Consider the following 44,402-nt stretch of genomic DNA (forward strand, 5'->3'; position numbering starts at 1 on the left):
CCGACATCGAACAGCACCCAGATGATCTGGCTGGCCGACACAAAGGGATCACCGAACTGGTGCAATTGCCAGGGCCGCACGACGAACATCTGGCCCTCGGTCAGCTCGTGCCGCTGCCCATCGACCTTGAGCACCATGGAGCCGCGCGCCAGATAGGCGATTTTCACGCCCTCGTTGCAGTGCTCCTTGAGCCCCCAATCCTGGGTGCGTACTGCGTCCCAACCTCCCACGGAAAGCACCTGTGGCAGCGCTTCGCCGAGCGGCTTTCCCGGATATTTCCGCCGCGTCCAGGCGTTCAGCGTCACCTTGCCGGCGAGCGAAGCCTCATAAAGGTCGGCGCAATTGCCGGCATACATCAGCGCGCCGGGCTCGGTGAAGACGGCAGGCCGGGCCAAGGCGTGCAAACGGGCTTCTGCGTTCATGGTCCCCTCCATGTACAAATTCTACCAGTGTTATCATTCGAACGCGCTAGTGCACGCAGTGCGCAATGATCGCAACGTTCGCCTCCTGGCGCTGATGCTAGAGAGTCGAACGTCCGGAAGTCAACCAGAGCAGTCATAAAGACAGCCAGACTGACATTTCGGACTGTGGAGGAGTTTAGGCCGGAGCAGGTTTCTGCGGCGTTCGAAATTCGCTGGCGAGGTGACGTACAACAATTGTTGTACGTGCCTCAAGGTGATCGGGAGCGGCTGCGCACCGTCCGGCGCGAGGGGAAGAATATGAAGCTCGGCATCAATCTGCTGTGCTTGACCGACTTCGTGACCGAAGCGCATCTGCCGGCAATCCGGCAGATCAAGGCGCTGGGTTATGATGGCGTCGAGGTGCCGGTTCTTTCCGGCGAGCCGTCGCATTATGCGTGGCTGGCCAAGGAGCTGGATGCCATAGGGCTCGAGCGCTGCACGACCTCCATAGTGCCGAGCCCCGATGCCAGCCCGATTTCCGACGACCGGGACAATCGTGCACGCGGCCGGAAACATCTCGATTGGGCCCTCGATTGCGCCATTGCGCTTGGCGCGCAAAGCGTCGGCGGGCCGATCCACGCCCCCATCGGGCATTTTACCGGCATCGGCCCCACCGAGAGCGAGCTTTCCTATGGCGCCGAGGCGCATCGTGCGCTGGCCACCCGTGCCGAAGCCAATGGCATCTATCTCAGCCTCGAACACCTCAACCGCTTCGAGACCTATTTCCTCAACACGACCACCCAGTGCCGCGACTACGCGCGCCGCGTCGACCATCCGGCCTGCCGGATCATGTACGACACGTTCCACGCCAATATCGAAGACCGCAACCAGGTTGCAGCCTACGACACCGTGGCGCCGCATGTCGGCATCGTCCACATTTCCGAGAACGATCGCGGTATTCCCGGTCGCGGGCATATCGATTTTCTCTCGATCATGCAGGCCGTCCGCCGCTCGGGCTATGATGGCTGGGTGACGCTCGAAGCCTTCGGCGCCGGCCTCCCCGCCATCGCGGCAGCGACCCGTGTCTGGCGCCCGCTCTTTCCCGATTACGACACGCTCTTTTCCGAAAGCGCCGACTTCATCCGCAGCACCTGGGACGCGGCCGGGAGGGAAATCGCCGCATGAGTGATGCCCCGACCATCGAGATGCGCGGCATTTCCAAGTCGTTCCCGGCCGTGAAGGCGCTGCGCGGCGTGTCCTTCACCTGCTCCCGCGGCGAAGTCCATGCGCTTTGCGGCGAGAACGGCGCAGGAAAATCGACGCTCATCAAGATCCTCTCCGGCGTCTATCGACCCGATAGCGGCGACGTGCTGGTCGACGGGCGGGAGCAGCATTTCAAGCACCCACAGGAAGCCCTCCTCGCCGGCATTTCGGTGATCTATCAGGAATTTTCGCTGCTGCCCGAGCGCACGGTCGCCCAAAACCTCTTCCTCGGCCGTGAGCCGATGAAGAACGGGTTGATCGACAACAAGGCCATGGTCGCCGAAACGCAGCGCGTGCTCGGCCTTTTCGGCGTGCGCCACCGCATCGAGCCGGAAACCTTGGTTGCCGATCTCGACGTGGCGAGCCAGCAGATGGTCGAGATAGCCAAGGCGATTTCGCTCAATGCCAAAGTCATCGTCATGGACGAGCCAACCGCCGCGCTCAACGAAGCCGAGTGCGAGGTGCTGTTCTCGCTGGTCGACCAGCTCCGCGCCTCGGGCACGGCCATCGTCTACATCACCCACCGCATGCGCGAAGTCACCCGCCTCGCCAATCGCGTCACCGTCATCAAGGACGGCGAAGTCACCGCGAGTTTCGACCATGTCCCCGCGCCCGACGTCATCGTCCGCGCCATGGTTGGCCGCGACATCTCCGAATATTATCCGGAACCGGCGACCGCGTCTGAAATCGGCCCCGTCGTCCTCTCGGTCTCCGGCGGCACCAATGCTGCGCTGCGCGATATCAATCTCGAACTGCGCTCCGGCGAAATCGTAGGTTTTGCGGGCCTGCAAGGCGCCGGCCGCACGCCGCTCGCCATGGCCCTCTTCGGCGCCGCACCATTCACGTCGGGGTCCATGACCCTCGATGGCAAAGCGGTTCACCTCACCTCGCCGCGCGACGCCATCCGCGCCGGCATCGGCATGCTGCCGGGCGATCGCAAGGCGCAGGCGCTGTTCCTCATGCAGTCGGTGCGCGACAACGGCATGCTCACCGCCCGCAGCTTTGCCAATCCATTCGGCGGCCACAAAGCCAATCGCTTCACCGACCTAACCGGAATGAATGCCCTTCTCGACCAGATGAAGGTTCGCGCCCCCTCCTACGAGCAGGAAATGCGCTTCCTTTCCGGCGGCAACCAGCAAAAGGCCATCGTCGCCCGCTGGCTCGCTTTGCGCCCAAAAATCCTGATCTTCATCGAACCCACCCGTGGCATCGACGTCGACGCCAAGGCCAGCATCTACCACTTGATGCGCGACCTCGCCCGCGCCGGCGCGGCGGTGATGATGGTCTCGTCCGACCTGCCCGAAATCCTCGGCGCCTCGGATCGCATCATCGTCATGCGCGAGGGCCGCATTGCCGGAGAATTTGGCCGCTCAACCACCGAGGCAGAGCTCATGCTGGCAGCAACTGGCGAAACGGGAGTGGCCGCATGACCGACATGCCCGTCCCCGCCAAAAATCCCCGCCGCTTCCGCTTCGAGCGCCACGCCTCGACCATCCTGCTGCTCTCGGCGGTCGCACTCTACATCGCCCTGATCATCATCATGGGCCAGACGCGTTTTCTCACCCTCGAAAATCTCGTGGCAATCCTGGGCCGCTCAATCACCCTCGGCATCACCGCCATCGGCCAAACCTTTGCCATTCTCGTCGCCTCAATCGACCTCAGCGTCGCCAGCGTCATCTCAGCCGCGGCTGTCGTCACTTCAGTGGTGATGAATGGTGACCCGGCCATGATGCTGCCGGCTGTCCTCGCCGTCCTCGCCCTCGGCGCCGTCGTCGGCCTCGCCAATGGCCTCGTCATCACCAAACTTGAGGTCAATCCGCTGATCGCGACGCTCGGCATGTCACTGATCATCCAGGGCGTTTTATCATATTATTACAACAACTTCGCCGGCAACGTGCCCGCCGAGTTCCAGATATTCGCCTATGGCACCGTGGGCATTGTGCCCTTCTCGCTGATCTTCATGTTCGTCCTCGCCGGCTGCGCCTGGTTCGTCCTGCGCTTCTCTCGCTTCGGCTCCGATGTCTATTCCGTCGGCGGCAACAAGGACGCCGCCCGCCTTGCCGGCATCAAGACCGACCGCGTCGTCATCGGCGCCCATGTCATCTGCTCGCTCTGCGCCGCCATTGCCGGCATCTACCTCGCCTCGCGCCTCCGTTCGGGCGCGCCGTGGATTGGCGCCGAGGGCGTCTATGACCTCGAATCCATCGCCGTCGTTGTCATTGGCGGCACCGTGCTCGCGGGCGGTCGCGGCGGCATCTGGGGTACGATGGCCGGCGTCATCATCTTCTCGCTCATCGACTCCATCTTCAACGTCGCCGGCGTCGATGCCTTCGTAAAGCAGGTGCTTCGCGGCATCATCATTGTCGCCGCCGTCGCCTTCTATGCCGCCCGTTCGAAGAGGCCCGTCGCATGAGCGCGCAATCCCTTCCCCAGCCCGCAGCGACAAAGCGCAGCCTGCCCAAGATCAATCCGGTCTATGTGCTGGTCGTGGCGCTGATCCTTGCGATCATCGTGATGAACCCGGCCTTCGGCGAACCCACCGGCTACATGAATTTCCTCAAGCGCGTCACCGCCCTTGCCATTCTCTCGGCCGGCGCGCTCTACGTCATCGTCTCGGGCGGCTTCGATCTCAGCGTCGGCTCGATAATGACGCTGACCGTCATTGGCTCGTCCATGCTGGCGAGCAACGATCCCAATTCGACCTACTGGATCATCCCCCTGATGCTCGGCATCGGCGCCGTCATCGGGCTCATCAACGGTCTCGTCGTCAGCTACCTCAAGGTCCCATCGCTGATCGCCACTCTTGGCATGATGATTACGCTCAATGGCGTCGCCTTCATGTGGTCCGGCGGCGCGCCGCGCGGCTACCTGCCCGACACTTTCCGCTTCTTCGGCCGCTACAACATCACCGATGTGCCTGTCATAACCCTGCTGCCGATCGCCGTGATCTGCCTCGTCGTCTTCGGCGTGATCCTCTGGTGGGGCATGCACCGCACCAATTTCGGCCGCATGCTGCATGCTGTGGGCGACAACCAGCAGGCCGCCCGCCTTGCCGGCGTGCCGGTCGAGCGCGTGCGCATCTCGGCCTTCGTCGTCTCGGCGCTGACCGCGGTTCTCGCCGGCGTCATTCTCGGCGGTCGGGCCGGCGTCTCCGTCGATATCGGCTCCGGTTTCGAGCTGCAGGCCATCACGGCCGCCGTCATCGGCGGCGCGCAATTGCTCGGCGGTCGCGGCTCCGTCCCCGCGACCATTTCCGGTGCGCTGGCGCTCGAAGCCATATTCACCCTGCTTAATCTCCTCGGGCTGGCCCAGCCGGTTCGCTTGGTGGTGCAGGGACTTATTCTCATCGGCGCGGTAGCGCTCGCGACTTACCAGCGCAAGCGTTCGGGTCGATGAGCAAGGACAGCCGGCCAAAAGGCCGTCTGAGGGAAGAGTGGGAAACCTCACGAGGGAGGAAGACGTGAAGAAGTTTATTTTGGCAGCAGCCGCGTTCGGCATGCTGACGGGAGCCGCCTTTTCGCAGGCTCCGAATTTTGACGATCCGGCCGAATTTGCCAAGCAGCGCGAACAGCTGACGGCGACCTTCAATGGCCCGGCCGACCAGATGTATGTGCAATATGCCGGCGACTCGATGGTCGATACATCGGCCTTCAAGAAAGACGCTCCCTGGACCGTCTGCTTCTCGAATGCGGGCGTGAACAATCCCTGGCGCGTGGTTGGTTTTACCAACATGACCGAGGAAGTGAAACTCCATCCCGAAATCGGCACCTTCACCCATGTCGATGCCGAAGGTTCGGACGACAAGCAGATCGCTGACATCGACGACCTGCTGGCCGGCGGCAATTGCAGCGTGCTCATCGTTTCGCCAAACTCCACCGCCGCACTGACACCGGCCGTGGAAAAGGCCTGCGCGGCCGGCCTCCCGGTCATCGTCTTTGACCGCGGTGTAACAACCGATTGCCCGGTTACCTTCGTTCACCCCGTGGGCGGCTATGGCTTTGGTATCCAGGCAGCCGAACACATCATCGCCAATGTTCCGGCTGGCGGCAAAGTGCTGATGCTGCGCATCCTGCCCGGCGTCGACGTGCTCGAAACCCGCGCTTCGGGTGCCCGCAACATGTTCAAGGAAGCGGGCCTGACCGTCCTTGGTGAAGAATTCACCGATGGCGACAATGCCAAGACCAAGTCCATCGTTGAAGACTACCTGCAGCGCGGCACCATTGACGCCGTGTGGATGGATGCCGGCGCCACCGCCGTCGCCGCTGTCGAAGCCTTCGAAGACCAGGGCGTCGATGTCCCGGTCGTCACCGGCGAAGACCAGCAGGACTATCTGCAGAAGTGGCGCGACCTTGGCTTCAAGGGCATTGCCCCGACCTATCCGAGCTACCAGTGGCGCACGGCCATCATCGCCGCCGTCCAGACGCTCAAGGGCGAACCGGTCCCCGGCCCGGAATGGGTCCTGCCGCAGCCTGCCATCACGCAGGACGTGCTTGACCAGTATATCAACGAAAAGATGCCGCCGCTCCACTACGCCATGTGCGGCTGCGAAGACATGCCGACCTATCCCAATGCCTGGGGTGGCACGGAATAAACCTTCCCAACGAAGACTGCGGGGCGCCCATGGGCGCCCCTTCTTCGTTCAAAAAGAGGGACGTTCATGAGCATCAAGACGGAACTGCACTGGTCCAAGCCTAAGGGCAATCTACCCAATTCCCGCTTTCCGCTGCTGGTGCATCGCGATGCCGTGCCAGGCGGCGGCGAAGACGCGGTGATGGCACGGCTGCGCTCAAACAACTGGCTCAACAACTGGCGCTATCCCGGCATCTATACCTATCCCCATTTCCACTCGACGACGCATGAATGCCTCGGCTGTGCGCGGGGCTGGATGGAGGTGGAATTCTTCGGCGTGGGCGGAGTGACGCTGCGCGTCGAAGCGGGCGATATCGTCGTCCTGCCGGCCGGCGTCTCCCATTGCATGACCGGCAATTCCGACGACGTCCAGATGGTCGGCGGCTATCCCGAAGGCCGCGACTGGGACAATGTGCAGGAGGCCAAACTCACCGAAGAGAGCCGCCGCGTGGTTGCCAAGCGCATCATGATGCTGCCCATCCCCGCGCTAGACCCGGCAACGGGCCTGCCGATGATCGAATGGATCGATGCACCGTCGTCGGTCGATGCGGATCTCAACGATTATCGCGATGGGCTGGGGGAAGGCTGAGAGGCAACGCCGCCGAAGCCATCGGCACCACACCCTCCCTCTTTCGTCATTGCCGGGCTCGTCCCGGCAATCCATCTTGGGGCATCCATCCTACGGATGGCGCGGACCGCCAGGACAAGCCCGGTGGTGACGATGGCGGGAGGCCGAGGCCGAACTGCTGCGCCCGCCTACCGCCCCGGCCTGAAAACCCGCCTGCCCTCAACCTCGACCACCCCCGAAGCCGGCAGCCTCGCCGATGTTCGCACCACCAGCTCGCCATTAAAAACGCGATGCTCCGCCTCGATCTCCCCGCTATCGATCTGGCTCATCAGGATTTCAACCGTCGCCTCAACCATGCGTCGGTGCGGCTGGCTCATGGAGGTGACGCCATAGGCGTCCCAATGGGCCGGGCCGACATCGTCATAACCGATGATGGAGATGTCATGGGGAATGGAGAGCCCAAGCTCAAACCGGGCCACGTCCATCACCGCTACTGCCATGTGGTCATTGGCGACAAACAGCGCATCGGGGCGATCCTGTCGTGACAGCAGCTTGCGCGCTGCGGCCTGTGCTTCGGCGCGGTCGTAATTGCCAACCTCGACCAAGAGGTCATTATACCCCGCCTCCGCCAGCGCTTCGCGATAGCCGGCGAGGCGATCGCGATTGGTCGAAGAGCTTTCGAGCCCGGCGATATAGCCAAAGCGCTTGTGACCGCCGGCCAGCAGGAACTCGGCCACGCGCCGTCCACCCTCGCGATTGCGCGTCGTTACGCTCGATACCGCGTCGCGCTCGGTGGTGCGATTGAAGAGAACCACCGGAATGCCGGCAGCAGCGCATTCTTCCGACAGTTCGGATGAGAGCGAGGTCGAGGCGAGCACAATGCCGTCGACCCGATATTGCATGAGCTGGTCAAAAACCGGGTCGCTGTCGCCGTCCGCCAGGCCGGTAAAAAGCAGCAGGCGGTAATCTTCTTTGGCGAGCAGCCGACCCAGTTGCTCGAGCACGTCGGGATAAAAGAGATTGTCGAGATAGGCCATCACCACCGCGACGATGCGCGAGCGGTTCGTCGTCAGCGAGCGAGCAATTGCATTGGGCCGGTAGCCCAGCTCCTTGGCCGCCGCCAGAACCTTGGCGCGGGTTTCCGGAGCAATGGAGGCGCCGGGGGTAAAGCTGCGCGACACGGCCGACTGGGAAACCCCGGCGCGCTGCGCCACCTGCGAAGACGTGACCCCGGTTTTCCTTACTCCGCCGTCCATCCACCATCCACCAAGAGCGCGGTGCCGGTGATCAGCGCCGCCGCATCCGAGGCGAGAAAAACCACTGGCCCCATAATGTCTTCCACCCGGCCCAGACGCCCCAACTTGATCTTGGAAAGAACCCAGGAGCGGAAATCGGGATCGCTCAGGTTCTTTGCCGTCAGTTCGGTTTCAATAAAGGTCGGGCAGACCGTGTTGACGCGAATATTGCTGGCGCCCAGCTCGATGGCCATGGCCTTGGTGAGGCCTTCAACAGCATGTTTGCTGGCAGCATAAATCGCGCGATTGGGTCCGCCGACATGGCCCATCTGCGACGAGACATTGATGATCGACCCACCCTGCCCGGCTGCCTGGAGCTTACCCACCACCGCCTGCGACACGAAGACCGTCGCAGCGAGGTTGAGCTGCATCACCGCCTGATAGTCGGGCTCGGTGATGCCGGCGACCGAACTGTGCCGCGCCGTGCCGGCCGAATTGACCAATACGTGAAAGGGATCGCTCTCCGCGACAAATTCGCGGACAGCCGAGAAATCGGTGATGTCGATGGCGACGCCTTCGGCCGCAAGGCCGATATCGGCCATGGCATTGACCACACCCTCCACATCGGCGGCGGTGCGAGCCGCCACCGTCACATGCGCCCCGGCCTCAGCCAGAGCAACCGACGCGCCCAGCCCGATCCCGCGCGTGCCGCCGGTCACCAGGGCGCGCTTGCCATCGAGACGGAAACTGGGCGTGCGGGGAAGCATCATTACTTGGCGGCCTCTGCTGTCGGTGCGGCAGCGGTACCATAGGGCACGTTGCGACCGCCATAGCGGCGCACGCGGATATTGGCTTGCTCCGCATGGCCGACAAAACCTTCGAGCATGGAGAGGCGCGAGCCATAGGCGCCGATCTTGGCCGAGGCCTCGTCGGTCGTCACGGTCTGCCAGGTGCAGGTCTTGAGGAATTTCCCGACCCAGAGGCCGCCCGTGTAGCGCGCCGCCTTCATGGTGGGAAGCGTGTGATTGGTGCCGATCACCTTGTCGCCATAGGCCACATTGGTGCGCGGCCCAAGGAACAGGGCGCCGAAATTGGTCATATTGTCCCGGAACCACACGTCGCGATCGGTCATGACCTGTACGTGTTCCGAGGCGATGCGATCGGCCTCCGCCAGCATTTCCTCGTAGGACTCGCAGACAATGACCTCGCCGAAATCGGCCCAGGATTTGCGGGCAATATCGGCAGTCGGCAGGATGGCGAGGATACGTTCGATCTCTGCCATCGTGTCGCGCGCCAGCTTTTCCGAATTGGTCAGCAGAATGGCCGGGCTCGTCGGCCCGTGTTCGGCCTGCCCCAGAAGGTCGGTCGCGCAGAGTTCGCCATCGACGGTCTCGTCTGCAATGACCAGGGTCTCGGTTGGGCCGGCAAACAGGTCGATGCCGACGCGACCATAAAGCTGGCGCTTGGCTTCGGCGACGAAGGCATTGCCGGGGCCGACCAGCATGTCGACGGCCTCGATGCTCTCGGTGCCGATCGCCATTGCGCCAATGGCCTGGATGCCGCCGAGCACATAGATCTCATCCGCACCCGCCATGGCCTGCGCCGCGACGATGGCTGGCGCGGCTTTGCCATTGAAGGGCGGCGCGCAGGTGATGACACGCGGACATCCTGCCACCTTTGCCGTCAGCACCGACATGTGGGCCGAAGCCAGCAGCGGATATTTGCCGCCTGGCACATAGCAGCCCACGGCGTTGATGGGCACATGCTTGTGGCCCAGTGTCACGCCCGGCATGGTCTCGACCTCAAGCGGAAGCATCGTGTCCTTCTGCTTCTGGGCGAAATTGCGCACCTGGGTCTGGGCGAATTCGATGTCGTGCAGATCCTGATCGGTCAATTGCGCCACGCAATCGTCGATCTCTTTCTGGCTCAGCCGGAAATCCTGGCGATCCCACTTGTCGAACTTGATCGACAGATCCCGCACGGCAGCGTCGCCGCGCTTTTCGATATCGGCCAGAATCCCCTCGACCGTGGCCCGCACCTGGCGATCCGCCTCGGCCCGCTCTTCGACATCCTTACCGCGCTTCAGCCAGACTGGCATGGATCAACCCTCCGTTGGTGGATGCATGTTATGCATACGCATGCATTAGCGCAACAACCTACAAAGCGCCAGTAGGACTTTCGATTGCCCTCAAGTTTGGGCCAAGCACTGCGCATGATGATGAATACGCATTCATCATCATGCGACACGCATTGGGAATGACCGAGGTAGCGCCTCGCCTCCTAGTCGAAGAAACCAGCATCCTCCTCAGAGAGATATTTCTTCGCCCCTTCGGCATCGATATCGAGGCCAAGCCCCGGTGCTTCCAGGAGATCGACGTGACTATCCCTGACGATCTGTTTTGGGAGGCCAATGACGATGTCTTCCCACCAAGGGTCGGACGCGCTCGGATATTCAAAGGCGATGTAATTGGCCGGCAGCGTGGCGCAGACATTGATCAGCGCGCCCAGCCCCAGGAGCCCATTGGCCGTGCCATGCGGCGCCATCATGATCGAATGCATATAGGCGTGCTCGGCCACCCATTTCAGTTCGGCAATCCCGCCGATATCAGCCGGGTCCGGCCCCACCACACGCACAGCCTGCGTCTCGATCAGTTCCTTGAAATTGTGCCTGAGATAGATCTGCTCGCCGGTATGGATCGGCGTCGAGGTCGACACTGTCAGCTCGCGATAGGCCTGCGGATTGACCCAGGGCACATAGTCCCCGGTCAGCATATCCTCGAGCCACATGAGATTGTATTTTTCCGTCGCCTGCGCAAAGCGGATGGCGTCGTTGAGGAACCAGCCCGGCCCGCAATCGAGCGCCAGGCTCACCTTGTCGCCCAGCACTTCCTTCATGGCGATGACGCAGTCGATCATATGCGCCATGCCGCGCTCGCTGATCTGGCCCTGATCCATGGCGCCGTGATAGCCGGCCTTTTCCTGCCTGATGCCGTAGTGAAAATCGTCCACGGAATCCTTCATGTTGGAGTGGAAGCTGATCCCCTGCTTCACCATGAAGAAGTTTTCCGGCCGGTCCATCATCCACTTCACGTCGGCCGCATAGTCCTCCGGCCGGTCGCCCGTGCGCTTCTTGCGGATTGAGCCATTGTAGACCCGCACCTTGTCGCGCACCTTGCCGCCGAGCAGCTTGTAGACCGGCACATTGGCTGCCTTGCCCGCAATATCCCAAAGCGCATGCTCGATGGCGCTGACCGCCGCCCCATAGGGCTTGAACGACCCGCGCTGCCGGATTTTCAGCATGCAGCGCTCGACATCGGTCGGGTCCTCCCCGATCAGCGCCTCGCGGAAATGCAGCACCCAGGGTTTGAGGTAGGGTTTGGTGAACTCCACCTCGCCCAGACCGTAGATACCCTCGTCCGTAACGACGCGAACGATCGGGTGGCGCCCTATGACGGCGCAGCGCAAGTCCGTGATTTTCATTGGTTTCCTCCCTCGAATGCCTTTTAGGCGGAACCCCTCCTCGGCCCGTTCCGCTTGGCAACGCCCATTTGTTCGATGATGTGCCGACCCGACCCTTCGACATGTCGCGCCACCACGGCCGCGGCGGTGTCGGCATCCTGCGCGCGTATGGCCTCGATCAGCTCCCGATGCTCGCGCAACACCGCCTGGCGACGGCTCAGCGACGTCGGAAAGCGCCGGCTGATGGCCCGCAAAATCTCGCGATGCTTCCACCAGAGATCGGCCGCATGCCGGTTATAGTGGCGATCATAAATGAGCTGGTGAAAGCGCGTATCGAGCTCGCCGTGATGTCTGGGGTCGGCAAAGTTATGCGCCTCGATCTCGGCCTGCGCGGCTTCGAGATCGGCAATATCGGTGTCGGTCGCGATCGAGCAGAACCATTTGGTCAGAGCCGGCTCTATGAGAACCTCGATCTCGATGATGTCGCGCACGAAAGCCTCGTCGATGGGCCGCACTCTTGCCCCGCGATTGGGCTCCATCACCACGAAGTCCTCGCCGCGCAATTGCTGCAGCGCTTCGCGTACCGGATTGGTCGAGGTGCCATAGCGTGCCGCGAGCTCGGAAACCTTGAGCCGGGCATTGGGCTCCAGGCGCCCGGAAATGATGTCTTCCCGGATCAGCTCGTAGATCGATAGCGGCTGCTCGGAAGCAGCGAATTCGTTGGTGTCGTCGGCAGCAGTCGTCATCATAAGGCATGGTTTATGCGCCTTCTTGCGGGATTCCAAGCCGAATAATGCACATCAAAAATGTGAAATAATGTACGATCCAACGCATATTGACAGATAAGTTCGGGTCTGGAACTGTCGCTGCCGGGAGACACGGGCACAAGCCCGGCCCCGGAGGAGCTAGCGGCGGGACGCCGCGGATGCCGTGTTGAAATCACCGGCTTCCAACCGAGGAGGACTATCGATGACGAACATGCAGGACCGCGTTCGGCGGTCTGGCTCGCCGTATCGTCGGCAAGTCGTTGCCTATGCCTTGGCCGGTTTGACCACCGCCTCACTGATGTCGACGACCGTTTATGCGCAGTCGGTCGATCTCAGCCAGTGGTCCCCGGAATATATCAAATCCATTGCCGGCACGGCGACCTATGACACCGCCGCAGATTGCGGCGCCGTGGTGCCGAACGACTACGCCGGCAAGGTGAGCTACTGGTATACCGGGCCCTTCGAGGCCGATCCGCAGATCGCGCACGATCAGGACAAGGCCTTCTGGGAAGCCTTCAAGGCCGCCTATCCCAATATACAGGCCGACGTACAATCGATCACCTATAACGAACTGCTCGACAAGTTCCGCACTGCGCTCCTCGGCAATGCCGCGCCGATGGTCGTGCGCCTCCAAATTCTCGGTGGCGTCGAATTTGCCGCCAAGGGCTATCTCAATCCGCTGAAACCCGAAGATGTCGGCTACACGACCGACGACTTCTGGCCTGGCGCGCTGAAGTCAGTCACCTGGGAAGGCGAAACCTACGGCATCCCGACCAATAACGAGACCATGGGCTTCATCTGGAACGCCAAGATCTTTGCCGATGCCGGGCTCGATCCGGAAAGCCCGCCGAAGACCTGGGATGACGTCGTCGCTTACTCCAAGACCATCCACGACAAGCTCGGGATTGCCGGCTATGGCCTCGTGGCCAAGCAGAATGCCGGCAATACGCCGTTCCGCTTCATGCCAACGCTTTGGGCCTATGGTGGCGGCGCGCTCGACGAAACCTCGGCCGAGCCGACCTATGAAACCGTCGAGCTCAACAATGACGGGTCAAAGGCCGCCTTACAGGCTGCCTATGACATGTATGTCAGGGATCAGTCCGTACCGACGTCGGCGCTGACCAATACCCAGGCCGAAAACCAGGCGCCGTTCATCGCCGGCCAGCTCGCCATGATGATCGCCCACCCGGCCGAATATGCCAAAATGCTCGACCTCGCCTCCAAGGCAACCGGCGCCGACAAGGCAACGGCTGACGCCGTGGTCGAAAACATGCGCTATGGCCTGCTACCCGAAGGCCCGGCCCGTCGTGCCGTGGTGTTCGGCGGCTCTAATATCCACGTCGTGAAGCCTGAATATGTCGATGGTGGCGCCATCGACGACCAAGCCGTCAAGGCGCTGATCTGCATGTGGACGAGCCCGGAATGGTCGACCAAGTTGTCCTGGGTCGGTTCCAACCCCGGCCACCTCGGCGGCTTCAAGACCGAATGGATGAAGGAGCGTCTGGACACCATCAAGTTCCTGGACGTCACCACCTCCATGCTGCCCAACGGCATCCCCTTCCCGGTCCAGCCCTATGCGCCTGAAATCATGAACATCATCGTGCCCGACATGCTGCAAAACGCATTGACCGGCACCATGACGGTCGACGAGGCAGCCGACGATGCGGCGGCCAAGGTCGATGAGTTGATGAGCGGCCTCTAGCGATCCCTCCCGCCCAGATGGCCGGCAGTCCCTGATTGCCGGCCATTCCTTCCACCAACGGGGACAGCACAATGAGCGGCATTTCGGGGTCTGCCATCTTCACCGATCGTCCGGTGGAGCCGGCACGGCGGAGCAGTCTTGTCTCGCGCATGTGGAAGCAGCGCGCCGACTATCTCTATGTGCTCCCGGCCATTGTGGTGATGCTCATCGTCATCGCCTATCCGATCTACTACACGATCGAACTGAGCTTTTTCAAAACGCCGCCCAGCCTGCAATTGCGGGACAAGGTCTTCGTCGGGCTCGACAATTACACCACCATCCTGACTAGCGGCTCGTTCTGGAAGGTCACCTGGCAAACGGTGATCTGGACGTTCTTTTCCACGCTCTTCGCCTTCCTTCTCGGGCTGGGCGCCGCGCTGTCGCTGCATCGGGAATTCGTCGGCCGCGGCGTCTTGCGCGCCATTCTGCTGATCCCGTGGGTCGTCAGCGCCGTTGCCGCTTCATACGTCTGGAAGTGGCTGTATCACTCCGATTTCGGAGCCATTGGCGCCATGCTCGTGCAGCTCGGCCTCACTGACGAGCCGATCAATTTCATCGACAATACCAGCACCGCCCTCGCCTCGCTGATCGTGGTCAATGTCTGGAAGGAATTCTCCTTCGCCATGATCATGCTGATGGCCGGATTGCAGACCGTGCCCGAGCAATTGCTGCGCGCCGCCAAGGTCGATGGCGCCAATGCCTGGCAGCGTTTCTGGCACATCACCTTCCCGCATCTGGCTGGTGTTTCCACCGTCACCATCCTCTTGCTGATGGTGCAGAATTTCAATTCCTTCATCATCCCCTTTATCATGACTGGCGGCGGCCCGGCCGGCGCGTCCGACATCTGGATCACCCAGATCTACCAGCTCGCCTTTGGCCGCCAGCGCTGGGGTGCGGCCGCGGCGTATTCGGTGCTGCTCTTCATCATCATGATGGCGCTGGGCTATTTCTACGTCCGCGCCCTGACCCGCGGCGACGACAGGAGGGCCGGCGCATGACCGACGCCACCACCACCCGCATTCGCCCCGTCACCAAAAAACCCATCGACGGCTGGCGCTGGTCGGGCCGTATTTTCCTCGTGCTGCTGCTGATCTTCACCGCCATGCCGATGGCGTGGATGTTGATCACCTCGCTCAAGACCGGCTTTGCCGCGATGCAATATCCGCCGCAATGGTGGCCGGCCTCGCCGACGCTCGAAAACTATTCGCGCCTGCTCGATCCACGAAACAGCATCGGCCAGGATTTCCTGCGCTACTTCTGGAACAGCCTCTGGGTTTCCACGGCCACCACCATTCTCGCCATCATTGTCGCGGTGCCCGCGGCCTATGCCTTCTCGCGCTTCCGCTTCCCCGGCCGCACGTTCCTGTTCTTCGCCGTCCTGCTGCGCAACATGTTCCCGGCCATCGTGTTCCTCGTGCCTCTGTTCATTCTGATGCGCCTTCTGGGACTCGTGAACACCCACGGTTCGCTGATCCTGACCTATCTGACCTTCGGCCTGCCGCTCGCCATCTGGTTGCTCAAGGGCTTTTACGACAACATCCCGATCCAGCTCGAACAGGCTGCGCGCATCGATGGCGCGACGCGCTTCCAGGCGTTTTTCTACATCGTCATGCCGCTCTCGACGCCGGGTATCATCGCCACCGCGATCTACTCCTTTATCGGCGCCTGGAACGAATACATCTACGCCTACACCTTCCTCACCAAGCACGATCAGATGACCCTGCCGGTCGGCATCCAGCGCTTCTTTTCGGAGAACGCCACGGACTGGCCGGGCCTGATGGCTGCGACCTTCATGATGAGCGTGCCGGTCGTCGTGCTCTTCCTCGTTCTCCAGAAATACTTCGTGCAGGCCCTCACCGAAGGCGCCGTCAAACATTAGGAGTTTTGTCGATGGCCGAGGTGGTCCTTGAGCACGTCATGAAGAATTACGGCAATCTCTACGCCGTCAACGACGTGAGCTTTACCGTCAACGATGGCGAGTTCGTCGCGCTGGTCGGCCCCTCCGGCTGCGGCAAGACCACGACGCTCAACCTGATCGCTGGCCTCCTGCCCATTTCGGGCGGCGACATCTCGATCGGCAATCGCGTGGTCAACGATCTCGACCCCAAGGACCGGGACATCGCCATGGTGTTCCAGAATTACGCGCTCTATCCCAACAAGACCGTCTTCAACAATCTCGCCTTCCCGCTGCAGATGCGGAAATTGCCCAAGGCGGAGATCGCAACCAAAGTCGGCGAAGCCGCCCGCATTCTCGACATCACGCACCTGCTCGAGCGCAAGCCCCGTGAACTCTCCGGCGGCCAGCAACAGCGCGTCGCCCTCGGCCGCGCCCTCGTGCGCGATCCGCTGGTTTTCCTGATGGATGAGCCGCTCTCCAATCTCGACGCCAAACTCCGCGTGCAGATGCGCAGCGAGATCAAACGCTTCCACCACAACCTCGGCGCCACCATCGTCTATGTCACCCACGATCAGCTCGAAGCCGTCACCATGGCCGACAAGATGGCGGTGATGAATGGCGGCTTCCTGCAGCAATACGACACCCCGGCCCAGGTCTTCGCCAATCCAGTCAACATGTTCGTGGCGAGCTTCGTCGGCAGCCCCGCCATGAGCCTGATCTCGCTGCAGGCCGTCTCGCGCGGCACCAACATGGTGCTCCAGAGCGCCGAAGGCTGGGAGCTGCCCCTCTCCCCCACGAACGCGCAAAAAGCGCGCCTCTCGACCACCAAAAATGTCGTCCTCGGCGCCCGTCACTCGACCCTCAAATTGCACAAGAGCCAGGTGCCCGGTTCGGTCCCCGGAAAGATCTACACAGTCGAGCCTACAGGCGATGTCACCTTCGCCCAGGTCTTCATCGCCGAGGCCGTCGTCAACATCAGTGTCGATCCGAGCGTGCACCTTTCCCCCGACGAACCGGTCTGGATCGAGTTCGATCAGGAGCGCGTCCACCTATTCGACGCTGAGACAACCTCAGCGCTAACAGTCCGCTAACCAACTCACCTCCCAAGAGCGACACAAATGCACCGTCCCGAGGAAGCACTCAACCACGTCAACACGCACTCGAAACCCTCAGAATTGCGCATTACCGACATACGCGTCGCCGAAATCATCGGCGCACCATTCACCAGTGCGATCCTGAAAATCTATACCAATCAAGGCCTTGTCGGCCTCGGCGAGGTCCGAGACGGCGCCAGCGCCACCTACGCGCTGATGCTGAAGAGCCGCCTCCTCGGCGAAAATCCCTGCGACATCGACAGATTGTTCAGGAGAATCAAGCAGTTCGGCGGACACGGCCGCCAAGGCGGCGGAGTCTCCGCCGTCGAGATCGCCCTCTGGGACCTCGCCGGCAAAGCCTATGGCGTCCCGATCTACCAGATGCTCGGCGGCAAATTCCGCGACAAGGTCCGCATGTATTGCGACACCGACGCCACCGTCCCGAGTGGCACGGAAACTGGTAAGCGCCTGAAAGAACGCATGGATTTGGGGTTCACTTTCCTCAAGATGGACCTCGGCCTCATGCAGGTCGTCGACACGCCCGGCTCAGTCGTCGCCCCCGCCGGTTCCTTGGAAGGGTACCGCATTCATCCCAGTCGCGGCAGCGGCAAGACCATGGACGACCGCCGCGCCCGCAATGCCGTCTATGACGTCCACAACGTCCGCCACCCCTTCACCGGGCTCAATTTCACCGAGCAAGGCCTTGAATTGCTTGAGGAATATATCCATCAAGTCCGAGAGGTGATCGGCTACGAAATCCCGCTCGCCATCGACCATGTCGGCCACATTTCGCTCCAAAGCGGCATCCGCCTAGCCCGCCGCATCGAGAAATACGCCCCCGCCTGGCTCGAAGACGTCATTCCATGGCAATATACCGAGCAATACCAACAACTTCAGCAGGCAACCACGGTTCCGATCTGCACCGGCGAAGACATCTACCTCAAGGAAGGTTTCGAGCCGCTGCTGAAGTCAGGCATTTCCATCATCCACCCGGACCTCCTCACCTCCGGCGGCATTCTCGAAACCAAGAAAATCGGCGACATGGCGCAGGACCACGGCGTCGCCATGGCCATCCACATGGCCGAAAGTCCCGTCGCCTGCATGGCCGCTGCGCATGTAGCTGTGGCGACTGAGAATTTCATGGCGCTTGAATACCACTCGGTCGATGTCGACTGGTGGGACGACATCGCAATCGGCCTGCCAAAACCTGTCGTGAAAGACGGTTTCATCACCGTCCCCGACAAACCCGGCCTCGGCATCGACGACATCAACGACGAGTTGATCAGCCAGCACCTGCAGGAAAGCGTCACCGGCATCTGGCAGCCGACCGACCAGTGGGACCACGAATATAGCTGGGACCGGACCTGGAGCTGACCGGATGAAAATCACCAATATCATCCCCTACCCCACCTGGGTCGGCACGCGAAACCAGCTCATCGTCAAGGTCGAGACCGACGAGGGCATTTACGGTTGGGGCGAAAGTGGCCTCTCCGGCCGCGAGAAGGCCGTGGCCGGCGCATTGGAGCATTTCCGCGAGTTTCTGATCGGCCGCGATCCCATGGCCATCGGTGCGCTGTGGCAGGAAATGTATCGCAGCCAATATTTTGAGGGCGGCCGCGTCCTCACCGCCGCGATGTCGGCCCTCGACCTCGCCTTCCACGACATCAAGGGCAAGGCGCTGGGCGTTCCCGTGTATGAGCTGCTCGGGGGCAAACAGCGCGACCACATCCCGACTTTCGCGACCGTCCGCGGCCCCTGTGGTCCAAAGATGATCGAGCAGGCCAAGGAGTTGATGGAGCTAGGCTGGAACGCGATCCGCCTGTTTCCGCACGGCCATGAAAACCCGCAAATCTTCGAGCCCCGCCAGAGCGTGGCCGAAACGGCAAAATGGTGCGTCAAAACCCGAGAGGCCCTTGGCGATGAGGTGGTTCTCGGCATCGACTACCACCACCGTCTCAGCGTCGCCGAGGCCGCGAGCTATTGCCAGAAGATGCCGAGCGGGACGCTGGATTTTCTCGAAGAACCGATCCGCGATGAGACGCCTCAGGCCTATGAAGCCCTGCGTAAAATGACCGACATCCCCTTCGCCATCGGCGAGGAGTTCGCCAGCAAGTGGCAGTTCCTGCCCTACATCGAGAGGGATATTCACCAGTTCAATCGCATCGACGTTTGCAATGTGGGCGGCCTCACCGAGTCCATGAAAGTCGCAGGCTGGAGCGAGGCGCACTATGTCGACGTGATGCCGCACAATCCGCTGGGCCCGATCTGCACGGCGGCGACGCTGCATTTCAGCGCCGCAGTGCCCAACTTCTCGTGGCTCGAAACCCGCGCCTCGCCTGGCGAGCTCTATCACGGCTTTGGCGACGGCTCGATCTTCCCGGTCCAGCCTCAATTACGCGGGGCCGTCTATGACGTGCCGACCGCGCCCGGCCTCGGCGTCGAAGTCGATGAAGAGGCCGTCAAACGCCAAACCTTCAAATTCTGGGAAGCCCCGCATCTCCGCCGCAATGACGGCTCGGTCACCAACTGGTAGGCAACAAAACCATGACGCATACGCCTGATATCGCCCGCCCGTCCAAGGATCTCGTCGCCGGCATTTTGGCTGTTGGCGCGGCCTCTGCTTCTTCGACCCTGGCTCATATGGGCATTCGCAATTGCCACATTCTTGGGCCCGTCGCGCAGCAAACCGGCAAGGCCATTGCCGGCCCTGCCCTGACGCTGCAGTTCATGCCCAAGCGCGAAGACCTTTACGGCGAAGGCGAATATGCCGACCCCGAAAAGCAGCTTCACCGCCACGTGCTCTATCATGTGCAGGAAGGCGATATCGTCGTCGTCGATGCGCGCGGCGACATGACGGCCGGAGTCTTCGGCGACATGATGTCGACCTATTTCCGCGGCCGGGGCGGCGCAGGCATGGTGATCGACGGGGCGCTGCGCGATCGGCCTAACCTCAGCAAGCTCGACATCCCGACCTGGGTCCGCGGCTGGACGCCGAATTTTCATACGCAGACCAATCTCATGCCGTTTGCCGTCAACACCCCCATCGCCTGTGGCGGTGTGACAGTGATGCCCGGCGATATCATCGTGGCCGATGACGATGGGGCGGTCTGCGTCCCGGCGGCCCTCGCTGCCGAAGCCATCGAGCGCTCAAACCAGCATCATGAGTGGGAAGATTTTTCGCGCATGAAGCTCAAGCAAGGCGCACCGCTGCAGCGCTACTACCCCCTGCATCAGGATGCGCGCGGCGAGTACGAGGAATGGCGCAAGACCAATCCGATTGGATAGAGGGTCATCGCCAGCCTCTGCGCCATGAGGCACCCAGATAGTCCGTGAGGCACGGACGGCCGGCAACAGAACGCTGACCGTCGCCGGCCATCTCCGATTCCGAGACCCATACCGCTGCGTTGCGTGACGGGCGTCGCTGCGCCGGCCTAGCAGGCTGGGCGTAGTGGCGAACATGACGCCATGTGCGCTTTTCATCCGGCCGCACCGCTGATTCGTCCGATCGGCGTCAGTTCCGAGCGACGACATGGATTCCCAATAAAGTACTCGTGCGCGGCTCGCTCGATATCGATCAATTCTTCTGCGTTTAACCCGCGCATCAATTGCCTGCGTGACGACGGACACACTGCCAACGATTTCAATCCGTTAACCGGGCCAAATGAGATCGTAGTCGCGACAATATCTGTACAATCTACGTAAATATCACAGTAGATCAGGAAACCATTTCGCAACCACTAAGCGAACAAACACCCCTCTCCGACAATCAATTGGAGATCACAATTCGCTCTCGCGGGTTGATGTTCTAGCCACAATCGCAACTGTTGCAATTGCGATATCGAAACTGGACTGGGAGGGTCCTTTTGCCCTATCGGCGGATATGGTCCCATTTAGGATCAAATGCTGCGAAGTCTAAAGCTGGTAAGCGCCCCACTCTGGCGCGCACAGCGTCGTGTGTGGGAGCCTTCTTCCGAAAATTGGCTGCAGCCTGCCTGCTACCCTCGCTTGCGGCAGCCGTACTCACACTCTCTCCCACCCCTGCAATGGCGATCTCGCCCGGCTGCTCCGCCGTCAATGCTGGTAACCTGGACCAGAGCGGCAGCCCGCTCCTCGCCAACCGCGTCATCCTCGGCGCTTTCTATCCCGGCGAGGTGATGACGATTACCTTCTCGGCGTCCGCGGCCTTGCCGCTGTCTGTTGTGACGCTGTCAACGACCGGCCCACTTAGCCTCTCCACCAACATTGAGTTGCCGCTGCTGGGGACGGGGCCCTATTCCAGAACCCTGACGATTACCGGCAATGGCGCACTCGGCGCCGAAGCAGGCATTCTTGCCCTTGGCACCATCCTGGGCGTTACAGTCAACCTGACGGTGCGCTGTTCGGGCGTGATCGCGCCGACGACGACCACGGTGACATCGACAGCCAACCCAACGGTCGTCGGCCAGGCCGCGAGTTTCTCGGCCACTGTTGCGACCCCGGCCGGCTCCTCGCACGTGCCAAACGGCAATGTGACCTTCAATGTCGGCGGCACCAACTATGGTCCGGTCGCCGTCAACGGTAGCGGCGTCGCCACTTATTCGACATCCACCCTGGCGCCAGGGACCTATCCGGTTACAGCTGCCTATGCCGGCAATGCCAATTTCGCAGCCAGCTCGGGGACATTGGCGGCAAGCCAGACCGTAGCCAAGGCCAACACAACAACCACGGTAACCGCATCGGCCACCCCGACCTATGGCAGCCCCGTGACATTCACGGCCACGACGGCCGCTGTCGCGCCTGGGGGCGGAACGCCGACCGGCAACGTCATCTTCACCATAGGGGGCGTCGATCAATCGCCAGTCGCCCTCTCGAGTGGCACTGCCACCATCAGCCGCTCAAACTTGCCGCCCGGAACGACCGCCGTATCGGCGAGATACGTCACCTCGACCAACTACAATGCCAGCTCCGGTAGCCTCAGCGGCGGCGTAATCGTCGCGGCGGCACCGACAACAACCACCATCACCCAATCCAACGCCAGCTCGGCTTTCGGCGAAGCCGTGTCATTTCAGGCGCAAGTCGCTTCCGGCGGAGGCCAACCTACGGGTTCCGTGATTTTCACGATCGATGGCACGGCCCAAAGCCCGGTGACCCTGTCGAACGGCAGTGCTTCGTTCAGCACGTCTGGTCTTGGCGTCGGCGCACACACTGTCTCCGCGGCCTATCAGGCAACAACAAACTTTGCGGCAAGCACCGGTGCGCTCGCAGGCGGCCATGCTGTGACGACCCGGCCGACCACGACGACGCTGAGCGGGCCCGGTTCGATCGCGTTCGGCAGCAGCGCGATCATTACCGCAACGGTCGCGGGAACAGGCGGCCCACCAACCGGATCGGTGATTTTTACGGTTGATGGGCAGGCCCAACCCTCGGTGGCGCTGAGTAGCGGCACGGCGTCTCTGACCTTGCCAGCACTGGGCGTTGGCAATCACATCGTGAGCGCGGCTTATTCGGGCGCTCCAACCTTTGCGGCCAGCACCGGCACCCTGGCCGGCGGACAAGCGGTGACGGCAGCATCGACAACGCTAGCCATCGCTGCTTCGCCCAGTTCAGGCGTTTTTGGCGCGGCATCCACTTTCACCGCCTCGGTGACCTCGGCGGCCGGTGTGCCTGCGGGCAATGTCATCTTCACCATTGATGGCGTGGCCCAATCGCCGGTTGCGCTGGCCGGCGGCACCGCCTCCATAACCAGCAGCAGCCTTTCAGCCGGCAACCACACAGTTTCGGCGCGGTATGAAGGCAATACCAATTTCCTCACCAGCACGGGCGCCCTTGCAAGTGCTTATGTCGTTGCACGCGTGGCGCCGTCGCTGACCGTTTCGAGTTCGGCCAATCCGGCTGTGCTGGGGCAAGGCGTCCAGCTCACTGCCAACGTCACCGCCACTACGGGCACCCCGACTGGGACCGTGACCTTCACCGCCTCGGTCACCTCGGCTGCCGGCGTGCCTGCGGGCAATGTCATCTTCACCATCGATGGCGTGGCCCAATCGCCGATTGCGCTGGCCGGCGGTACGGCCTCCATAACCAGCAGCAGCCTTGCGGCCGGCAACCACACGGTTTCGGCGCGGTATGAAGGCAATACGAATTTCCTCACCAGCACGGGCGCCCTCGCAAGTGCCTATGTCGTTGCACGCGTGGCGCCGTCGCTGACCGTTTCGAGTTCGGCCAATCCGGCCGTGCTGGGGCAAGGCGTCCAGCTGACCGCCAACGTCACCGCGACTTCCGGCACCCCGACTGGGACCGTGACCTTCACCGTGGATGGCAATGCCCTGCCTGCCGCAACGCTCTCTGGTGGTACTGCGACAGTAACGCTCCCGGCCCTGTCTGTCGGCGACCACGCGGTGTCGGTCCGCTATTCCGGCGACACCAGCTTCCTCGAACGTACCGGCACGCTTGGCGGGGGACAGAAGGTCAATCCGGGCGATACGTCCCTTGTGGTCTCAACGAGTGCCGCCAGCCTTGCTTATGGCGCACCGGTCACTATCCGCGCCGATCTCGCCGCAACCGCACCATCATCGGGCAACCCGTCGGGTCAGGTCGTTTTCCTGGTCGATGGGGTGGCACAGCCGGGCACATCTGTCTCCGGTGGCCGAGCCGAACTGACGCTGCAAAACCTGGCGCCCGGCCCGCACGCGATCTCGGCCGCCTATCAGGGCAGCGCGGATTTCAATCCCAGCACTGCGAGCCTTGCCGGTGGCGTCTCCGTGGCCAAGGCCGCGACCACGACCAGCCTTGCCCTCGACACGCCCACCATCGCCTTTGGGCAGACGGCCCGCGCCACCACCACAATAGCGGCTGCGTCTGGCGCACCTGCCACGGGCGAGGTGATATTCACCGTCAACGGCACGGCACGACCGGCCGTTAGCCTCCAAAATGGCACCGCCGCCATCGACCTCAGCAATCTTGCGGCGGGCACCTACAGCATTTCCGCGGCCTATGCCGGCTCGGCCAATCATGTCGCCAGCACCTCCGCGACGAGCCAGCTGACAGTGGCGCCGGCGACGACAACGCTCGGCCTGACCACCAGTGCCCAGACCGTGCGGTTTGGCGATCCCGTTACGCTCTCGGCCAATCTCAGCGCTCAGGCGGGGACGCCTGCGGGGTCGATCGAATTCCTCGCCAACGGCACGTCGATCGGCACGGCAACGCTGTCGGGTGGAACGGCGAGTCTGACTGTCTCCAACCTCGCTTTCGGCAATGCCACCATCACAGCTCGTTACGCTGGCAGCGCCAATTTTGCCGCCGCCACTGGGGCTTTGGCCTCTCCGATCGCCGTGACCGGCCGCGCGCCGCAAGTCTCCGTTTCTCTGGCGCCGTCATCGGCTCCCTTTGGCCATGACATTGTCGCGACCATATCTGTCAGCAGCCCGGCTGGAACGCCGCAGGGCAATGTCGTCCTCACAGTAGAGGGCACCGAATATCCCGCCCAGCTTGCCAATGGTGCGGCCTCGGTCACCCTGCAGGGACTTGCCCCCGGCAACCACGCGGTCAGCGCCGCCTATCAGGGCCAGTCACCGTTCCTCGGCGCCAGCAGCAGCGCCGGATCCATCACAATCACTCGGGCGGACAGTGCGATAGCGCTCGCGGCGACCTCCACTGCGCTCATCTATGGCCAGAGCCTGGCGCTCGAGGCCACGCTGTCTTCGAGCTATGGCGTGCCAACCGGGGGCGTCACCTTCACCGTCGACGGAACGGACTATCCGGCGCAGATCTCGGGCGGCAAGGCGACAGTGTCTGTTCCCGGCCTCTTGCCGGGTGAACACACTGTAAGCGCGAGCTATGCGGGATCTACGATGCACCTGCCTTCGCAAACGACGCTCGCGAGCGGTGTGGCCGTCAGCACGGCGACGACGAGTCTCGCGGTCACCAGTTCTGCAGCGTCGATCGTCTTCGGCCAGACCGCGGAAATCACCGTGGCCGTGACCAGCGCAGCGACTGGCCCAGCCGGCCGGATCATCGTCAGCGTCGATGGCAATGACTATGGGGAGGCAACGCTCACTGGAAGTACGGCTCGACTGACGCTCTCGAACCTGACGGTCGGCGCGCATAGCGTGGCAACGCGACTCGTGCCCAATCCTGGTTTTGCGGCATCCACTGCGCAACTTGCAGGCGGTGTTTCCGTCACCGCGGCGCCTACATCGGTTGCGGTGACCGCATCGGGTCCAGCTACGGCCGGACAGGCGACACGGTTCAACGTAGCCGTCTCCTCGGCGGCAGGAACGCCGGGCGGACAGGTCATCCCCATTGTCGACGGCGTCGAGCAACCGGCAGTGTCGCTGGCCAGTGGGCGCACCAGCTTCGATTTCACCTTCGCAACCTCTGGCAATCACGCCATCAGCGCGCGTTATGTGGGTAGTGAGAGCTTTGCGGCCGGGTCAGGCCAGCTCACAGGTGGCATCGCCGTAAGCGGTGCCGCCTCCCAGATAGCGCTTACAGCAAACCCCGCCGCGCCCGTCTATGGGCAGTCCGTATCGGTGAATGCCGCGGTCACCTCCAGCTTCGGCACACCAACGGGCGTCGTTGTCTTTGCGAGCGGCGGGGTCGAACTCGCTCGGGTACCGCTGACCAATGGCGTAGCGTCCCTGACCAGAACCGACCTTGCTCCGGGCTCGACGACCATTACCGCGACCTATCAGGGAGACGCGGCGCGAGCGGGTGCAGAGGCCTCGCTTGCACTCGACCTTGCGAATGCGCCCACCGCGATTCAACTCACGGCCAATCCTGCAACGCTCTACGCCGGTGCGCCGGTGACACTCACGGCCAATATCAGTTCTGACGCTGGTTCGGTGCCCGGCTCCGTGATCTTCGTCGTCGGCGGCAGCGAATATGCCGCGCAAATAAACGGCGGCGTCGCGTCGGTCACGCTCACCGACCAGGGTGAAGGCAGCTATCCGATCTCGGCACGCTTTGCTGGCCGGCCTGGCTTTGCCCCGACCGAGGCCTCACTGGCGACCAACCTTGTCGTCGAGCCGGCGCCCGCCGACATCGAAGTCTATGCCCAGGTTCCGCGCAGCGTTGCCGGCCAACCGCTCACGATCGCGCTGACTGCGACCGGCGGTGTCGCGCCCTATAGTTTTGCTGTCACCGGCGGCGCTCTTCCCGAGGGGCTGACCCTGAATGCCACAACGGGCGCTATTTCCGGCACGCCCACTACGCCCGGAAATTACAATTTCACGATAGGCGCGAGCGGCGCCGCTGGCGCGCCGGGTTCGGTTGCGGTCAACCTGACCGTCCTTGCCCCCGCGACGATCGCGATCCCGTCCGGCGTCGCGAGCGGTGTCTATGGGACAACCTACAGCGCCGCGCTCGCAGCGACGGGCGGCACGAGCCCCTATCTCTACCAACTGACCGGCAATCTGCCTGCCGGTGTCACCTTCGACGCCGCAACAGGCACGCTCGCCGGTACGCCGACGGCGCTGGGTAGTTTCCCACTGTCGCTCACCGTCACCGACGCCAACGGTTTCACCGCGACACGCAGCTACAGCCTTGTCATCGCAGCGCCATCAATCATCGTCAGCGCCACCCTGCCTGAAGCCGGTGCCTTTGTGCCATTTGAAGGACAGCTCAGCGTCACGGGTGGCCAAGAACCTTACAGTTTTGCCGTGACGGCGGGCGCGCTGCCCGATGGACTGAGTCTTGATCCGGAAACGGGCGACATCACCGGCACGCCGCGAGTCGTCGGCGAAGCAAGTTTCACAGTGACGGCAACCGACGGAAACGGCTTCAGCGCCAGTCTCCCGCTAACTTTGAACGTCGAACAGGTCTTCGCCGTCGTCCTGCCTGATGCCTTGGCTGGAGCACGCCAATTCCGGCCCTACGGCCAAATCCTGTCGGCCAGCGGCGGAACCGCGCCTTACGAGTATGCACTCACCTCGGGCGCCCTACCCGCCGGCCTCACCCTCGACGGCGCAACCGGCACCATTTCGGGAACGCCCACAGCCGCAGGCAACTTCGGCTTCACGCTCACGGCCACCGACGCGAACGGCATTGCCGGTAGCGTCGCGTATGTCCTCGTAGTCGATGAGGCTGCAACGCTCGTTCCCGATACCAATCTCGCGGCTGCCACCGCCGGCAGCAACTACACGCAGACCCTCTCCGTCACGGGCGGCACTTCACCCTACATTTTCTCGCTTGTCTCAAGCGGCCTGCCGGCAGGCGTTACGTTTGATGCCGGCACCGGAACCCTGTCCGGCACACCGACCGAAGCCGGTAGCTTCCCCCTTGTTGTCGCAATCTCCGATGCCAATGGCGATACCATCACCCAGTCCTTCGTGCTGTCCGTCCTCGCCCCGGAGATCGTGCTCACGCCGGACCTGCCCCCTGCCGCAGCCGGAGAGCCCTTTGTCGGAACGATCAGCGTCACGGGCGGCGCACAACCACTCAGCTACGCCCTTTCAGGGACGCTTCCGCGTGGCCTCGTCTTCGATCCGGTTTCCGGCGCAATCACAGGCACGCCAACCCAGGTCGGCAGCTTCCCCATCACCGTTGTCGCCCGAGACGCCAATGGCTTCGAAGGCAGCGTCGAGACGAGTATTGCGGTCTCTGCCGCAACCACGCTCTCGCTGGCCACTGACCTTGCGGCGCTGACCTTCGGCCAAAGTGCCGAAATAACCGCAACGGTCTCGTCGCCAGCCGAGGGCCTCGCGGGCCGGGTCGTCTTTAGCCTCGATGGAGAGGACTACGGCGAAGCGCCGCTCACCAACGGGGTAGCACGCATAACCTTGTCTGGCCTGACGGTGGGTAGCCATAGCGTCGCCGCGCGCATCGTGCCGGACGCCGGCTTCACGCCCTCAGATGCGAGCCTTGCTGGCGGCATCACCGTCACCGCAGCCTCTGCCAGCGTTGCCATCAGCGCCAGCGGCAGTGGCGTCGCAGGCGTGCCGGTTCCGTTCTCCGTCATCGTGTCGTCTGCGTCTGGAACCCCGGATGGCCAGGTCGTTCCAGTCGTAGACGGCGTCGATCAGCCAGCGGTGACGCTTGTCGATGGCCGGGCGACATTCGATTTCACCTTCGCCAGTTCGGGCAACCACGCCGTCTCGATACGCTATTCCGGCAGCGAGAATTTCGCCGCGGAAACCGCCGCACTTGCAGGCGGCGTGGACATTGCGGGGGCACCCGTCGATGTCGCCCTGTCTGCTAGTCCGGAGAACCCGACTTTTGGGCAACCGGTCACCGTCACTGCAAATGTCACATCCGCGTTGGGCACGGCGAGCGGGCTTGTGGTCTTCTCAGCTAATGGCGTCGAGATTGGTACGGTATCGCTGGCAGCCGGTGCAGCCAGCATCACCATCAACGACCTCCCATCAGGCCCCAGCACGATCGCTGCGGTCTATCAGGGCGATGCTGCCCATGCCGGGGCGACGCAGGCTCTCGACATCCAGTTGGGCGATGCCGCTGTTTCGATCGATCTCTCCGCCTCGGCCAACTCGGTCTATGCCGGTGCGCCCCTGACATTCACCGCGGCGGTCAGTTCGCCTGCTGGATCGGTTCCGGGTTCGCTCACCTTCCTCGTCGGGGAGACCGAATATACCGCGACGATTGCGAACGGCGTCGCGAGCCTGACACTGACCGATCTGCCGGAAGGCACTTACACGATCGCTGCGCGCTACAATGGCCAGCCGGGCTATGCGGCCGTTACGCGGACCTTGACTGCATCGATCACCGTTGATCCAGCGCCCACGGACATCGAGGTCTATGCCAGCGTGCCCCGCAGCGTGGCGGGCGAGGCCGCTACCATCGGCGTCAGCGCTACCGGCGGCATCGGCCCCTACGTCTTTACTATCGGCGAGGGCAGCCTGCCCGCAGGACTGACGCTGAACGCCATTACCGGCGAAATCACCGGCACTCCCACGGCTGCCGGCAACTATGTGTTCACGCTCAACGCCACCGGCACGGCCGGGGCACCCGGTTCGGTGCAGATTGAGCTCCTCGTCCTGCCCGCGACGACGCTGGTCGTGCCGGACACCGTTTCCACTGGCATCTATGGCGAACCGCTCACCATAGATCTCGGCGCCAGCGGCGGTACGGAACCCTACCAATACGTGCTGGCTGGCACGGTCCCCCAAGGCCTCACCTTCGATGCAAGCAACGGCGTGTTGTCGGGCACGCCGATCGCCCTCGGCTCCTTCGATCTCTCCCTGACCGTGACCGACGCGAACGGCTTCACCGTTACGCACGACTATACGATCACTGTTGAGGCGCCGACGATCTCCGTCACTGCCGACCTTCCTGAAGCTGGTGCGTTTGTGGCGTACCAGGGCAAGATTTCAGCGACTGGTGGCAGCGAGCCCTACACTTTCGCGGTCACCAGTGGGTCGCTTCCGCCGGGCCTCAGCCTTGATGCAGAAACCGGAATTCTGACGGGCACACCTCGCGCGGTTGGCGACTACAGCTTCTCGATCAGTGTCACCGATGCGAACGGATTTGTGACGACGCTGCCTGTTACTTTGGCCGTCGAGCAGGTCTTCGCCGTCGTCCTGCCTGCGACGGTCGCCGACGCTCGCCAGTTCCGGCCCTATGGTCAGGTGCTTGCAGCATCCGGTGGCACTGCACCCTATGCCTACGCGATCAGCGACGGCGCACTACCGGAGGGTCTCGTCCTCGACGCAACCAGCGGCACGCTTTCAGGCACGCCAACTCAGTCGGGCGATTTCACCTTCAGGCTCACCGCCTCCGATGCCAATGGCGTCAGCGGTTCAGCGCAATATACGGTCGTCGTCGCCGAGGCCGCGACGCTGATTCCGGGCGATCCGCCCGAACCCGCCATTGCCGGTATTCCCTACAGCCAGGCGCTGTCGATCAGCGGCGGCACCGGGCCCTACGTTTTTGCGTTGATCTCGGGCGCCCTGCCGGACGGGCTCACGTTTGATGAGAACAGCGGCACGATCTCCGGCGTCGCCAGCGCGGACGGGACCTTCCCGCTCGTGGTGCAGATTGCCGATGCCAATGGCGACACCGTCACCGCGACCTACCGCATCACAGTCGTGCCGCCCGAAATCACGGTTGCCATCGACCTGCCGCAGGCGCGTGCCGGGGAGCAATTCGAAAGCGTTGTGACCGTCGCGGGCGGTGCACAGCCCTTCTCCTTCGCGCTCTCCGGAACATTGCCGACAGGGCTTTCATTCGACCAGACCACCGGTCGCATTGCGGGGACACCAACTGCCGTCGGCAGCTTCCCGATCACGATCACCGCCAGTGATGGTAACGGCTATGCACGGTCTGCGACAGCGACGATCGACGTGACGGCGGAAACCAGCCTCTCGCTCTCTGCGGCGCCCTCATCCATCGCCTTCGGCGAGACCGTCGAGATCGAGGCCCGGATCGAGGCGTCAGTTGGAAATGTCACCGGGCAAATTATCGTAACAGTAGACGGCACCGACTATGCCCGCGCGGCTGTCGTGAATGGTATCGCGCGCCTGCAGCTCGCTGGCCTGACGGTCGGCAGCCACGCCATTGCCGCGCGCTTCGAACCTGCCGCGGGCTATCTTTCTGCCAGTGCCCAACTCGCCGATACGATCGAGGTGGTAGCCGCGCCCAGCACGATCTCCATCGCGCCGCCGCAGGGCAACATCGTGGTCGGAACGCCCACGCAGTTCGCCGTCGTAGTCAGCGCCACCGCCGGGACTCCGGACGGCCAGGTTGTTGTCACCATCGACGGTGCCGACCAGCCAGCCGTCAGTCTGATCGGCGGCGAGGCGAGCCTCGCCTACACCTTCACGACTTCGGGAAGCCACAGCGTCTCGGTTCGCTATCTCGGAAGCGACAACTTCGCTGCAGCAACAGCCGCGCTTGCGGGTGGCGTCACAGCCGCGGGCGCTCCTTCGGAAACATCGCTATCGTCCAGTGCAGATACGCCGATCTACGGCCAACCTGTGACGGTCACCGCCGTAGTGTCGTCCACAGTCGCGCCACCCACTGGCCAGGTCACTTTCAGCCGCAATGGCGTAGACTTGGGCACCGTGCCTCTTACCAATGGCAGCGCCAGCCTGGCCATCTCGTCCCTTGGGCCTGGTGCAAACGAAATTGTCGCCACCTATTCAGGCGATGCGGCCCATGTCGGAAATCAGGCATCCATCGCCGTCGATCTCGGTGACGCGGCGACCACATTGACCCTCACGGCGTCTCCGACCACGCTTTATGCCGGAGCGTCGGTGACGTTCACAGCACAGATCACCTCAGATGCGGGGGCAGTTCCGGGCTCGATCGCCTTCCAGATCGGCGGCACCGAATATGCAGCCGAGATCAACGGCGGCGTGGCCACGCTCACGCTGACCGATCTGGCACCGGGGAATTACCCGATTTCGGCTGGCTTCGCTGGCCAGCCCGGCTTTGCCGCTAGCCAGGCATCGCTTTCGACCGAAGTGGTTGTCGAACCGCCCCCGACCGATATCGAGGTCTATGCCCAGCCGCCGCGCAGCGTTGCCGGCGAGCCGCTGTCCATCGTGGTCACTGCCACGGGTGGTGTGGGGCCCTATGTTTTCGCGATCAGCGCCGGTGCCTTGCCGGACGGCGTGACGCTCGACGCCGAAACCGGCGCAATTTCCGGCACGCCGACTACTGCCGGCAGCTATGCCTTCACCGTCACGGCAACAGGCGCTGCCGGGCAGCCCGGTAGCGTGAGCGTCGGGCTCACCGTATTGGAGCCAGCGACCCTCTCGGTCCCAGACATCGCCCCGACGGTTTATGGTGCTGATTATTCGGCTGATCTGTCCACCACTGGTGGCACTGCGCCGTATCAGTACCAGTTCACAGGCGCCCTACCCGATGGCGTCACCTTCGATGCCGCGACGGCGACCTTGTCCGGCACGCCCACCGCCCTCGGCGATTTCGCCTTCACCCTCTCGGTCACCGATGCGAACGGTTTCACCCTCAGCCGCGACTACACCCTCACGGTCTCCGCGCCGCTGTTGGAGCTGGCGGCTGACTTGCCGGCAGCGGGTGCCTTCGTACCCTATCAGGGCCAGATGTCGCTCAGCGGCGGCAACCAACCCTACCGCTTCACCGTAAGTGCAGGCGCACTTCCCGACGGCTTGGCGCTCGAAGCCGAGACCGGCTCCATTTCCGGCACGCCGAGTGCTGTCGGCGAGGTCAGTTTCACGGTGACCGCAACCGACACCAACGGGTTCAGCATCAGCCTTCCTGTCACGATCACCGTCGAACAGGTGTTCACCATCACCTTGCCCGCTACGCTGGCCGACGCCCGCCAGTTCCGCCCCTATGGCCAGGTCGCCGCCGCATCGGGCGGGACGGCGCCCTACGCTTACGCGATAACGGCAGGGAACTTGTCAGCCGGCATCGCGCTCGACGCCGCCAGCGGAACCATCTCTGGCACGCCCACGAGCGACGGCAGCTATGCTTTCACGCTCACCGCGACCGACGCCAATGGGGTTGCAGGTTCCCGCGACTACACGCTGGTGGTTGCCGCTGCCGCAACGCTGGTACCCAATACTAATCTGCCGGATGCCACCGCTGGCGTCTCCTATGACGCATCGATAGTCGTGAGCGGCGGGGCTGAGCCCTACTCGTTCGCCCTGATCTCCGGCGCGCTGCCGGCCGGCCTGGAGTTCGATGCCGAAACCGGCACCGTGTCGGGTAGCGCTACCGAGGACGGCACGTTCCCACTCCTCATCGAAATCATCGACGCCAATGGCGACCGGCTGACCCAGTCGTTCATCATCACCGTTCTGGCGCCCAACATCGGTATCGTGATGGACATCCCGCCCGCCAGTGCCGGCGTACCATTCGCAAGCACCGTGACGGTGACCGGCGCGGCGCAACCGGTGCGCTACACGCTGACCGGAGATCTCCCCGCGGGTCTCGCCTTCGATCCGGCAACCGGCACCATTTCCGGCACGCCCACCAGCGTCGGCACCTTCCCCATCACCCTCACCGTGACGGATGCCAATGGCTACGCACAATCGGCGACGGCTGAGATCGACATATCGGCCACAGCAACACTCACCTTGTCCGCCTCTCCGACATCGGCCACCTTCGGCGAGAGTGTCGAACTCGAAGCGACCCTCACGTCGGCGGCGAGCGAGATTGCCGGCACTGTGGTCTTCATCGTCGATGGTGCGGATTATGCCAGCGTCCCCGTAAGCGGCGGCTTGGCCCAACTGACGCTTCAGGGGCTCACCGCCGGCCCCCATACCATCGCAGCCCGCTTCGAACCCGCGCCGGGCTTCCTCGCGGCCGAAGCTGACCTCGCCGGCGGGCTCAATATCGTCGCGGCCCCTACCTCGCTTTCGATTGTGAGTGACGGCACCGGCGTCGTGGGAACGCCGGTCAGTTTCAGCATTGCCGTGGCCTCCCCGGCCGGCACGCCGGGCGGCCAAGTCATTCCGGTTATCGACGGGGTCGAGCAGACGGCGGTGCCGGTCACCGATGGCGAAGCCAGCTTTAGCTACACTTTCGCGACTTCAGGCAATCACACCGTAGGCGCGCGCTATCCCGGCAGCGAGAGCTTCGCTGCAAGCACAGCGGTATTGGCTGGCGGTATGAGCCTTGGCGGCGCCATTTCCTCGGTCACGGTATCGGCTGACCCACCCGAGCCAACCTATGGGCAAAGCGTGGTGATCACCGCCTCGGTGACATCTGGCTTCGGCACCGCGACCGGCCTCGTGGTGTTCACACGCGATGGCGTCGAACTCGGCTCCGTGCCGCTCGATGGCGGCGTTGCAAGCCTGACCCTGTCCGGCCTTGCTCCGGGTAGCGGCACAATCACTGCAACCTATCAGGGCGACGCAGGCCACGAAGGCGCCAACGGCACCCTGTCCATCACGCTCGCCGATGCTGCCACCAGCCTGCAACTCGCGGCATCGCCGACGACGCTCTACGAAGGCGCGCCAGTCACCTTCACGGCCGCAATCTCCTCTGCCGCCGGACAACCCGGGGGATCGATTGTCTTCGTTATTGGCGGCACCGAGTACCGCGGCGAGATATCGGGCGGCAACACCACGCTGACCCTGAGCGACCTGCCCACCGGCACTTACTCGGCCGCCGCACGCTTCGAAGGCCAGCCGGGCTTTGCTTCCAGCCAGGCAACACTGGCATCAGATATCGTCATCGCGCCCGCGCCCACGGATATCGAGGTTCAGGCCCAAACCCCGCGCAGCGTGGCCGGCGAGGCTCTCAGCATCGCCATCGCCGCCACGGGCGGGGTCAGTCCCTACAGCTACGCGGTTACGGCCGGCGTCCTGCCCGAAGGGGTCAATCTGGACAGCCAGACGGGTGCCATCACAGGTACACCCACGACCGCGGGCAGTTACAATTTCACCGTGACCGTGAGCGGCGAAACCGGCGCTCCTCGCAGCGTCACCCTGAACCTTGTGGTGCTCGAGCCCGCCGAGTTGATCATTCCCGACGCCATCGCGCCAGTCGTGTTCGGCAATCCCGTCAATGTCAGCCTTGCCGCAAGCGGCGGCACGGAGCCCTATACCTATGTCTCGAACGGCACTCTGCCCTCCGGCGTCACCTTCGACCCTGCCAACGGCACGCTATCCGGTACGCCGAGCGCGCTCGGAAGCTACGAGTTTTCTCTCACCGTCACAGACGCGAATGGCTTCACTGCGACGCGCAGCTATAGCCTGTCCGTGACACCACCCACCATCGTGCTTACGCCCGACTTCCCCCCAGGCGGCGCGTTCGTGCCCTATTCTGGTGGGGTGACGGTCAGTGGCGGCAGCGAGCCCTATACGTTCACCATCACCGATGGCGCCCTTCCCGATGGCCTCGCCCTCGATCCGCAAAGCGGCGCCATCAACGGCACGCCTCGTGTGGTTGGCGATGCCAGCTTCACGCTCACCGTACGCGATGCGAACGGCTTCACGGTCAGCACACCGATCACGTTGTCGATCGCACAGGCCTTTACCGTGGTGCTGCCTGACGCCATCGCCGACGGCCGCCAGTTGCGGCCCTATGCCCAAAGTCTCGCCGCTTCTGGCGGCACCGCCCCCTACTCCTATGGCATCAGCACCGGTGCCCTACCAGCCGGCCTTAGCCTTGATGGAACAACGGGCGCGATAGCGGGCACGCCCACGGCTTGGGGTGACTTTGCCTTCACCCTGAATGCCACCGACGCCAATGGCGTAGCCGGCACACGGGCTTACACAATCTCGATCAACGCGGCTGCTACCCTCGTGCCCGATATGACATTCGATCAGCCAGTTGCTGGCGTGCCCTACAATCAGGCGCTCTCGATATCTGGTGGCACCGGCCCCTACGGCTTTACGCTTGTCTCGGGCACGCTGCCCCCAGATCTCATTTTCGATGCTGCAACCGGCACAATCTCGGGCACAGCCACACAGGCCGGCACCTTCCCCCTGGTCATCGAGATCGCGGACACCAATGGCGACAGCATTACCCAGTCCTATCGCGTGATCGTTGCCGCACCGGATATCGCTGTCAGCATCGCCATGCCACAGGCCCAGGCCGGCGAACCATTCAACAGCACGGTGACGGTCACCGGCGGCGCAGCGCCCCTGACTTTCACCCTCACCGGCACCCTGCCCGAGGGGCTCACATTCGATCCCGCCACCGGAGCTATATCGGGGACGCCGACCGAAGCAGGCACCTTCCCGATCACCATCACCGCAACTGATGCCAACGGCTTTGCGCAGAGCGCCGGCACCACCATAGCCGTCGCCGAGATACCGCCTCCCGTTCGCATCGAACTCGGCGACATCGCGCTGACCTCCGTCCGCGGCGAAGACTATAGCGCTACCATCAGCGTCGCTGGCGGCACCGCGCCCTACCGCTTCAGTATCGCGAGCGGCCGCCTGCCTGCTGGACTTGTGCTCGATGAACTCAGCGGCACTCTTTCGGGCCAGGCTACCGAAATTGGCACTTTTGGCTTCGTGGTTTCTGCTGAGGACAGCGCCGGAAACCGCGGCGAGCGCAGCTTTGCCGTCACCGTTGAGCCACCCGCCTTTGCGCCGCAGTTCCCGCCAGCAATTCCGGGGGCGACCGGCAGCACTTATTACGAAGCCAGTGTTGCCGTGACGGGCGCGGCTCCGCTGACCTATGCCGTCAGCCAGGGCAGCCTGCCCACCGGCCTGACACTAGACGCTGCGACGGGCCTAATCAGCGGCACGCCGACGGCTTCCGGCAACTTCTCCTTCGACATCACTGTCACCAACGGCTTGGGTCAGACAGCGTCGACAAACCTTGCCGTCACCGTCTCGCCGCCCCAACTCGGCGCGGGCGGAAGTTTGCCGGCTGCCACGGGCGGTACGCCCTATGATGCCCAGCTCAGCATTTCCGGCGGTGCCGACCCCTATAGCTTCACGCTGACCTCCGCTCTACCCGACGGCATGACATTCGATCCCGCCACCGGCCGGCTAAGCGGCACACCGACCGTTGCCGGCACCTTCCCCATCAGCGTGGACGTGGCCGATGCCAACGGCTTTGTCAGTCAGATCACCTTCCAGCTCGCCATTGCCATTCCGTCGCTGTCCATAGACGGCACGCCGCCGCCTGCTCGCGTCGGATCGAACTTCACTTTCACCCCTACGGTGAACGGTGGAACGCCGGACTACAGCTTCTCAATCCTCTCCGGCAGCCTGCCCGCGGGCCTCGTGCTCGACCCGGCAACCGGCGTCATCACCGGGACGCCGACCCTTGCGACCACCAGCAGTTTCACGCTCGTCGCCACCGACGCGAACGGCTTCTCGGTCAACCGCAGCTTCACCGTCGATGTCGCGACCAACCAGGGCACAGCGCAGATGCCCGGCAGCCTTGCCGATGGTCAAGTCGGTCTCGTATATGATGGCAGCGCCGCTTCGACGGGTGGCACTGCCCCACTCAGCTACAGCGTGACCCAGGGCAGTCTGCCGCCGGGCCTGACGCTCAATACCGCTTCAGGAGCCATTGAAGGCACACCCGAACGTGCCGGCACCTACCTCTTCACCGTAACGGTGACCGATGGTGATGGCCGGGTAAATTCCGGGCAGTACACAGTCTCCATGGCCCCGCCTGCCCTCGAGATCTCGGGCGATTTCCCCCAGGGACTTTTGGGCCAGAATTATCGCGACGGCATCACGGTATCCGGAGGGATCGGCCCCTATACCTTTGCGCTCTCCAATGCGCCGCGCGACCTGACGATCGATTCTCGGACAGGCGTGATCAGCGGCATTCCAAGGCAGCAGGGAACATTCGACATCGTCGTCTCTGTCACCGACGCCGCGGGACACAGCCTGCAACTTGCCGGCAGCATTACCGTCCAGCACCAGCCGGTCGCGCTGCTGCTGCGCGACATCACAGAAGGCACAACGGGAACGGCCTATAGTTCAAGCGTTGCCGCCACCAATGGCGTCGGCCCCATCACCTATGCCTTGATCGCGGGCAGCTTGCCGGATGGTATCGTTCTCGACACCAGCTCCGGCGAATTGTCGGGCATCCCGTTACAAGTGGAAGATGCTGACTTCACCATCCAGGCAACGGACGCCGACGGCGATGTTGGCACCCGGCGCTATACCCTGACCATCATCGCTGGGCAGGTTTCCGACACCGACGCCGATATCCAGGTCGAACTCTCGGCTACGACGGTCGGCATAGGTGGCAATGTACGGTTCGAGATCACCGTCTCGACCACCAGCGGCCCGGTGACCAATGGAGCAGTCAGCCTGATCGACGCCGAAACCGGTGAAACCATCGACAGCACGGTGCTCGGAAACGCTGGCACCGCCGTGTTCTCGCTCACGGCCGACGCCGCTGGCGAACGCACCTTCCTCGTCCGCTTCTCGGGAGCGCCCGGGGTGAGCCCCGGCGACAGTGCGTCGGTGGTCCTCTCGATAGAACCGGCCGCGACGCTCACGACCCTCACCGCTCAACCGCCAACACCTGCAGCGGGCGAAGAGGTGGAGCTGACGGCCACTGTTGAACGAGTTACCGGCGGCGCGCCCGGCGACGGGAACGTAATCTTCTTCGTCGATGGCGAAGAGATCGCCACGGTGCCGGTTGCCAATGGCATCGCCGTCACTTCGACCATTCTGCCGACTGGCACGGTCTCGGTCTCAGCGCAGTTTGAATCGACCACCGGAAATGACCTTCCCTCGTCGGCCTCGCTTTCCATCACTACCGCCGGGGAAGCACAGATCTCGCTGTCCGGACCGCAGGGCCAGGTGGAGGCGGGCACGTCCCTGACCTACACCGCACAGGTCACGCCGACATCGACCGGTGGCCCAGCACCTACGGGCGCTGTATCTTTCCGCGTAGACGGCAGCGAAGTCGCCAGCGCGTCCCTTAGCAATGGCGCTGCCAGCGCGACACTCGACGGACTGACCACGGGCAACCACCAGATCACGGCAGTCTATTCGGGTGACGAGATCTACGAGGCGGTAACGTCGAACAGCCTCTCCGTGTCGGTCGCTGCGCCGGTCGCCCAGCCCCTCCCGACGACCACCGCACTGACGCCAAGCACCGGCACACCGGTCGTCGGCGATCCGGTCACGCTGACGGCCACTGTTACCGGCGGCCAGCAGACGCGCCCCAGCGGCCTCGTGCGCTTCATCGACCAGACCACCGGCACGGGGATCGGCACCGGTACGCTCAATGGTCAGGGCCAAGCGACTCTGCTCCACCGCTTTACCTCGACCGACGCCAAGACCATTTCGGCGGACTATCAGGGTGACGATCTGAACCTTGCCAGCTCGGACCAGATCCTGTTCAACGTTGTGCCGAGCCCCACCCAGATCAGCCTCCAAGCCAGCACCGATGTCGTGGGTGCCAACGAGAGCGCTGTTCTCACCGCCGAATTCAGCCGCATGCCGGATGGCCGCGGACCACCACGCGTGGAAGTCATCGAATTCAAGGCTGATGACGTCGTCTTTGCCAGCGTTCCCGTCGATGGCGCCACTACCGTCACCGTCGAAACGCCCCCTATAGACATGACCGTCGAGTTCACCGCTTCCCTCATCCCCGAGGCTATCGACCGGACCGACATGCCGAGCACGTCCAATGCCGTCATCGTGGGCCTGTCGAGCGCGCTCGAGCCAACCACCACCGACCTCAGCATTGCGCCCAATCCAAGTGTCCAGGGCAGCGCGGTCACGCTGAGCGCTCTCGTGACAGCCGCAACGGGTACTGTCGATGGGGCGGTCCGCTTCTCGCAGAACGGTACCGTCCTCGGCACCGTTACCCTGGTCGGAGGCACAGCGAGCCTCACCCTGTCGACCCTGCCGCTCGGCAATTCTGTTATCGATGCCGAGTATCTCGGCGATGTCACCTTCGCGCCCAGCAGCGATACAGAAACCGCCTCCGTCACGCCGCCGCCAGGCGTAGCCACCCTGACGATTACCGGGCAGGCGAGCCCGAGCGTCATCGTGGCTGCCGGCCAGCCGGTGACGCTCACCTTCCAGGTGGGCGCCGTTGGTAATCCTGTCAGCGACATCGTCCTGTCCGTCCCCGGCGCTTCCAGCATCACCTGTCCACAAACGGCGCTGGCAAGTGGCGCAGGTATGGCGTGTACCGCGACCTACGTGGCGACCCAGGCAGATATCAGCACGGAAACCACCGTGATTTCCGCAACCGTCTCCGGCACCGGCGCCGCTCCGGCCTCGACCATCGTCACCCTCACTTCGCGCGCCAATGAGGTGTCGGAAACCTTCGAAAAGCTGACTAACCAGTTCATCGCCACGCGCGCTCGTATGGTCACCGGCATTGCCCTGCCAGACATATTCGATCGCCGCATCGCGGCGGGCGGCAACAGGCCGGGTTCGCTCAACGTCCAGACCGACAATATGAGCGAGACCTATCAGTTTGCGACGAGCCTTGAGCAGTTGCGCGGCTTCGCGGCCAACCCGCTGGGCGACGGGCCGCGCGTCGACCTACCACCACTGCCGGTCAATATCTGGGTCGATGCGCGCCTGGCGCTCCACGGCACGGAAGGCGAGGACCTGCAATGGAGCCGCCTGGGCGTGGCTGCAGCCGGCGTCGACGTCCTCGTCAATGACGATGTGCTCGTTGGCATCGCTGCACAGATGGACTGGATGACTGACCAGACCGAGCAATCGACGTTCACCGGCACTGGCTACCTGATCGGGCCCTATGCATCCATCGCGCTTTCGGACAACCTGTCGCTCGACCTCGCGCTCTTTTATGGCAAGTCGACCAATCGCGGTGTCTCCTCGATTGGCGGCATCACCTACGCGGGCGATTTCGAAACCGATCGTCTCCTCGCAACGGCCGGCCTCGGCGGTTATTTCGAGTTCGACGAATTCATCGTCCGCCCGAGCGCCACGCTCTTCCTCTCGTCCGAGAGCGCCGAGAGCTATTTCGTCAGCGATGCCGACGGCAATTCGGTCTCCATCCCGCCCCAGGACATCCTCGACCTGCAATTGCGGGGTGGCCTCACCATCGAGCGGGCCATAGAACTCGATAATGGCGCGACGCTGACACCGATGGTTGGCCTGAACCTGACCTATGGCGGTGCCCTGAATGGCAGTGGCTTCCAGGATCGCATCACCGGCGGCGTGATGGGCGGCCTTCTCTACGACTCCGGCAATTTCAGCGTGAAGGGCTCGGTCGAAGCCGAATTCGGCATCGACGGCTTTGAGGGCGCAACGGGACGCCTGTCGATCACAGGCAAATTCTAGCGACCCGGATGTGAGACCGGGGAGACAGGAGCGCCAACAATGTGGGGTAAGTGGCGGAGAGGAAGGGATTCGAACCCTCGAGGCCCTTCCGGACCTGCACCCTTAGCAGGGGTGTGCCTTCGACCACTCGGCCACCTCTCCAACGCGGTCGGGTCTAGCGGGAGGGGCCTTTCATGGCAAGAGGTTTTTGGGTGAGGGGCCAGATTGTCGGGCAAATCAGGGTCCGGACGGTTTTGGCTGGCTCCGTACCGATTTGTTTGGCCCTGGCACGGAGGCGCGGATAGGTTTCTTCGCGGCGATCAGAGACGAATCGCGGCTCAAAGCGGCTGAGGCGGACATGACGATTTGTGGCAGAGCTATGAGCCTGGTGCAGTTGACCATGGTGTGTTGGCTTTGCGTCGCGGGCCTCGCAATGGCGCAGACCGACGCGTTGCAATCGGCCTCTCCCATTGAAGGCGTCTGGCGGGCGCAACTCCTGTCCGAAGTCACGATCCAGGTCTGCGAACTCGGTTATTGCGGCTTTCTCACCACCATTGTGGTGCCCTCGGAGGGGTTGAGCCCGGAGGAGGCTGCGGCCGCCTCGACAATGTCGCCGGACGAGTTCTTCGACTACCGCAATGAAGATCCGACGCTGCGGAACCGACCAATGCAGGATCTGCATATGTTGACCCTGCGCCCCGGAGACAAGCCGACGATCTTTGACGGAGAGATCTACAACCCGCAGGATGGCAAAACCTATTCGGGCTATGTGGAGCTGACTGGGCCGGACACGATGCGGCTCAATGGCTGCGTGCTCTACAATGTCATCTGCCGCGGCGAAGACTGGGTACGCGTGCCGCAGGCGGAGCTTGATGCGCGGCTGGAAGCGCAGCCGCAACAATAGCGCGATAAACGCCCCCGAGGATAAGTCAGGGGCGCTCTGATTTTAGCGGGCGCGCTGGTTGAAGAGGATCTTCTGCGCTTCCTTGTCGTCGGCCAGACTCTTGGCCTGGACGTCCTTACCCCAATTGAGGCCTGCCGCGACCGCGGGGCGAGCGGCGAGGCGCTCGAGCCAGGCGTGGACGTGGGGGAACTCTTCCTTGGTGATGCCGTAGCGTTCCCAGGACTGGGCCCAGCCGATAGAGGCGATGTCGGCGATGGAGTAGTCGCCCGCGATGTATTCCTTGCCGGCAAGCTGCTTGTTCAAGACGCCGAAGAGACGGTGCGTTTCGTCATTATAGCGCTTGATGGCGTAGGGGATCTTTTCGGGCGCATAGACCGAGAAGTGATTGTTCTGGCCGAGCATGGGGCCAAAGCCGCCAACCTGCCAGAAGAGCCACTCGTCGACCTTGACCTGCGCGCGTGGGTCGGTCGGGTAGAGCTCGCCGAATTTCAGGCCGAGATATTTGAGGATCGCGCCGGATTCGAAGATCGAGATCGGCTCGCCGCCCGGACCTTCGGGATCGACGATGGCGGGGATCTTGTTATTAGGCGAAATCGCCAGGAATTGGGGGGTGAACTGCTCGCCCTTGCCAATGTCGATGCGGTGGTAATTCCACGGCACGCCAAGCTCTTCGAGCATGATGTGCACCTTCTGCCCATTGGGCGTGGGGAGGGAATAGGCTTCGATCGGCTTGGTCTGGGTGGTCATGAGCACCGTCCTCGTTTGGATGAAACAGGTATATCGGTGTTTTACGATGGAGAGCAAGACAGCCGGCCGGCGCGAAATGCCGGACGCGGTTGCAATTCCTCGGGTGGCGCGAAACAAAAGCTCATGCGTAATGGGTTCGACCATAGCACAGGCCGGTCGCACGGGGATAAATTGGGCGGCTCCTGTAAATTTGGGCCGCCCTTTGTCGCGCATTATTCTCGCATCAGTCGCATCTGCGGCTGGCCATTGCCGCGCAGGGCGGGCGAGAGGCCATGGATGTCGACGGTGGCGGTAACGCGTTGGCGGTGCGCCGCGAACATGAAGGTCGGGGTGACGTTGACCGGTTCGTCGAACTGGATGGTCACCTTGTGGTGCTGCATGTCGGTGGACAATTGGAGGCCAATAAGAAGGCCGCGGAAGGGCTGTTCGAGATAGAAGCCCTTGACGCGCATGCCGACCTGGAAGGGTACGGCGACACGATCGGGCAAGGCCGCGCGGGCTGTGTTCCAATCGCGAAAGCCGTGGGTGCGGGCGACCTCTTCGAGGGCGGCGCCATGGGTAATCGGCTGGCCGGATTTGGCACGCTCTTCGCGCAGGTTCTTGGCCTCGGATTTGAGGGTCTGGGCCGAAGGGGTATCGAGAGAAAAAGACATGAAAGGTCATCTCCTGAAAGGAGGCGACTGGTCCATGGGTGCCCGCTTTGCCATGATGCGCCTCGGAGAGAACCGAAGTGTCACGTTTTGCAGCTGAGCTTCACCATGGACATATGTCCGCGAGCGGCAGGCGCCAGCAACCGGAGGCGTAAATGCGCCTCGTGGGCCGCGAAGTCAAGATCAGCCGATCAATCGGGGTGATGGGAGAGATCAGACAATTGTGTTGGGCTGGTGGAGCGGGTCGGTCTAGGAACATGTGTCTGCCTTGGGTGACCTTTCGATGACTGAAATTCTGCTGCTTCTTGCCGGCCTTCTTGGCGGCGCCGTCAATTCTCTGGCCGGTGGCGGCTCGTTCATCGTTTTCCCGGCGCTGCTCTTTGCCGGTGTGCCGCCCGTGCTTGCCAATGCGTCGAACACCTATGCGGCGCTCCCCGGCTATGTGAGCGGCGCGGCGGGTTATTGGAAATCGGTCGCGCCCTACAAGGATCGGCTGGTTGTCTATGGGCTGATCGCGGCCGTCTTCGGCTATATCGGGGCTGAACTGCTGCTGGTGGTTTCGGACGAGCAGTTTTCCAAAGTGGTGCCCTGGCTGATGGCCTTTGCGGTGCTGTCCTTCATCTTCGGCAATCGGATCAACGCGACGCTGCGGGCGCGCGGTGGTGGGCGGAGCGGGATGAAGCTGCTGGGAACGGTGCTTATCCTTTCGCTGCTGGCGGCGGTGTCGGTCTATGGCGGGTTCTTCAATGCCGGCCTCGGCATTCTGCTGCTGGCGTTCCTTGCCATGGCGGGGATGAGCGACATGCATGCGATGAACGGGTTGAAACTGTTCATCTCCTCGACCATTGCGCTGGTTGCCGTGGTGCGGTTCATCTTCAATGGCTCGATCGACTGGTATCATGGCTCGATTGCATTGGTGGGCGTGACGACTGGCGGTTACGTCGCGGCGCGGTTGGCGCGGTACATTCCGACGCAGTGGATCAGGATCAGCGTGATCGTCTATGGGATCGCGATGACGCTCTATTTCTTCTGGACCGCTTACGGCGCGCAGGGCTGAGCGCCGGACGGCGATCTTCGCCTCCGGTTTGGCTGGTGGACGGGCTCCCGAGGCGTCTCTCGCCCCTGAAGTGTGAAAAAATGAGGCGTGACCACCTCGGGAGCGCCCCTTTTTCGGGCAAGTAGGCAGGGCCTCTTGATCGCTCGTCGCGAGGCGGCCTGTCTTGAACGGCCATGGGAGACGAACCCATGTAGGGCCCACCCCGCCACTGTCGCCTGCAGGCCGCCCGTGCGGGGATGGATGAGGGGATTATGGCGGAGATTTCGGGGGCGAGGATAAGAGGGATAGATTTGCTGCCACCCCACCTGCGACGGCGTCATCTCCGCGAAAGCGGGGATCTCTGTTTCCGGGTGGGAGATTCCCGCTTTCGCGGGAATGACGTGGTGA

General features: G+C 63.0%; 24 protein-coding genes and 1 tRNA gene. 16 read left to right on the forward strand and 9 right to left on the reverse strand.

Annotated features, from left to right (window positions below; all coding sequences use genetic code 11):
• On the reverse strand, window positions 1-422 hold a 422-nt coding region (locus tag ABW043_RS22600), incomplete at its 3' end, for a cupin domain-containing protein (RefSeq protein ID WP_353923447.1).
• A gap of 297 nt (window positions 423-719) precedes the next feature.
• Between ABW043_RS22600 and ABW043_RS22605 the strand changes: the two genes are divergently transcribed.
• The 6 genes from ABW043_RS22605 (at window position 720) to ABW043_RS22630 (ending at window position 6,882) form a co-directional block, all read left to right on the forward strand.
• A complete protein-coding gene (locus ABW043_RS22605; protein WP_353923448.1) occupies window positions 720-1,586 on the forward strand; it encodes a sugar phosphate isomerase/epimerase family protein in 867 nt (288 codons plus the stop codon).
• Window positions 1,583-3,094 (forward strand): sugar ABC transporter ATP-binding protein, encoded by a 1,512-nt coding sequence (locus ABW043_RS22610; protein ID WP_353923449.1) that lies wholly within the window; start codon window positions 1,583-1,585, stop codon window positions 3,092-3,094. The genes ABW043_RS22605 and ABW043_RS22610 overlap by 4 nt, the downstream gene beginning before the upstream one ends.
• Window positions 3,091-4,077 (forward strand): ABC transporter permease, encoded by a 987-nt coding sequence (locus ABW043_RS22615; protein ID WP_353923450.1) that lies wholly within the window; start codon window positions 3,091-3,093, stop codon window positions 4,075-4,077. The genes ABW043_RS22610 and ABW043_RS22615 overlap by 4 nt, the downstream gene beginning before the upstream one ends.
• Window positions 4,074-5,060, forward strand: coding sequence for an ABC transporter permease (locus ABW043_RS22620; protein ID WP_353923451.1), 987 nt, complete (start codon window positions 4,074-4,076; stop codon window positions 5,058-5,060). The genes ABW043_RS22615 and ABW043_RS22620 overlap by 4 nt, the downstream gene beginning before the upstream one ends.
• 64 nt (window positions 5,061-5,124) lie before the next feature.
• Window positions 5,125-6,255: a substrate-binding domain-containing protein gene (locus ABW043_RS22625; RefSeq protein WP_353923452.1), complete on the forward strand. Its 1,131-nt coding sequence runs from the start codon at window positions 5,125-5,127 to the stop codon at window positions 6,253-6,255.
• A 66-nt stretch (window positions 6,256-6,321) separates the two neighbouring features.
• On the forward strand, window positions 6,322-6,882 hold the full coding sequence (locus ABW043_RS22630; protein WP_353923453.1) for a cupin: 561 nt from the start codon (window positions 6,322-6,324) through the stop codon (window positions 6,880-6,882).
• A 167-nt stretch (window positions 6,883-7,049) separates the two neighbouring features.
• On the opposite strand, the gene ABW043_RS22635 is transcribed toward ABW043_RS22630, so the two are convergent.
• The 5 genes from ABW043_RS22635 to ABW043_RS22655 form a co-directional block, all read right to left on the reverse strand.
• Window positions 7,050-8,117: a LacI family DNA-binding transcriptional regulator gene (locus ABW043_RS22635; protein ID WP_353923454.1), complete on the reverse strand. Its 1,068-nt coding sequence runs from the start codon at window positions 8,115-8,117 to the stop codon at window positions 7,050-7,052.
• Window positions 8,102-8,866 (reverse strand): SDR family NAD(P)-dependent oxidoreductase, encoded by a 765-nt coding sequence (locus ABW043_RS22640; RefSeq protein ID WP_353923455.1) that lies wholly within the window; start codon window positions 8,864-8,866, stop codon window positions 8,102-8,104. Before ABW043_RS22640 ends, ABW043_RS22635 begins: the two co-directional genes overlap by 16 nt.
• The gene (hisD, locus tag ABW043_RS22645; protein WP_353923456.1) at window positions 8,866-10,194 is read right to left on the reverse strand and encodes a histidinol dehydrogenase; all 1,329 of its coding nucleotides are present in this window, start codon (window positions 10,192-10,194) and stop codon (window positions 8,866-8,868) included. The genes ABW043_RS22640 and hisD overlap by 1 nt, the downstream gene beginning before the upstream one ends.
• Window positions 10,195-10,376: 182 nt before the next feature.
• Window positions 10,377-11,576, reverse strand: a complete 1,200-nt coding sequence (locus ABW043_RS22650; protein WP_353923457.1) for a mandelate racemase/muconate lactonizing enzyme family protein — start codon at window positions 11,574-11,576, stop codon at window positions 10,377-10,379.
• A gap of 23 nt (window positions 11,577-11,599) precedes the next feature.
• Window positions 11,600-12,301, reverse strand: a complete 702-nt coding sequence (locus ABW043_RS22655) for a GntR family transcriptional regulator (protein ID WP_353923458.1) — start codon at window positions 12,299-12,301, stop codon at window positions 11,600-11,602.
• A 223-nt stretch (window positions 12,302-12,524) separates the two neighbouring features.
• Here ABW043_RS22655 and ABW043_RS22660 point away from each other — a divergent pair, with 223 nt between their 5' ends.
• From ABW043_RS22660 to ABW043_RS22695, 8 genes are all read left to right on the forward strand, one after another.
• Window positions 12,525-14,024 carry an ABC transporter substrate-binding protein gene (locus ABW043_RS22660; RefSeq protein WP_502908701.1) on the forward strand — a complete coding sequence of 500 codons (1,500 nt, stop codon included), beginning with the start codon at window positions 12,525-12,527 and terminating at the stop codon, window positions 14,022-14,024.
• 149 nt (window positions 14,025-14,173) lie between these two features.
• On the forward strand, window positions 14,174-15,061 hold the full coding sequence (locus ABW043_RS22665; RefSeq protein WP_449396954.1) for a carbohydrate ABC transporter permease: 888 nt from the start codon (window positions 14,174-14,176) through the stop codon (window positions 15,059-15,061).
• Window positions 15,058-15,942 (forward strand): carbohydrate ABC transporter permease, encoded by an 885-nt coding sequence (locus tag ABW043_RS22670; protein ID WP_353923460.1) that lies wholly within the window; start codon window positions 15,058-15,060, stop codon window positions 15,940-15,942. The genes ABW043_RS22665 and ABW043_RS22670 overlap by 4 nt, the downstream gene beginning before the upstream one ends.
• An 11-nt stretch (window positions 15,943-15,953) precedes the next feature.
• Window positions 15,954-17,051, forward strand: a complete 1,098-nt coding sequence (locus ABW043_RS22675) for an ABC transporter ATP-binding protein (RefSeq protein ID WP_353923461.1) — start codon at window positions 15,954-15,956, stop codon at window positions 17,049-17,051.
• Between the two features lie 27 nt (window positions 17,052-17,078).
• A complete protein-coding gene (locus ABW043_RS22680) occupies window positions 17,079-18,428 on the forward strand; it encodes a mandelate racemase/muconate lactonizing enzyme family protein (protein ID WP_353923462.1) in 1,350 nt (449 codons plus the stop codon).
• Window positions 18,429-18,432: 4 nt separating this feature from the next.
• Complete coding sequence (locus tag ABW043_RS22685; protein ID WP_353923463.1) at window positions 18,433-19,587, forward strand: mandelate racemase/muconate lactonizing enzyme family protein; 1,155 nt, start codon at window positions 18,433-18,435, stop codon at window positions 19,585-19,587.
• 11 nt (window positions 19,588-19,598) lie between these two features.
• Window positions 19,599-20,339: a ribonuclease activity regulator RraA gene (locus tag ABW043_RS22690; RefSeq protein ID WP_353923464.1), complete on the forward strand. Its 741-nt coding sequence runs from the start codon at window positions 19,599-19,601 to the stop codon at window positions 20,337-20,339.
• 758 nt (window positions 20,340-21,097) lie between these two features.
• Window positions 21,098-40,678, forward strand: a complete 19,581-nt coding sequence (locus ABW043_RS22695; RefSeq protein WP_353923465.1) for a putative Ig domain-containing protein — start codon at window positions 21,098-21,100, stop codon at window positions 40,676-40,678.
• 51 nt (window positions 40,679-40,729) lie between these two features.
• Here the strand turns inward: ABW043_RS22695 and ABW043_RS22700 are convergent.
• Window positions 40,730-40,819: transfer RNA gene (locus ABW043_RS22700), tRNA-Ser, on the reverse strand.
• A gap of 271 nt (window positions 40,820-41,090) precedes the next feature.
• On the opposite strand from ABW043_RS22700, the gene ABW043_RS22705 reads away from it, so the two are divergent.
• Window positions 41,091-41,561 carry a DUF2147 domain-containing protein gene (locus ABW043_RS22705; RefSeq protein ID WP_353923466.1) on the forward strand — a complete coding sequence of 157 codons (471 nt, stop codon included), beginning with the start codon at window positions 41,091-41,093 and terminating at the stop codon, window positions 41,559-41,561.
• 42 nt (window positions 41,562-41,603) lie between these two features.
• On the opposite strand, the gene ABW043_RS22710 is transcribed toward ABW043_RS22705, so the two are convergent.
• Together ABW043_RS22710 and ABW043_RS22715 are read right to left on the reverse strand one after the other, a co-directional pair.
• The gene (locus ABW043_RS22710; protein WP_353923467.1) at window positions 41,604-42,308 is read right to left on the reverse strand and encodes a glutathione S-transferase N-terminal domain-containing protein; all 705 of its coding nucleotides are present in this window, start codon (window positions 42,306-42,308) and stop codon (window positions 41,604-41,606) included.
• 212 nt (window positions 42,309-42,520) lie between these two features.
• On the reverse strand, window positions 42,521-42,961 hold the full coding sequence (locus ABW043_RS22715) for a glyoxalase superfamily protein (RefSeq protein WP_353923468.1): 441 nt from the start codon (window positions 42,959-42,961) through the stop codon (window positions 42,521-42,523).
• 280 nt (window positions 42,962-43,241) lie between these two features.
• On the opposite strand from ABW043_RS22715, the gene ABW043_RS22720 reads away from it, so the two are divergent.
• Window positions 43,242-44,015 (forward strand): sulfite exporter TauE/SafE family protein, encoded by a 774-nt coding sequence (locus tag ABW043_RS22720; RefSeq protein WP_353923469.1) that lies wholly within the window; start codon window positions 43,242-43,244, stop codon window positions 44,013-44,015.
• Window positions 44,016-44,402 lie beyond the last annotated feature (387 nt).

The sequence above is a fragment of the Devosia sp. genome, assembly GCF_040509215.1.
Classification (GTDB): domain Bacteria; phylum Pseudomonadota; class Alphaproteobacteria; order Rhizobiales; family Devosiaceae; genus Devosia.

Excerpts from the sequence above, each read along its gene's own strand:
- ABW043_RS22605 (WP_353923448.1), top strand. The coding sequence starts at position 720 with ATGAAGCTCGGCATCAATCTGCTGTGCTTGACCGACTTCGTGACCGAA.
- ABW043_RS22610 (WP_353923449.1), top strand. The coding sequence starts at position 1,583 with ATGAGTGATGCCCCGACCATCGAGATGCGCGGCATTTCCAAGTCGTTC.
- ABW043_RS22615 (WP_353923450.1), top strand. The coding sequence starts at position 3,091 with ATGACCGACATGCCCGTCCCCGCCAAAAATCCCCGCCGCTTCCGCTTC.
- ABW043_RS22620 (WP_353923451.1), top strand. The coding sequence starts at position 4,074 with ATGAGCGCGCAATCCCTTCCCCAGCCCGCAGCGACAAAGCGCAGCCTG.
- ABW043_RS22630 (WP_353923453.1), top strand. The coding sequence starts at position 6,322 with ATGAGCATCAAGACGGAACTGCACTGGTCCAAGCCTAAGGGCAATCTA.
- ABW043_RS22635 (WP_353923454.1), bottom strand. The coding sequence starts at position 8,117 with ATGGACGGCGGAGTAAGGAAAACCGGGGTCACGTCTTCGCAGGTGGCG.
- ABW043_RS22640 (WP_353923455.1), bottom strand. The coding sequence starts at position 8,866 with ATGATGCTTCCCCGCACGCCCAGTTTCCGTCTCGATGGCAAGCGCGCC.
- hisD (WP_353923456.1), bottom strand. The coding sequence starts at position 10,194 with ATGCCAGTCTGGCTGAAGCGCGGTAAGGATGTCGAAGAGCGGGCCGAG.
- ABW043_RS22650 (WP_353923457.1), bottom strand. The coding sequence starts at position 11,576 with ATGAAAATCACGGACTTGCGCTGCGCCGTCATAGGGCGCCACCCGATC.
- ABW043_RS22655 (WP_353923458.1), bottom strand. The coding sequence starts at position 12,301 with ATGACGACTGCTGCCGACGACACCAACGAATTCGCTGCTTCCGAGCAG.
- ABW043_RS22660 (WP_502908701.1), top strand. The coding sequence starts at position 12,525 with ATGACGAACATGCAGGACCGCGTTCGGCGGTCTGGCTCGCCGTATCGT.
- ABW043_RS22665 (WP_449396954.1), top strand. The coding sequence starts at position 14,174 with ATGTGGAAGCAGCGCGCCGACTATCTCTATGTGCTCCCGGCCATTGTG.
- ABW043_RS22670 (WP_353923460.1), top strand. The coding sequence starts at position 15,058 with ATGACCGACGCCACCACCACCCGCATTCGCCCCGTCACCAAAAAACCC.
- ABW043_RS22675 (WP_353923461.1), top strand. The coding sequence starts at position 15,954 with ATGGCCGAGGTGGTCCTTGAGCACGTCATGAAGAATTACGGCAATCTC.
- ABW043_RS22680 (WP_353923462.1), top strand. The coding sequence starts at position 17,079 with ATGCACCGTCCCGAGGAAGCACTCAACCACGTCAACACGCACTCGAAA.
- ABW043_RS22685 (WP_353923463.1), top strand. The coding sequence starts at position 18,433 with ATGAAAATCACCAATATCATCCCCTACCCCACCTGGGTCGGCACGCGA.
- ABW043_RS22690 (WP_353923464.1), top strand. The coding sequence starts at position 19,599 with ATGACGCATACGCCTGATATCGCCCGCCCGTCCAAGGATCTCGTCGCC.
- ABW043_RS22695 (WP_353923465.1), top strand. The coding sequence starts at position 21,098 with ATGGCGATCTCGCCCGGCTGCTCCGCCGTCAATGCTGGTAACCTGGAC.
- ABW043_RS22705 (WP_353923466.1), top strand. The coding sequence starts at position 41,091 with ATGGCGCAGACCGACGCGTTGCAATCGGCCTCTCCCATTGAAGGCGTC.
- ABW043_RS22710 (WP_353923467.1), bottom strand. The coding sequence starts at position 42,308 with ATGACCACCCAGACCAAGCCGATCGAAGCCTATTCCCTCCCCACGCCC.
- ABW043_RS22715 (WP_353923468.1), bottom strand. The coding sequence starts at position 42,961 with ATGTCTTTTTCTCTCGATACCCCTTCGGCCCAGACCCTCAAATCCGAG.
- ABW043_RS22720 (WP_353923469.1), top strand. The coding sequence starts at position 43,242 with ATGACTGAAATTCTGCTGCTTCTTGCCGGCCTTCTTGGCGGCGCCGTC.